The 47236-nt window shown below is 67.9% G+C and carries 44 protein-coding genes and 1 riboswitch; of the genes, 17 read left to right on the top strand and 27 right to left on the bottom strand.

Annotated features, from left to right (window positions below):
• Positions 1-516: 516 nt before the first annotated feature.
• Positions 517-1179, bottom strand: coding sequence for a LytR C-terminal domain-containing protein (locus ACZ54P_RS31780; RefSeq protein ID WP_465465280.1), 663 nt, complete (start codon positions 1177-1179; stop codon positions 517-519).
• On the bottom strand, positions 1176-1487 hold the full coding sequence (locus ACZ54P_RS31775) for a DUF3263 domain-containing protein (protein ID WP_465465279.1): 312 nt from the start codon (positions 1485-1487) through the stop codon (positions 1176-1178). Before ACZ54P_RS31775 ends, ACZ54P_RS31780 begins: the two co-directional genes overlap by 4 nt.
• A gap of 157 nt (positions 1488-1644) precedes the next feature.
• On the opposite strand from ACZ54P_RS31775, the gene ACZ54P_RS31770 reads away from it, so the two are divergent.
• Positions 1645-2217: a peptide deformylase gene (locus tag ACZ54P_RS31770; protein ID WP_465465278.1), complete on the top strand. Its 573-nt coding sequence runs from the start codon at positions 1645-1647 to the stop codon at positions 2215-2217.
• Between the two features lie 123 nt (positions 2218-2340).
• Here ACZ54P_RS31770 and ACZ54P_RS31765 read toward each other — a convergent pair whose 3' ends face one another.
• A complete protein-coding gene (locus ACZ54P_RS31765; RefSeq protein WP_465465277.1) occupies positions 2341-4515 on the bottom strand; it encodes a glycoside hydrolase family 15 protein in 2175 nt (724 codons plus the stop codon).
• Between the two features lie 297 nt (positions 4516-4812).
• Between ACZ54P_RS31765 and thiC the strand changes: the two genes are divergently transcribed.
• The 4 genes from thiC (at position 4813) to ACZ54P_RS31745 (ending at position 9010) form a co-directional block, all read left to right on the top strand.
• Positions 4813-6456, top strand: a complete 1644-nt coding sequence (gene thiC / locus ACZ54P_RS31760) for a phosphomethylpyrimidine synthase ThiC (protein ID WP_465465276.1) — start codon at positions 4813-4815, stop codon at positions 6454-6456.
• Positions 6453-7268, top strand: coding sequence for a bifunctional hydroxymethylpyrimidine kinase/phosphomethylpyrimidine kinase (gene thiD / locus ACZ54P_RS31755; RefSeq protein WP_465465275.1), 816 nt, complete (start codon positions 6453-6455; stop codon positions 7266-7268). The genes thiC and thiD (ACZ54P_RS31755) overlap by 4 nt, the downstream gene beginning before the upstream one ends.
• Positions 7269-7343: 75 nt before the next feature.
• Entirely contained in the window at positions 7344-8183 is an 840-nt protein-coding gene (gene thiD, locus ACZ54P_RS31750; protein ID WP_465465274.1) for a bifunctional hydroxymethylpyrimidine kinase/phosphomethylpyrimidine kinase, read from the top strand.
• A gap of 26 nt (positions 8184-8209) precedes the next feature.
• Positions 8210-9010, top strand: a complete 801-nt coding sequence (locus ACZ54P_RS31745; RefSeq protein ID WP_465465273.1) for an ion transporter — start codon at positions 8210-8212, stop codon at positions 9008-9010.
• A 4-nt stretch (positions 9011-9014) separates the two neighbouring features.
• Here the strand turns inward: ACZ54P_RS31745 and ACZ54P_RS31740 are convergent, their stop codons facing one another.
• The 4 genes from ACZ54P_RS31740 to thiO form a co-directional block, all read right to left on the bottom strand.
• Positions 9015-9440 carry a MarR family winged helix-turn-helix transcriptional regulator gene (locus ACZ54P_RS31740; RefSeq protein WP_465465272.1) on the bottom strand — a complete coding sequence of 142 codons (426 nt, stop codon included), beginning with the start codon at positions 9438-9440 and terminating at the stop codon, positions 9015-9017.
• 109 nt (positions 9441-9549) lie between these two features.
• Positions 9550-10308, bottom strand: coding sequence for a thiazole synthase (gene thiG, locus ACZ54P_RS31735; RefSeq protein ID WP_465465271.1), 759 nt, complete (start codon positions 10306-10308; stop codon positions 9550-9552).
• Position 10309: 1 nt separating this feature from the next.
• A complete protein-coding gene (gene thiS, locus ACZ54P_RS31730) occupies positions 10310-10510 on the bottom strand; it encodes a sulfur carrier protein ThiS (protein WP_465465270.1) in 201 nt (66 codons plus the stop codon).
• Positions 10510-11583: a glycine oxidase ThiO gene (gene thiO, locus ACZ54P_RS31725; RefSeq protein WP_465465269.1), complete on the bottom strand. Its 1074-nt coding sequence runs from the start codon at positions 11581-11583 to the stop codon at positions 10510-10512. Before thiO ends, thiS begins: the two co-directional genes overlap by 1 nt.
• Positions 11577-11684: riboswitch (TPP riboswitch) on the bottom strand. Its footprint overlaps the gene before it by 7 nt.
• 30 nt (positions 11685-11714) lie before the next feature.
• Between thiO and thiE the strand changes: the two genes are divergently transcribed.
• Positions 11715-12380 (top strand): thiamine phosphate synthase, encoded by a 666-nt coding sequence (gene thiE / locus ACZ54P_RS31720; protein WP_465465268.1) that lies wholly within the window; start codon positions 11715-11717, stop codon positions 12378-12380.
• An 82-nt stretch (positions 12381-12462) separates the two neighbouring features.
• Here thiE and ACZ54P_RS31715 read toward each other — a convergent pair whose 3' ends face one another.
• Entirely contained in the window at positions 12463-13185 is a 723-nt protein-coding gene (locus ACZ54P_RS31715; protein WP_465465267.1) for a hypothetical protein, read from the bottom strand.
• A gap of 150 nt (positions 13186-13335) precedes the next feature.
• Between ACZ54P_RS31715 and ACZ54P_RS31710 the strand changes: the two genes are divergently transcribed.
• On the top strand, positions 13336-14274 hold the full coding sequence (locus ACZ54P_RS31710) for a threonine ammonia-lyase (protein WP_465465266.1): 939 nt from the start codon (positions 13336-13338) through the stop codon (positions 14272-14274).
• 44 nt (positions 14275-14318) lie between these two features.
• Here ACZ54P_RS31710 and ACZ54P_RS31705 read toward each other — a convergent pair whose 3' ends face one another.
• Together ACZ54P_RS31705 and ACZ54P_RS31700 are read right to left on the bottom strand one after the other, a co-directional pair.
• Positions 14319-15833, bottom strand: coding sequence for an MFS transporter (locus ACZ54P_RS31705; RefSeq protein WP_465465265.1), 1515 nt, complete (start codon positions 15831-15833; stop codon positions 14319-14321).
• Between the two features lie 275 nt (positions 15834-16108).
• Positions 16109-16864 (bottom strand): GntR family transcriptional regulator, encoded by a 756-nt coding sequence (locus ACZ54P_RS31700; RefSeq protein ID WP_465465264.1) that lies wholly within the window; start codon positions 16862-16864, stop codon positions 16109-16111.
• A 138-nt stretch (positions 16865-17002) separates the two neighbouring features.
• On the opposite strand from ACZ54P_RS31700, the gene ACZ54P_RS31695 reads away from it, so the two are divergent.
• Together ACZ54P_RS31695 and ACZ54P_RS31690 are read left to right on the top strand one after the other, a co-directional pair.
• Positions 17003-18046, top strand: a complete 1044-nt coding sequence (locus ACZ54P_RS31695) for an SIS domain-containing protein (protein WP_465465263.1) — start codon at positions 17003-17005, stop codon at positions 18044-18046.
• A complete protein-coding gene (locus ACZ54P_RS31690; protein ID WP_465465262.1) occupies positions 18043-18999 on the top strand; it encodes an N-acetylglucosamine kinase in 957 nt (318 codons plus the stop codon). The genes ACZ54P_RS31695 and ACZ54P_RS31690 overlap by 4 nt, the downstream gene beginning before the upstream one ends.
• A 108-nt stretch (positions 19000-19107) precedes the next feature.
• On the opposite strand, the gene ACZ54P_RS31685 is transcribed toward ACZ54P_RS31690, so the two are convergent.
• Positions 19108-19812: a DUF3159 domain-containing protein gene (locus ACZ54P_RS31685; RefSeq protein WP_465465261.1), complete on the bottom strand. Its 705-nt coding sequence runs from the start codon at positions 19810-19812 to the stop codon at positions 19108-19110.
• 272 nt (positions 19813-20084) lie between these two features.
• On the opposite strand from ACZ54P_RS31685, the gene ACZ54P_RS31680 reads away from it, so the two are divergent.
• The 6 genes from ACZ54P_RS31680 to ACZ54P_RS31655 all read left to right on the top strand — a co-directional run bounded on the left by ACZ54P_RS31680 (position 20085) and on the right by ACZ54P_RS31655 (position 24792).
• Positions 20085-20933, top strand: coding sequence for an SGNH/GDSL hydrolase family protein (locus ACZ54P_RS31680; protein WP_465465260.1), 849 nt, complete (start codon positions 20085-20087; stop codon positions 20931-20933).
• Positions 20934-21360: 427 nt separating this feature from the next.
• A complete protein-coding gene (locus ACZ54P_RS31675; RefSeq protein WP_465465259.1) occupies positions 21361-22080 on the top strand; it encodes an OmpA family protein in 720 nt (239 codons plus the stop codon).
• A 6-nt stretch (positions 22081-22086) separates the two neighbouring features.
• On the top strand, positions 22087-22530 hold the full coding sequence (locus tag ACZ54P_RS31670) for a hypothetical protein (protein WP_465465258.1): 444 nt from the start codon (positions 22087-22089) through the stop codon (positions 22528-22530).
• A 92-nt stretch (positions 22531-22622) separates the two neighbouring features.
• On the top strand, positions 22623-23099 hold the full coding sequence (locus ACZ54P_RS31665) for a DUF6932 family protein (protein ID WP_061985089.1): 477 nt from the start codon (positions 22623-22625) through the stop codon (positions 23097-23099).
• Positions 23096-23980, top strand: a complete 885-nt coding sequence (locus ACZ54P_RS31660; RefSeq protein WP_143104888.1) for a hypothetical protein — start codon at positions 23096-23098, stop codon at positions 23978-23980. The genes ACZ54P_RS31665 and ACZ54P_RS31660 overlap by 4 nt, the downstream gene beginning before the upstream one ends.
• 161 nt (positions 23981-24141) lie before the next feature.
• Positions 24142-24792: a DUF4190 domain-containing protein gene (locus ACZ54P_RS31655; RefSeq protein WP_465465257.1), complete on the top strand. Its 651-nt coding sequence runs from the start codon at positions 24142-24144 to the stop codon at positions 24790-24792.
• 312 nt (positions 24793-25104) lie between these two features.
• Here ACZ54P_RS31655 and ACZ54P_RS31650 read toward each other — a convergent pair whose 3' ends face one another.
• The 8 genes from ACZ54P_RS31650 to ACZ54P_RS31615 all read right to left on the bottom strand — a co-directional run bounded on the left by ACZ54P_RS31650 (position 25105) and on the right by ACZ54P_RS31615 (position 36831).
• Positions 25105-27900 (bottom strand): AfsR/SARP family transcriptional regulator, encoded by a 2796-nt coding sequence (locus ACZ54P_RS31650; protein WP_465465256.1) that lies wholly within the window; start codon positions 27898-27900, stop codon positions 25105-25107.
• A 391-nt stretch (positions 27901-28291) separates the two neighbouring features.
• On the bottom strand, positions 28292-29191 hold the full coding sequence (thpD, locus tag ACZ54P_RS31645) for an ectoine hydroxylase (protein ID WP_465465255.1): 900 nt from the start codon (positions 29189-29191) through the stop codon (positions 28292-28294).
• A 23-nt stretch (positions 29192-29214) separates the two neighbouring features.
• Positions 29215-29604: an ectoine synthase gene (locus ACZ54P_RS31640; RefSeq protein ID WP_465465254.1), complete on the bottom strand. Its 390-nt coding sequence runs from the start codon at positions 29602-29604 to the stop codon at positions 29215-29217.
• A 34-nt stretch (positions 29605-29638) separates the two neighbouring features.
• The gene (ectB, locus tag ACZ54P_RS31635; RefSeq protein ID WP_465465253.1) at positions 29639-30889 is read right to left on the bottom strand and encodes a diaminobutyrate--2-oxoglutarate transaminase; all 1251 of its coding nucleotides are present in this window, start codon (positions 30887-30889) and stop codon (positions 29639-29641) included.
• Positions 30890-30927: 38 nt separating this feature from the next.
• A complete protein-coding gene (ectA, locus tag ACZ54P_RS31630; RefSeq protein WP_465465252.1) occupies positions 30928-31419 on the bottom strand; it encodes a diaminobutyrate acetyltransferase in 492 nt (163 codons plus the stop codon).
• Between the two features lie 223 nt (positions 31420-31642).
• Positions 31643-34615 (bottom strand): patatin-like protein, encoded by a 2973-nt coding sequence (locus tag ACZ54P_RS31625; RefSeq protein ID WP_465465251.1) that lies wholly within the window; start codon positions 34613-34615, stop codon positions 31643-31645.
• A gap of 181 nt (positions 34616-34796) precedes the next feature.
• Positions 34797-36041 (bottom strand): DUF445 domain-containing protein, encoded by a 1245-nt coding sequence (locus tag ACZ54P_RS31620; protein WP_465465250.1) that lies wholly within the window; start codon positions 36039-36041, stop codon positions 34797-34799.
• Between the two features lie 7 nt (positions 36042-36048).
• Positions 36049-36831: an Abi-alpha family protein gene (locus tag ACZ54P_RS31615; RefSeq protein WP_465465249.1), complete on the bottom strand. Its 783-nt coding sequence runs from the start codon at positions 36829-36831 to the stop codon at positions 36049-36051.
• An 80-nt stretch (positions 36832-36911) separates the two neighbouring features.
• Here ACZ54P_RS31615 and ACZ54P_RS31610 point away from each other — a divergent pair, with 80 nt between their 5' ends.
• Positions 36912-37766, top strand: a complete 855-nt coding sequence (locus ACZ54P_RS31610; protein ID WP_465465248.1) for a maleylpyruvate isomerase family mycothiol-dependent enzyme — start codon at positions 36912-36914, stop codon at positions 37764-37766.
• Between the two features lie 92 nt (positions 37767-37858).
• On the opposite strand, the gene ACZ54P_RS31605 is transcribed toward ACZ54P_RS31610, so the two are convergent.
• From ACZ54P_RS31605 to ACZ54P_RS31590, 4 genes are read right to left on the bottom strand one after another with little or no spacing between them, the layout of a single operon-like run.
• A complete protein-coding gene (locus ACZ54P_RS31605) occupies positions 37859-38224 on the bottom strand; it encodes a LapA family protein (RefSeq protein ID WP_465465247.1) in 366 nt (121 codons plus the stop codon).
• A gap of 38 nt (positions 38225-38262) precedes the next feature.
• Complete coding sequence (locus ACZ54P_RS31600; protein ID WP_465465246.1) at positions 38263-39411, bottom strand: dipeptidase; 1149 nt, start codon at positions 39409-39411, stop codon at positions 38263-38265.
• Positions 39412-39447: 36 nt separating this feature from the next.
• Positions 39448-40053 carry an alpha/beta hydrolase gene (locus tag ACZ54P_RS31595; RefSeq protein WP_465465245.1) on the bottom strand — a complete coding sequence of 202 codons (606 nt, stop codon included), beginning with the start codon at positions 40051-40053 and terminating at the stop codon, positions 39448-39450.
• The gene (locus ACZ54P_RS31590) at positions 40050-41015 is read right to left on the bottom strand and encodes a ring-cleaving dioxygenase (RefSeq protein WP_465465244.1); all 966 of its coding nucleotides are present in this window, start codon (positions 41013-41015) and stop codon (positions 40050-40052) included. Before ACZ54P_RS31590 ends, ACZ54P_RS31595 begins: the two co-directional genes overlap by 4 nt.
• Positions 41016-41115: 100 nt before the next feature.
• Here ACZ54P_RS31590 and ACZ54P_RS31585 point away from each other — a divergent pair, with 100 nt between their 5' ends.
• Positions 41116-41565, top strand: coding sequence for a MarR family winged helix-turn-helix transcriptional regulator (locus ACZ54P_RS31585; RefSeq protein ID WP_465465243.1), 450 nt, complete (start codon positions 41116-41118; stop codon positions 41563-41565).
• A gap of 52 nt (positions 41566-41617) precedes the next feature.
• Here the strand turns inward: ACZ54P_RS31585 and ACZ54P_RS31580 are convergent, their stop codons facing one another.
• From ACZ54P_RS31580 to ACZ54P_RS31565, 4 genes are read right to left on the bottom strand one after another with little or no spacing between them, the layout of a single operon-like run.
• Positions 41618-43216, bottom strand: coding sequence for a benzoate-CoA ligase family protein (locus tag ACZ54P_RS31580; RefSeq protein ID WP_465465242.1), 1599 nt, complete (start codon positions 43214-43216; stop codon positions 41618-41620).
• Positions 43217-43234: 18 nt separating this feature from the next.
• A complete protein-coding gene (boxB, locus tag ACZ54P_RS31575) occupies positions 43235-44656 on the bottom strand; it encodes a benzoyl-CoA 2,3-epoxidase subunit BoxB (RefSeq protein WP_465465241.1) in 1422 nt (473 codons plus the stop codon).
• A 5-nt stretch (positions 44657-44661) separates the two neighbouring features.
• Positions 44662-46254, bottom strand: coding sequence for a 2,3-epoxybenzoyl-CoA dihydrolase (gene boxC, locus ACZ54P_RS31570; RefSeq protein ID WP_465465240.1), 1593 nt, complete (start codon positions 46252-46254; stop codon positions 44662-44664).
• 32 nt (positions 46255-46286) lie between these two features.
• Complete coding sequence (locus ACZ54P_RS31565; protein WP_465465239.1) at positions 46287-46724, bottom strand: hypothetical protein; 438 nt, start codon at positions 46722-46724, stop codon at positions 46287-46289.
• Positions 46725-47236 lie beyond the last annotated feature (512 nt).

The following is a 47236-nucleotide window of genomic DNA, read 5'->3' as shown; positions in this document are numbered from 1 at the left end:
CGGCCAACCGCTCATTCTCGGCCCGCAACACCCGGATCGTCTCCGCCTGCGCCACCACAAGCGCAGCAAGCTCGTCATACGACGGACGCTCACCCCCGGACACGTAGTGATCATCGCAGAACGACGACCACCACACGACCCGGGACCTGACTAGTTACGATTCGGGTTCTAACCCGAATCGCCACTCACGACCACCTGGACCGACGGTTCACCGCCGCCCTCACGCCTAAGTACAGGAAGGTGTAAAGGTCGAGTTTCCTCGGCTGAGCCGAGAGAAGGGGGCCTTCACGCGCCGCCGTGGCGATTGGTGGGGCTGGCGAGGCTCGTGATGGCCTTCCGAAAGAGTGAAGGGAAGTTTGAGGGACTCTGGGTCCCTCAAAGAGTCCTTCACGGCACGGCCGCTACCCGCTCGCGCAAATGCGCAAAGCGCCTGAAACGGGCACCATGGCCGCGAGAAGTGTCCCTTACCGTCACCCTCACCCAGGCCAGACACGGCGAAGGGGCCTTCAGGTACTGCTAGGAGCCGGTTTTGTCGTTGGACTTGTAGTCCTTGGTGACGATGACGATCACGCCAGGGGCCGCGTTCTGGATTTCCGCGAACCTCGGCTGGGCTTGGAAACCGAACTCCAGCGCCAACGCCTTCGCGGCCGCTTCCTCGTCGGTACCCGGCCGGTAGTAGGCCGCTGTCGCGGGGAGCTTGCCCTGGTAGCCGTGGACGTCGGTGACGTTCCAGCCGGAGGCGCGGAAGTCCTTCGCGGCCTGCTCGCCCAGCCCCTGGATCGTGCTGTTGTTGTAGACGCGCACGGTCACCCATTTGTGGGAGGCCTGCTGGTCGCCGCCGGGCTGACCCGGACCTGGTTGACCGGGCTGACCGGGTTGGCCCGTCTGCCCGGGCTGACCAGGCTGACTCGCTGGCGGCGCCGAACTCGCGGGCGGGCCCGACGGCGGTGCCGACGAGGCGGGCGGCGTGGTGGCCGGCGGCGAACCCGGTGCCGGTGACGACGGCGAGACGCCGCCGTCCGAGGTCGTCGGGGTGGTCCCCGGCGGGGTGGCGGTGTCCGAATCACCGCCCCCGGTGGCCAGGGTGATCCCGCCGATCACGGCGGCGATCACGGCGACACCGACCAAGGCCAGTCCGGCGGCCTTCATCGGCCGGGACAGCCCCGAAAACAGACTCATGAGAGATCGATCCCCAGTCGCCGGGCCGCGCGATTGCGCTGCCGGGCCGCTCGCGTCTTTCGCAGGCGCTTCACCAGCATCGGATCAGCCTGCATGGCTTCGGTCTTCTCGAGCAGCCGGTTCAGCAGCTGGTAATACCGCGTCGACGACATCGAGAAACGTTCGCGGATGGCCTGTTCCTTCGCGCCGGCGTACTTCCACCACTGCCGTTCGAAAGCGAGCATTTCGAGCTCACGCTCGCTGAGGCCGTGCACGGTCTCCGACGGGGACGGCTGGTCGGGCTCGGCCATCGACTCCGCGGCGTCCATCCGACTCCTCGCAATCAGGTCAGTGCTCGGCGGCGTGAAACCACAGGCTTGTCATTCCGCGGCGCCATTAGACCACGGATCCGGCGCCCGTCCTCGGTATCGACGTCGGCGCGTCATGGGTAAGGGTCTACCAGAAGGGTCCGACTAAACTGCGCCCGTGACCGTCCATCCCATCGTGATCGCCGGCGAGCCCGTGCTGCACAACCCGACTCGGGAAATCACCGAGTTCGACGACAAGCTGCGCACGCTCATCGACGACATGTTCGAGACCATGTACGCCGCCGAAGGGGTCGGCCTCGCGGCCAACCAGATCGGCCTCGACCTGCGAGTGTTCGTCTACGACTGCCCCGACGACGAGGGCACTCGCCACAAGGGCGTCGTGGTGAACCCGAAGCTCGAGACGTCGGAGATCCCGGAGACGATGCCGGACCCGGACGACGACTGGGAAGGCTGTCTCTCGGCACCCGGCGAGTCGTACCCGACAGGGCGGGCTTCGTGGGCGAAGGTGACCGGCTTCGACGTCGACGGTAATCCGATCGAGGTGGAGGGCACCGGCTACTTCGCGCGCTGCCTGCAGCACGAGACCGATCACCTGGACGGCTTCATCTACCTCGACCGGCTGGTCGGCCGCCACGCCCGGGCGGCGAAGAAGATGCTCAAGGCGAACAAGTGGGGCGTTCCGGGCAACTCGTGGCTCCCCGAGGCGCGGCCCGACGCCTCCGACGACTGACCCTTACGCACCTGCCCCGCGTGCAATGAAGGGGCCTTTCCTTGCAAAATTTGCGATGAAAGGCCCCTTCATTGCACTAGCGAGCGGGACTCAGCGGCCGAGCGGGACTCAGCGGCCCAGCACTCAGCAACCCAGGAAGTGGCAGCGCACCACCCGCGGCTGCTCGATCACCTTCCCGGCCTGGACCGACCAAGCGAGCCGGAGGTACTGGGCGTGTGTCCAGGCCAGCGGCGTCGCGGACGCCGTCGGAGTGCCGGCGGGGAAGCCCGTTTGACCCGACGGGGCGTTCTCGTCCCAGACCTGTTCCGGCATGGTGTCACCGGAACTGCTGACGCGACCGAGGTCGCGAAGCCGCTTCGCAGCGGTGCCCCGGTCACCGGCCGCGAGGTCGTACTCGCCGCGTTCACCCGCGAGCAGCGGCCACAGTCGCCCGAAAGTGGTCCGGCTTTCCGCCGGGAACGTGTAGTCCCACGGTGAGCCGTCGGCCTTCTCGCCGTATCCGTCTTTCGTGTACCGGTGCCAGAACTGACCCGTCGGGGTGGTGAAGGCGATGTCGGCGTCGGTGACCGCGATGCTGTTCCGGATCACTGGATCGTCGGCCCGGTAGATGCCCAGCCTCACCAGTTCGAGGAATCCGGCGTCGGTCACGGCACGCTGGTCCATGGTCACGCTGGAATTGCCCAGGTTGTATTTCGTGCCGTTGTTCGCGTCGCCGTCCTTGGTCAGCCGGACGAAGTACGGGTTTTTCGACAGCGGACCGTTCGTGGTCACCGTCCACTGGGCGAGCTTCGCCTTGAACGTGTCGGCGGTGTCGAGGTAGCGCTTCGCGTCGGCTGCGGCGCCGTTCGCCTTGGCGAGGTCGGCGGCGCAGACCAGTCCGGCGATCACCGCGGCGATCGTCGAAGGCGAGTAGCCGTCCTGCTCTTCCCAGCGCTCCTGCTGGCTGTACGGCGAGGCGTGCCCGTTGTCCGCTTTGTAGGACAACAGGAATTCGGCCGCCTTGCGCACACCCTGCCAGGTCTTGGCGTCGGTGCGGCCGAGTTGCTGCGCGAGCACGATCGGCAGCGCGGTCTCGTCGAGCTGGATGGACGTCCAGTACGGCGTGCCGTCGACGTGGCTGTTCTGCGGCAGATGGCCGTCCGGCAGCTGCTGTGTGCCGAACATGTAGTCGACGGACCGGTTCGCGGCGTCCCGGTCACCGGCGGCGAGCAGACCGGTCGCGATCTGGTAGAGGTCGCGAGGCCAGACCAGGTGATAGGTGCCCGAAGGCGACCACTCCGGGTCGTTGTCGCCGAACCGCCAGGGCATGCTCGGCGACGCGATGAACGCTCCCTGGTGAGTCTTGTCCTCACTCGCCGCGAGCATGAGCACGGACGCCTTGTAGAGGTCGCGTTCCTGCTTCGTCTTCAGGGCCGCCGGGACGTCCTTCACCTGGCGGAGGTACTGCTTCCAGCCGCGGTCGTACGCCCGTGCGGCATCGCCGAATCCGCGCCGTTGCGAGGCTTTCGCGTTGGCGAGGGCGTCGGGGCCCTTCGCGCCCATGCCGAGCGCGAGTGTGAAGTCCCGGGAGCGGACGCCGTCGGCGGACGTCTGCCCGGTGAGCAGCACATTGCCCTTGGCCGCGCTCGCGTAATCCTTGAGAGCGAAGGACTTCGTCAGCTGGGTGAGGCCATCGGAGGATCCCGCGTATCCGACTGAAGTGCGCGAGAACGCCGGTTCCGCGGTCAGCGCGGCCGCCGTCTTCGCGTCGGACGCGACGGCGTTCACCCCGTCGGTGCGTGCGGAGTCGTCGGATCCCTCGTTGGTGAGATCGGGGTCCGCGACCGCGTACACCTGGTACGGGCGGCCGGTAAGCGAGACGAAGTCGACGTCGATCAGCACGGTCGTACGCGCCGGGTCGGTGACGTAGGTCTTGCGGAGCTTCCAGCGGCGCTGATCGTCGGTGATGGTCTGCTCGTAGGTGAGGCCGTCGGCGCCGGTGCGCCGGACCTGCTGCGCCTTGGCCGACGAATCGACCGTGGCGAAGCTCTTCCCGTCGGTGACGACGAGGTCGAGCGCGCGGACGCTCGGCGTCGACAGATCCGGGTAGTAGACCTCGGAGAGCCGGCCGCCTTGCAGGGTGAACCAGACGTTGCTCACCCTGTCACGGGCGGTGCCGAAGCCGGTCTTGTTCGCCGGGAGCCAGCTCGGATGGGCGCCGGGCGCACCGGGCGCCTCACCGCCCTGTGCCGACGCCGCCGCCGGGACCAGCGCGGCGATCAGCACGCCTGCCAGTGCCGGGAGCACGATTTTTCGCATATCAACCCCAGGTTCTGTAACGGTGCAGAGCCTCCGGGATTCTGCCGTGAATCCCGTGCGGGCACATGCTCCAAACCGGTGAACCGCTAACGCTGTCGACATGTCTTCAGCCAGTTCACCACGGGGCGGGTTGATTGCGGCACCCCCGACGTGGCATGGTCGGGGCACAACCAAACAACCGCGGGAGCTCGCGCCATGGCGGGCTGAGAGGGCGGCTGGAGTCTTTTTTCTGGAAGACCCGGCGCCGCCGACCGCATGAACCTGACCGGGTAATGCCGGCGTAGGGAGTGAACGTCGTTGACGACGCTTGAGAATGCCCGGAACATCACGCCGACCGTGACCACCGGGCCGATCACCGGTTCCCACAAGGTCTATCACCAGACGGAATCCGGTCTCCGGGTCCCCGCGAGGCGGATCGACCTGTCGAACGGCGAGCATTTCGATGTTTACGACACCTCCGGTCCGTACACCGAAACGGACGCGAAGATCGACGTCCACAGTGGACTCCACCGGCTGCGCACTGGCTGGGCCGACGGACGCGAGCACAACACCCAGCTCGGCTGGGCGAAACAGGGCGTCATCACCCGTGAGATGGAGTACATCGCGGCCCGCGAACGCTGCACGCCGGAGTTCGTGCGGGACGAGGTCGCCCGCGGCCGCGCGGTGATCCCGGCCAACCGCAAGCACCCGGAGAGCGAGCCGATGATCATCGGCAAGAACTTCCTGGTGAAGATCAACGCCAACATGGGCAACTCGGCCGTCTGGTCTTCGGTGGAGGAAGAGGTCGACAAGATGGTGTGGGCCACCCGCTGGGGCGCCGACACCATCATGGATCTCTCCACCGGCAAGCGGATCCACGAGACCCGCGAATGGATCATCCGCAACTCGCCGGTCCCGGTCGGCACCGTGCCGATCTACCAGGCGCTGGAAAAGGTCGACGGCGAGCCGGAAAAACTGTCGTGGGAGGTCTACCGCGACACCATCATCGAGCAGTGCGAACAGGGTGTCGACTACGTCACCGTGCACGCGGGCGTGCTGCTGCGCTACATCCCGCTGACCGCGCGCCGGGTCACCGGCATCGTCTCGCGCGGCGGCTCGATCATGGCGGCCTGGTGCCTCGCGCACCACAAGGAATCGTTCCTGTACACGAATTTCGCCGAGCTCTGCGAGATCCTGCGCGAATACGACGTCACCTTTTCCCTCGGTGACGGCCTGCGTCCCGGCTCGATCGCCGACGCGAACGACCGCGCGCAGTTCGCCGAACTGGAGACGCTGGGCGAACTCACGCACATCGCCCGCGAGCACGACGTCCAGGTGATGATCGAGGGCCCCGGCCACGTGCCGATGCACAAGATCAAGGAGAACGTCGAACTCGAGGAGAAGCTGACCGGCGAGGCGCCGTTCTACACCCTCGGCCCGCTCACGACCGACATCGCGCCGGGGTACGACCACATCACCTCGGCCATCGGCGCGGCGCAGATCGGCTGGTACGGCACGGCGATGCTGTGCTACGTCACGCCGAAAGAGCACCTGGGCCTGCCGAACCGCGACGACGTCAAGACCGGCGTCATCACCTACAAGATCGCCGCGCACGCCGCCGATCTGGCCAAGGGGCACCAGTACGCCCAGGAGTGGGACGACGAGCTTTCCAAGGCCCGCTTCGAGTTCCGCTGGAACGACCAGTTCAATCTGTCGCTGGACCCGGACACCGCGCGCTCGTTCCACGACGAGACACTGCCCGCGGAACCGGCGAAGACGGCACACTTCTGCTCGATGTGCGGGCCGAAGTTCTGCTCGATGCGCATCACCCAGGACGTCCGCAAGTACGCCGAGGAACACGGACTGTCCACAGTGGAGGCCATTGAAGCCGGGATGTCGGAGAAGTCGCACGAATTCGCCGAGCAGGGCAACAAGGTCTACCTGCCGGTGGTCAATCAGTGACGGAAACGCCCAGGACCGCCCTCACCATCGCCGGCTCCGATTCCGGTGGTGGTGCGGGCATCCAGGCCGATCTGCGGACCTTCTTCGCCAACGGCGTGCACGGGATGGTCGCGCTCACCGCGGTCACCGTGCAGAACTCGCTGGGCGTGCAGGGCTTCAGCGAGATCCCGGTCGACGTAGTCACCGGCCAGATCAAGGCCGTCGCCACCGACATGGGCGTCGACGCCGCGAAGACCGGGATGCTCGCCACGGCCGAGATCATCAACGCCGTCGCCAAGACGCTCGATGAGGTCCACATCGGACGGCACACGGAGACGCCGTTCGTCGTGGACCCCGTCGCCGCGTCGATGACCGGGCACGCGTTGCTGCGCGAGGAGGCGCTGGAGGCGATCCGCACCGAACTGTTCCCGCGGGCAACGCTGATCACGCCGAACCTCGACGAGGTGCGGCTGCTGACCGGCGTCTCGGTGACCGGGCCCGCGACCCAGCGGGAAGCGGCGGAAGCGTTGCTGGAGTTCGGTTCGGCGTGGGTGCTGGTGAAGGGCGGGCACCTCGACGCGGCGCAGGATTGTGTGGACTTGCTGACCGACGGCACCACGTGGGTCGAGCTGAGCGGGCCGCGGTTCGACACGCGGAACACGCACGGCGGCGGGGACACCATGGCGTCGGCGATCACCTCTTCGCTGGCGAAGGGGGCCGATGTGCCGACCGCCGTCGCCGAGGGGAAACGGTTCATCGAGCGGTGCGTGGCGGAGTCGTACCCGCTGGGCGCCGGGGTGGGGCCGGTTTCACCCTTCTGGCGGCTCAAGTAAGCGTCGGGCTCGTGAGTGGTAATGATGGTTAGAACCGTCATTACCACTCACGAGACCCAATGTGAAAATGACCCCATGACCGAAAACCCGAGTCCGTCGAGTCCGCCGTCGGCGCTGACCATCGCAGGCTCCGACTCCGGCGGCGCCGCCGGACTGCAGGCGGACCTGCGCACCTTCCTCACCTGCGGCGTGCACGGCCTGGTCGCGGTCACCGCGGTGACCGTCCAGAACACCCTCGGGGTACACGACCGCACCGACATCCCGGCGCGGATCGTCGCCGGGCAGATCGAGGCCGTCGCGGCCGACATGGGGGTCAACGCGGCCAAGACCGGGATGCTCGCCTCGGCCGAGATCATCCACGCCGTCGCCGCCGCGTGCGACAAGGCCGACATCGGCCGCGACCGGAAGGTGCCGTTCGTGGTCGATCCGGTCGCGGCGTCGATGCACGGCCATCCACTGTTCGACGAGGCCGGGCTGGTGGCACTGCGGGACGAACTCCTGCCGCGCGCGACCGTCCTCACCCCGAACCTGGACGAGGTCCGGCTGCTGACCGGCATGACCGTGACCACCCGTGAACAGATGCACCAGGCGGCCGTCGTCCTGCACCGGCTCGGACCGAAGTACGTGCTCGTGAAGAGCGGTCACCTCGTCTCCGACCCGGAATGCGTCGACGTGCTCTTCGACGGCTCCACGTTCGTCGAGCTGCCCGGCGAGCGGTTCGCGACGCAGCACACGCACGGCGCCGGGGACACCATGGCGTCGGCGCTGACGGCCGGTCTTGCCAAGGGGATGTCGGTCGTGGAAGCCGCCCACTACGGCAAGTGGTTCGTCTCACACGCGGTCGAAAACGCTTACCCGATGGGCGCGAAGGTCGGTCCGGTTTCGGCGTTCTGGCGGCTTGCGCCGGAGCACTGAGCATCCGGCCGGTTACGATCTGCGCCGTGACCGCACGCGAAACGGTGGCCAAGGTCGTCGAAGACCGCCGCTTCCAGAACTTCATCATCGCGGTGATCGTCTTCAACGCCGTCACCCTCGGCCTGGAGACCTCGCCCGGAATGGTCGCGGAATACGGGTCGCTGCTGCACACGGTCGACTACATCGCGCTCGGGATCTTCGTGCTCGAACTCGCCGCGAAGTTCTACGCCTATCGCTCGAAGTTCTTCCGCGACCCGTGGAACATCTTCGACCTGCTCGTCGTCGGCATCGCGGTGATTCCCACGACCGGTCCGTTCGCGGTGCTGCGGGCCCTGCGGGTGCTGCGCGTGCTGCGGCTGATCTCGGTCGTGCCGTCGATGCGGAAGGTCGTGACCGGGCTGCTCGCGGCGATCCCCGGGATGGCGTCGATCGCCGCGCTCCTCGCGCTGATCATCTTCGTCGCGGGTGTGATGGCGACGAAGCTGTTCGGCGCGATCTCGCCGGACAACTTCGGCGACCTCGGCACTTCGCTGTTCACGCTGTTCCAGGTGATGACGGGCGAGGCGTGGCCGGACATCGCCAAGGAGATCATGAAGGAAGCACCCATGGCCTGGGTGTTCTTCGTGGTCTACATCCTCGTGTCGAGCTTCGCGGTGCTGAATCTCTTCATCGCCGTCGTGGTCAGCGGGATGGAGGACGAACTTCGCCAGGACATCCGCGAGGAAGAGGCGAAACAGGCCGAGACCCAAGCCGTGGCGAACAAGGAGATCCTCGACGAACTCCGCGCCCTTCGTGCCGAAGTCGCGGAGCTACGTCAGAACCCCTAGCGGTCTAGTCCGCGATGAGTGCTTCGAGAGCGGGCAGAGCCGCCGCCAGCGCGGCCTGATGCTCCGGAGTCAGCCGTTCGAGGCGCTTGCTCAGCTCGTTCACCCGCGTCGACCGCACGCCGGACACCAGCCGCTCGCCCTCTTCGGTGGCCTCCGCGAGCCAAGCCCGCCTGTCGATCGGATCCGATTCACGGCGGACGTACCCGGCTTCGACCAGCGAAGCGACGATCCTCGACATGGTCGCCGCGGCGACGCCTTCCTTCGCCGCGAGATCACCCAGACGGAGCTGGCCGGAGTTCACGAGCGTGGCGAGCGCCGAGATCGCGCCGTGGCCGGGCCCGGGCACGCCCGCCTGGCGCAGTGACCGGGACAACCGGCCCACCGCCAGGAACAACCTGCCCGAAACGTCCTGGACCGCTGACGTGGTCACCACTGGCTCCTCTGGGTACACGGCGGCGGGTGCGCCTCCGGAAAGTGCCGTCAACCATACGGGCTCCCCGTGCGTACTCGCTGTGAAGGCCGTGAACCGTACAAAAGGGTTATCGAGGCGGGCTCGAGGCGTGCGCCCAGAACCGCTGGGGGATCCGGCCCGCCCCGGCGGCCAGCCGGCCGGCGGTGACCGCGGCACGCATCGCCGACGCCATCCGTTCCGGGTCCGCGGCCCTGGTCACGGCGGTGGAGAGCAGGACGGCGTCGCAGCCGAGCTCCATCGCCAGCGTCGCGTCGGAGGCCGTGCCGATTCCGGCGTCGAGGATCACCGGAACCCCCGCGCGCGCCACGATCAGCTCGATGTTGTGCGGGTTCCGGATGCCGAGACCGGTACCGATGGGCGCGCCGAGCGGCATCACGGCCGCGCAGCCCGCCTCCTCCAGCCGCAGCGCCAGCACCGGGTCGTCGTTGGTGTAGGCGAGCACGGTGAAGCCGTCCGCGGTGAGCCGCTCGGCCGCTTCGATGGTCTCGAACGGATCCGGCAGCAGCGTGCGGTCGTCGGCGTGAACCTCCAGCTTGATGAGGTCGGTGTCGAGCGCCTCACGCGCCAGCTGGGCGGTGAGGACGGCTTCGGCGGCCGTCCGGCAGCCCGCGGTGTTGGGCAGCAAGCGGATGCCGAGCCGTCGAAGCAGTTCGAGGACGCCGGAGCCGCCTTCGGCGTCGGCCTTGCGCATCGCGACGGTGGTCAGTTCCGTACCGGACGCCACCAGCGCGCGTTCCAGGACGGTGAGGTTCGACGTGCCGCCGGTACCGATGATCAGTCGCGACGAGAGCTTGTGCTCGCCGATGACGAGGTCGTCACCATTCATGTCAGCCTCCTTGGACCGCGGTCAGGATGTCGACGCTGGCGCCCTTGCGCACCACGGCTTCCGGCCATTCGCCGCGCCGGACGACCACGCCGTCCACCGCCACCGCGACGCCTTGGCCGGCGGTGCCGAGTGCTTCGAGGACACCCTCGACGGTGGTCCCGTCGGGGAACTCGCGCCACTGGCCGTTGACCTGGATCTCCATCACACCCGCTCCTCGCTTCGCCGCGACGGCGTGGCCGCCGCGACCTCGTCCGGCAACGGCACGCCGTCCAGCCAGGCGACCGCGGCGTCCGCGGTGACCGGGGCCATCAGGAGGCCGTTGCGATGGTGGCCCGTCGCGGCGAAGACGCCTTCGCCCAGCTCACCGATGAAGGGCATCGTGTCGACGCTCGCCGCGCGCAGTCCGGCGGCGATCTCGACGAGTTCGTATTCGGCGATTCCCGGGAAGACGCGCTCCGCGCCTTCGAGCAGCTCGCGGACTCCGCGTGCGGTGACGGTCTCGTCGAAACCGGCCTCGTACTGGGTCGCGCCGAGCACGAGTTCGCCGTCGTCACGCGGGACGAGGTAGATCGGGCGGCCTTCGACCATCGCGCGGACGGTCCTGACCGGCGGCGGCAGGCAACCCCGGCGCGGCCGCAGGCGGAGGATCTCGCCCTTCAGCGGGCGGACGGCGCCCGCGAGCGCGGGATGCAGGCGTCCGGTCCAGGCACCGGCGGCGAGGACGACGTCGCCATCGAAGGCTTCGAGATCCGTGACCGTCTCTCGGCGGAACTCCACGCCGTGCCTGCCGCAGGCGTACTTGAGCGCGTGCAGCAGTCTTCGGTTGTCCACGGCCAGATCGCCGGGCACCGACAGTCCACTTCGGACGGACCCGGCGAGGCCCGGCTCGGCGCGGCGAGCCTCGCGGCCGGTCAGCTTCTCGACCTCGCGGCCGAGTTCGGTGAGGTACGCGGCCAGCATCTCGAGGTTGCCCGCGTCGGCGCTGTCCAGCGCGACGACGAGCGTGCCGTGCGGCGACAGGCCCGGATCGACACCCTCTTCGGCCAGGTCACGGGCGAAGTCCGGCCACCGCCGCAACGACGTCTCCCCGAGGGTGAGGACGTCCTCCTCGCCGGGCCAGGCCTCGGTGACCGGGGCCAGCATGCCGCCCGCGAGCCACGACGCCCCTCGCCCGGGATCGGGGTCGTACACGGTGACGCGATGACCACGCGCGGCGGCGCGCCAAGCGACCGACAGGCCGATGACCCCGCCGCCGACTACCGAAAGTTCCCTCATGAACGCTCGCTCCCTGCGCCGGCATGACCCGGATCAGGTTCCACGGTCGGAGCGGTTTCGGCTCCCTCTCAGCCCGTCCTCGGGCTCCCGTGCGGACCACCCCACCGTAGCGCGCGGGTACCGTCGCCGCCATGCCCACCCTGTCTGGTTCGCAGATCCGCGCCCGGCTCGCGGATGCCCGCCTGTACCTCTGCACCGACGCCCGGTCCGCCCGCGGCGACCTCGCCGAATTCGCCGGCGCGGCGCTGGCAGGCGGGGTCGACATCATCCAGCTGAGGGACAAGACCGGCGGCGCCCCGATCGAGGCGAAACACGAGATCGCGGCGCTGGAAGTGCTCTCGGAAGCGTGCGAGAAGCACGGCAAGCTGCTGGCGGTGAACGACCGCGCGGACGTCGCGCTCGCCGTCGGCGCGCACGTGCTGCACCTCGGCCAGGACGACATCCCGGTGTCGGTGGCGCGGCGCGTGCTCGGTGACGACGTGGTGATCGGCCGGTCCACCCATTCGCCCGAGCAGGCCAAGGCCGCGGCCGAGGAACCCGGCGTGGACTACTTCTGCACCGGCCCTTGCTGGCCGACGCCGACGAAACCGGGCCGGTCCGCTCCCGGGCTCGGCCTGGTGCGCGACACGGCGGCCTTCGGGACCTCGCGGCCGTGGTTCGCGATCGGCGGGATCGACGCCGAACGCCTGCCCGAGGTACTGGAGGCGGGGGCGTCACGGATCGTCGTCGTCCGGGCGATCACCGAGGCCGACGACCCCGAAGCGGCCGCTCGCACGCTTCGCTCCGCCCTCTCCTGACCCCGCATTTCGTCCTCTGAATGCGGTAGTTCGCGCTGCCAACTACCGCGTCGAGAGGACGAAATGCGGGAGGGGGCGAGGGTCAGGGGGCGGGAGTGCCGGAGGCCGGCGCGGACGGAGTCGTCGGGGGCACCTGGGTGGTCGAAGGCCTCGTCGGAGGCGGCGCCGACGTCGTGGTCGACGGCGGTGTCGTGGGCGTCGCCGGACTGGTCGGCGTGGTCGACGGCGTCGTCTCGGGCTGGTTGTCCCGGGTCTCCGACGGAGAGGTCGACGGCGGAGTGTCGTGCTTCTCCCGCGGCTGCTCCTGCGCGGGCGCGCCGCCGATGATCTTGCCTATGGTCGTCCCGGTGCCACCGCCGAAGGTCTTCCCCGTCGCGCCTTCGAACCCGGTGATCGCGACGAGCGCCACCGCGAACGCCACGACGCTGACCCCGGCGATCACCGCCCAACGCGGCTGGAATTTCCGCCCGGACGACTCTTCGTCGCCCTCCGGCGGCTTCAGTCGGACGGTCTCCTGCTCGTCGGGGCCGAGCACCCGGCGCCGCCCTGGCACGGTCAGTACCTCGCGCGCCTTCAGCGCGGCGTCACGCGTTCGCTGCAGCGAACGCAGGTACAGCTCGCCGCCGAGCGTCGTGATGACACTCGCCAGCCCCGCGCCCGCCACCGTTCCGGCAACGCCGAGGGTGGAACCCAGGAGCGCGGCGGTGATCGCGGCCATCGCGGCCGCCAGCACCTGGACGATCCGCCCCTGCTTTTCCGTCTTCTCGGTCTTCTCGGTGTCCTTCTCGGAAGTCTCCTTGGTCATGATCCCGTTCTGCAGCTAGTCGGTCCTCACCCAGTCCTAACGAGTAAGGCGCACGGGATGCTCCCTCCGTTGTCCGCACGTGAGGAGCGCCACGCTGTCTGTCCAAAATGGACTCTCAATTATTCACAGTTCCTTGACATAATCAGACATATGGAACTTGTCTCAATCGAGGAAATCCGCGACGCGGCGAGCCGGATCAAGGGTGCCGCGGTGCGCACGCCGTTGCTGCCACAGCCGTGGGCGCCGTTGTGGCTCAAGCCGGAAAGCCTGCAGGAGATCGGCGCGTTCAAGATTCGCGGCGCGTACAATGCGATCGCGGCGCTGGACGAAGATCAGCGCGCCCGCGGTGTCGTCGCGTTCTCCAGCGGCAACCACGCGCAAGCGGTCGCCTACGCGGCGAAGCGGTTCGGAATCCACGCGGTGATCCTCATTCCGGACGTCGCGCCGCGCGCCAAGATCGAAGCCACCAAAGCGCTCGGAGCCGAAGTCATCGAGGTACCGATCGACCGGCAAGAATCCTCCGCGCTCGCCGTCGGCGCCGAACGGAACCTCACCCCGATCCCGCCGTTCGATCACCGCGACGTGATCGCCGGACAGGGGACCGTCGGCCTGGAGATCGCCGAGGACCTGCCCGACGCCGGCGTCGTACTGGTCCCGCTCAGCGGCGGCGGACTGGCCTCGGGCGTCGGCACGGCGATCAAGGCACTGCTGCCCGACGCGAGGGTCATCGGCGTCGAACCCGAACTCGCGGCCGACACCGCCGAAAGCCTGCGCGCGGGCAGGCGGATCGAATGGCCGATGGACCTACGGGCGCGGACCATCGCCGACGGCTTGCGCGCGCAGCCGTCGGACTTGACCTTCGCCCACCTCCAGACGGTGCTCGACGACGTCATCACCGTTTCCGAGGACGAGATCCGGGAGTCCGTCCGGACGCTGGCGCACCGCGCCAGGCTGATCGCCGAACCGAGCGGTGCCACCGCGACCGCCGCGTATCTGTTCCACCGCGACGAACTGCCCGAGGGCAAGGTCGTTTCGGTCGTTTCGGGCGGGAACCTGGACCCGGCGACGCTGGCCGAGATCCTCTCGTGAGTGGTAATGACGGTTAGAACCGTCATTACCACTCACGAGACCCGCTAACCCACGTGACCAGAGGGGCGGATGTGCGTCGGCGGCGAGTCGACTCCGCAGTGCAGGCATTCGCCGGGGTGCGGGGACTCGTCGTCGGCCGGTTCCTCCGAAGAAGGCGTCGTGAGGACGCCGTTGTGGATGCCGAGCGCGATCAAGCCGCCCCCGATGGCCAGCGCCGCGCACACCAGCAGCGCCGTCCGCCATCCCGACGTCAGCGCCACCGGATCGGTGTAGGCGGCACCCGAGAGCCCGGCGACGGCGGGCAGCACGGCGATCGCGAGCAGCCCGCCGGACCGGGCGATGGCGTTGTTGACCCCGGAGGCCACGCCGGCGTACCGGTCCGGCGCGGCGGCCAGCACCGTCGCGGTCACCGGCGCGACGACCGTCGCCAGGCCTGCCCCGAACACCACGACGGCGGGCAGCACGGACCCGAGATACGACGATCCCGGCCCGACGCGCATCAACAGGAGCATGCCGACGCCGACCAGGATCGGGCCGATGACCAGTTGCGCGCGCGGCCCGATCCGCTGCGCGAGCGCGCCCGACCGGCCGGAGAACAGCAGCATGATGACGGTGATCGGCAGTCCGGCGAGCCCGGCCGCGGTCGGTGAATAGCCCAGCGAGACCTGCAACTGCATGACCATCAGCATCATCACGCCGCCGAGTGCCGCGTAGACGACGAAGGTGAGCGCGTTGGCGAGGCTGAACGTCCGGTCGCGGAACAGTTTCGGCGGCACCAGCGGGTCGGCCGAGCGCCGCTGGATCACCAGGAACGCGCTTAGCCCCGCGACACCGAGCACGATGGCGATCAGGACGAAGACATCCCCGATGCCCCGTCCGGGTGCTTCGACCAGTGCTCCGGTCAGCCCGGCGAGCCCGATCGCGCCGACGGCGGCCGCGACGAAATCCGGATGCCCGGTCGCCTCTTCGTCGCGGGACTCGGGCACGTAGCGCTTGGCGAGCAGGACGCAGACGGCGGCCAGCGGCAGGTTGATCAGGAACGCCAGCCGCCACGACCACACCTGCACCAGTACGCCGCCGAGCAGCGGGCCGATCGCCGCCGCGATCCCGCCGAGGCCGGACCACGCGCCGATCGCGCGGGCCCGGTCGTCGTGGGCGAAGGACGCTTGCAGGATCGCGAGCGAGCCGGGCGTGAGCAAAGCTCCCCCGATCCCCTGGAGGATCCGCGTCGCGACGAGCATTTCGGTCGTCGTCGCGGCGGCGCACAGCCCGGACGCGATCCCGAACCAGACGACGCCGACGATGAACATCCGGCGGCGGCCGTAGCGGTCGCCGAGCGAACCGGCGACGAGGATCAGCGCGGCGAGCGCGAGCAGGTAGCCGTCGAGGATCCATTGAAGCCCCGCGACGGACGCGTCGAGTTCGTCGCCGATCCTCGGCAACGCGACGTTGATGATCGTGCCGTCGAGCATCGCCATGCCCGAGCCCACGATGGTCGTGGCGAGTACGCCACGCGCCACCGGCGTCCCCCACCGAATCCCCGCCGCCACGTCACTCATGAACCGACTGAATCACGCCAACCCACCCCAAGCCACCAGAACCCCCAATTACCTGACCCGTCAGAGATTTAAGGACCGAGCAGAAAAGGTCAGGCGACCGAGGCTGGTAACCGGCGGACCGACTCCCCGAAGGCGCGCCAGCGCCGACGGGGAGTCCGCACAGGCGCGCCCTCTTTTGGCCGAAGGCCACGGAAACGTTTTGTAGGGCGCCCTTCAAGATCACCGCGAGTTCCACTACGGTCCAGCGCCCTGCGAAACGTTTCCGTCAGCGCGCCCTATGGAAGCAGCGTAGTGACGAACTTGTAACGATCGCCCCGGTAGATCGCGCGGGCGAACTCAACCGGTTTTCCGTCGGTGGCGAAGGAATGCCGCGAAAGGAGCAACATCGGCATCCCGACGTCGGCGCCGAGCATCTCCGCCTCGTGCGGTCCGGCAAGCGCTGTCTCGATCGTTTCCTCGGCCCTTTCGAGCTCGACGCCGTAGTGCTCCCTCAGCACAGCGTACAGGGAGCCACCTGCGGAAACGTGTTTGCGCAAACCGCGGAACCGGCCGAGTGGAAGATGTGTGGTCTCGAGCGCCATCGGCTGCGAATCGGCCAGCCGGAGACGGCGAAGGCGAAGGATTTTCGCGCCGACCCGGATTCCGAGGATTTTCGCGAGATCGGCTTCCACGGGGAGTTCGTCGATCTCCAGCAGCTTCGACGACGGCTTGAGGCCCTGCTTGTGCATGTCCTCGGTGTAGGACGACAACTGCAGGCGCTGCGCGAGTTTCGGCTCGGCGGCGAAGGTGCCCTTGCCCTGCACGCGGTGGAGCCTGCCCTCGGCGGTGAGGTCGGCGAGCGCTTGGCGGACCGTGGTGCGCGAAACGGTGAATTCACCCGCCAGTGCCCGTTCCGTCGGAATCGGCGAGCCCGGCGGCAACGCGTCGAGCAAATCGAGCAGGTGCTGCTTCAGCGCCCAGTACTTGGGTTCACGCTGTCCGCGCATCCCTGCTGCAGCGCCCGCCTCACCCGCGGTGGTTGTCTCCAACATGACCGACTCCCTAAGCCTTCCCACTCAAACGCGCACCTGCCCCGCTAGGAAACGTACCCTTCACCACAAACGTCCATTCGGGCTAGCATTGGTCTAGACCTACGGGGGACGAGGTACGTCCCGGTGGAAGGGAACGAGATGACCGAACAGCGCCCCGGCGAGCACATGGCCGCGGAGATCTCCCAGCAACCCGCCATTCTGGCAGGAATCGTGGAGCGACAGGCCGAAATCGCCGAGGTGGCCGAAGCCATCTCCAAGCGCCCGCCCAGGTTCGCACTGCTCGCCGCGCGCGGTTCCAGTGACCACGCCGCCCTGTACGCGAAGTACCTGATCGAAGTACTCCTCGGTCTCCCCTGCGGTCTCGTCTCACCCTCCACCGCCACTTTGTACGGTGCCCGTCCCGATCTGCGGGACGTTCTCTTCATCACAGTAAGCCAAAGCGGTGGTTCGCCGGATCTCATCGAGGTCACCGAAACGGCGCGTCGTCAGGGAGCGTTGACCGTTTCGGTCACCAACACCCCCGACTCCCCGCTTCGCTCCGCCGCCGAACTCGGTGTCGACATCGGCGCGGGACTGGAAAAAGCGGTCGCCGCGACGAAGACGTACTCCGCCACCTTGCTTTCGCTTTACCTTCTGATCGACGCGGTTCGCGGCGGCAAGGGCGAGGACGCGGAGCGGCTGGGCGAACTCGCGCAGCAGACCCTCGACGGCGCCGACGAAGGCGTTCAGCGCGCGGTGGATCGCTACCGCTTCGTCGACCGGGTGCTCACCACCGGCCGCGGCTACTCCTACGCGACGGCGTTGGAAGGTTCGCTGAAGCTCGCCGAAACCAGTTACCTCGCGGCCCGCGCGTACAGCGGCGCGGACCTGCTGCACGGCCCGGTCGCCGCCGTCGACGGCGAGACCGCGGTGCTCGCGGTGACGAGCAACGGACATGGCGTTGGCGCGATGCAGGAGGTCGTCGAGGCCGTCGGCAAACGCGGGGCGGACGTGCTCGCGGTCGGTTCCGCCGCGGCCGACGTCCCCGCCGCGCTGCGGATCGGTGTCGCCCCTTCGGCCGAAGAGGTCGCCCCGATTCTGGAGATCCTGCCCATCCAGCGGATCGCCCTCGGGCTTTCGCTGGCGCGCGGCGGTGACCCGGACAACCCCCGAGGGCTGCTGAAGGTGACCAAGACCCGGTGACGCACGTCATCGGTGTGGATGCCGGAGGCACGTCGACGCGAGCGATCGTCGTCGACGCCTCCGGCGCCGTCCTCGGCACCGGGCACGCGGACGGCGGGAATCCCAACTCCCATCCGCCGAGGGAGGCCGCCTCGCGGATGGCGAGCGCGATCACCGCGGCGCTGGGCGGGCTCGACCCGGCCGCGACGGCGGCGTGCGTCGTCGGCATGGCGGGTGTCAGCAAGCTGAGCGATCCGGCGATCGGGGAGGTCTTCGCGGCCACTTGGCGGAACTTGCGGATCAGTCCAGTGCGGACGGTCCCCGACGCCGAGGTCGCTTACGCGTCGGCCACCTCCGCGCCGAACGGTTCGGTGCTCGTGGCGGGCACCGGGTCGATCGCGGGCCGGGTCCGCGGCAGGCGGATGGTCGCCACCTTCGGCGGATACGGCTGGTTGCTCGGCGACGAAGGTTCGGCGTACTGGCTCGGCCGTGAAGCCGTTCGCTCCACATTGGATGCTCTGGGCCGGGGTGAAGAACTCGGCCCGCTCGCGAGCGCCGTCCTCGCCGAAGCGCTCGGACCGTCCGCAGTGGACGTGAGCGATCCCGGAGCCAGGACGGCGGTGTGGCGGGGCCTCATCACGAGCGCCAACTCCGAGGCACCGATCCGGCTCGCCCGATTCGCCCCGCTCGTCAGCGAAGCCGACCGGCAGGGTGACCCGGCGGCGGACCGGATCACCACCGAAGCGGCGCGGTTTCTGGTGACCAACGTCATGGCGGCGCGCGAACCCGGCGAGACGACCCCGGTCGTCCTCGTGGGTGCCGTGCTGTCCCCGGCCGGTCCGGTCGGGGCGAAAGTCCGCGCCGCACTGACCGGCATCGAGGTGCTGACCAGCACCGACGGTGTACTCGGCGCCGCTTGGCTCGCGGCCGTCGACGCGTACGGAGAAGGTGCGCCGCGCCCGGCGGCCGGATGAAAAAACACCGAAAACAGCCCGCAAAAGACCAAACCATCGACTCCGGGGCCGAACTCCGGGTACCGTAGGACCCGGCCCCCGGACCCTCCCCCCTCGCCGGGGGCCGCCTTATGTCCTGGGTAGCCCGTCGGACTCGGAGCCGGAGGGGTTCTTGCCCGCCGCGTCCGCGTCGCCGTCGTCTTCCACGACCCGCAGACCAGGATGTTCCGGCGGCAAGGTGCGGTACAGCACCCAGCCGCTCACCGCGACCGTCACCGCGACCAGCGGCCAGGACAACACCGTTCGCGCGATGCCGAGCGCGACCACCTGCCCGCTCCACCACAGCGAGCCGAACACGGCCACGCGCAGCGTGTACTGCAGGAACACCCACACCCAGCTCGCCCGCGAGTACGCGCGAAGCAGCGCGGGATCACGACGCCAGCGCGTCTTCTGTCCGATGACGAGGCCCACCACGACGCCGAGCAACGGCCACCGGATCACGATGCTGGCCGCCCACAGCAGCGCGCTGGCCACATTGGACAGCAGCTGGATGAGGAAGAAGTCCTGGGCGCGGCCGGTGTGCAAGGCGATCAACGCGGCGGCGATCACCGCGGCGAGGCTCACCACGACCGCACGCGCCTTGTCACCGCGCGCGACCCGGTAGGCACCGAGCAGCACCGCCACGCCGATGGCCAACCCGGCGCCCCAGGCGATCGACTGATCCGCGATCAGCCAGCCGACGACGAAGGCCGCGGGCGGGATACTCGCGTCGAGGGCGCCACGCCGCCCGCCGAGGATCTGGGCGAGCGACTCACGCGGGGGTCGATAGGTCACCCTTACAGCCTGCCGGATCCATGAGCACCGACACCCGCTCAGGGAGACGTTCGCCACATACACTGTCCGTTTTACGCCTACTTGAGGTGAATCTCGGCAGCTCAGGAGTGTACATCCCAGTAATGGAGATGCATGGACGTCCGTCAAACTAAGAGACTGTGTCAACGGACTGAACCATGGGTTTCGGCCAGGTGGGATGGCAGGGGCGCTCTCAGCTGTTAGTTGTGGTGTACAAGTACCACCGGGGGCACACGGACGGAAGGGGACCCAACGTGTACGGATTCGACAGCTACGTGGCGATCGGTGACAGCTTCACCGAAGGACTCAACGACGATTTGCCTGACGGCACCTATCGGGGCTGGGCGGATCGGCTCGCCGAGATCCTCGCCGAAGGCAGGGCCGATTTCCAGTACGCGAACCTCGCCCTCCGCGGGAAGATGCTCGACGAGATCCTCGAAGAGCAGCTGCCCATCGCCCTCGCGGTGAAGCCCGACCTGGTCACCCTGTGCGCGGGCGGGAACGACATCATCGTGCCCGGCGCGGACGTGGACGCCGTCGCCGCGCGGCTGGAGGCGGGGGTCGCCAAGCTGCGCGAGGCCGGGATCCCGGTGCTCATCTTCAACGGGCCCGACACCAAGTACCTGTCCGTGATGCATGTCCTGCGCGGCAAGGTCGGGATCTACAACGCGCATCTGTGGGCGATCGCCCACCGCCACGGCGCGAAGATGGTCGACCTGTGGGCGATGGACCCGCTGCACGACCGTCGCGCCTGGAGCGACGACAGGCTGCACTTCACCCCCGAGGCCCACCGGCGGATCGCGCTGCGCGCGGCCGAGGTCCTCGGCGTCCCGGTCGCCGACGACTGGCGCGAGCCGTGGCCGGCGTCCGATGAGCCGAGTACCTGGATCACCTCGCGCCGCTCCGACCTCGAATGGACGAAGGCGCACCTGCTGCCGTGGATCCGGCGTCAGCTCAAGGGCGAGTCGATGGGCGACGGCCTGTCCCCGAAGCGCCCGGAACTCGCCCCGCTGCTTCCGCTGGAGCAGCTCGAAACGGCGACCGTCACACTGCCCGCCGAGGCACTGCGCACGGAGCGGACGGTCCACCACCACGCGAGCTGACCCGCGTCGGTACCGGTGGTCGTGAGTGGCGATTCGAGTTCTATAGAGGGTCAAGGCAAACGTGGCGTGTTCGGGCGGGATGGTGGCTTGGGTGACGCGGCGCCGTACTCGCGTGCTCAGGGCCGGATCTCGCGTGCTTGGAGGCGTAACACCCGTGCTTGGAGGCGTAACACCCGAGTGCGGGGTTCAGGCACGCGAGTTCCGTCTCTGAGCACGCGCGTTACGCCTTCGCCCAGCCCCTCACCCCGACGAACAGGCCCGCGTCGGTACCGGTGGTCGTGAGTGGCGATTCGGGTTCTAACCCGAATCGCCACTCACGACCCACCCGACCCACGCGGCACCGGCACTCTCCGGTTGTGTGTCACCCAGAAGGGTCGGTGACGAAAGCCGGTTCGCCAACCGGCGGGGAGCGGCTTACAGTCCCTTCATGCCCGGTACACGCTGGAGCCGCTTGCTGCCTACAGCGCTGCTGGTCACGCTCGCCTTGACGGTGATCTCCCTCTGGTCGGCCTCGGACGACATCGAGGCCGAACTGACAGCGCGCGCGAAGCACGCGCTCGCCGACGTCGGTGTCTCCGGCGGCCAGGTGAGCTTCTCCGGTCGCGATGCGAACCTCAGCGGCTTCCTGCCGAACCAGGCCGCGCAGGCGATGGACGCCATCCAGCGGATCGACGGGGTCCGCACGGTCGAGATCTCCGGCGACACCGCCTCGCCCGGCCCGGTGACGACGAGCGGTGAGCCGTCGAGTCCGCCGCCCTCGCCGCCGAGCCCACCGCCCAGCCCGACCACGACTTCGGCCAAGCCGACCGACAAGGCCGGTTTCCAGGCCGAGATCGACCGCCTACTGACGGCGACGCCGATCACGTTCGAACCCGACACCACCGAACTGACCGCGGACGGCGAACGCGGCGCGCTGGAGATCGCGAAGCTGCTCACGGACGCGCCGCGCGAACTGCGGTTCCGGATCACCGGGCAGGTGGCGGGCGGTTCGGACAAGAAGCTCTCCCTGAACCGGGCGAAGACGGTGGAACGGCTGCTGGAGCGCAACGGGGTCAAGCGCGACCAGGCGTACTCCACCGAACGCAAGAACTCCGACGGTGCGAGTGGCGAAGGCCGCCGCGTCGACATCACGGCCGAACAGAGGTGATGGCTGATGCTCTGGCTATTCGGGCAGATCTGGCTCTGGCTGCTCATCTCCTTCGCCCTCGGCTGCGGCGTCACCTGGCTGATGATGCGAGGCGACCGGCGTGAGCACGCGCCCCCCGTTTCGACGATCCCCGAGCCGGAACCTGCCACTCCGGCCTACGTCGACCCCGACCCCGTGCCCGTCCCGCTGGAGGCCGAGCAGACGCAGTTCATCCCGCCCGCGCGGATCCATGACGACGACGAGCCGTACGACCAGGAGACGGAAGGCCACCGCGAAGGTCAGCTGACCCCGGAACCGGTGCGCCCGGCTCAGGTCTACCACCCGGAGGAGCCGGAACCGGCAGGCCGGAACGGCGGCCACGGGCACGAACCCGAGCCGGTCTGGCCCAGTGACGAGGACTGGCCGCCCGGTGCCCGCACCACCGAGTACCGGCCGGGGCAGGGCGGCTGACACCCGCCTGGTAAATTCGGCTACGCACTGTGAGCGTGACGCCGGGTACATTTCGTCGATCGGGAGCCCCGGCACACGAAGGAGGCTCCGATTTGGCGCTCCCCTATTGGACGCCGCACAACCTGCTGCCTCCGGGCCGCCATCCAGCCGATCTCGCCGATGTCTATGAGCGGCTGGTCTTCGACGCACCGCATCAGAACGACCGCGAAATCCTGTTCAGCGCGCTGAACAGTTACCTGGGTGTCGCCCGGCGGATCATGCCGACCGGCCGCGCGTGGATCGGCGGCGATCTCACCGCCAGGACCCCGCACGCCCCGCAGGGGCTCGACGTGGTGCTGATCCCCGACGAATGGGGCGCCCTCAAACGGCTCGACGACGCGGGACGCTCGGCGCTGTACGGCCTGCTGACGCTGCGCGGGGTCATCGTCGGCCAGCCGGCCATGTACCTCGACCAGGTCCAGCCCGTCGGCGGGATGCTCGACGGCTTCCTCTGCCGTCCCGGCGACGAGGAGATCTGGGAGGAAGTATGGGCTTCAGGTGGCAGGGGAATTCCGGAAGTGATCTGGTGAGGAACGAATTCCGGCGTATCGCCGACGAGATCCCCGGCGGCACCTGGCTCGACGACCTCGCCCGCGCGTCGGCGATGGCCGCGTACGCGAAGTTCGAGCGCACGGCCCGTTCGCCGCTGCTGCGCGTGTCCGTGATCGGCGAGTCGCATCTGGACGCGTACACCTTCTCCGACATCAGCCGCGCGCTGCAGGACGCGACGGCGAAGATCGGGCACATCATCCGCAACCCGTCGGGTGAGGTGACCATCGTCCAGCCGGCGGACCGGGAGAAGGCGCCGTTGATCCAGCGCGGCCAGGCAGGCAACGCGATCTTCTTCGGCTTCCCCGAACCGGCGCTCGACGACGCGCTCATCCACGACGGGCTCGAATCGCTGTCCGAACGCGCGGTCAAGGAACTGTGCGACTTTCTGCCGGCCAACGGCTCCGACGACGGCGCGCTGGACGCGGTACTGCTGCAGCGCGACACCGTCCGCAACGCGGTCAGCGACATCGTCAACGCGGTCAGCAAACACGCCGGGATCGGCATGGCGCTGACCCCGACCGCGGGCGAGGAACTGACTCGCAGCATGACCACCGAGCAGGCCAGGATCCTCTCCGGGAGCCTGCGCGAGTCGCGGGAGGCCGTCGGCTACGAGACGGTCAGCGGCAGGCTGGACGGCGTCCGCACCCGGCGCCGGATCTTCTATCTCGAACGTGAATCGGGCGGCACGATCCAGGGCGCGGTCGCGCCGGATCTGCTCGACGAGATCAAGGAGAACCTGGACCGGCCGGTGACCGCGCGGCTGCGCGTCGTGCGCACCACGACCATCGACGGCCGCCGCGGCAGGCCGGTGCACGAACTGCTCGAGATCACCCCCGAAGTCAACCTGTTCGATCAGTGATCGGGTTTCCGACATTCGGCGGTGCCACAATTCTCGTCAGAAAATACCGATGACCGCTTGATTATCGTTGAATAATGACTTTTTCCGGCAGGTAACAATTTCGGCCATTGCCCCGAACGATGGGTTAACGTCTTCGGACGGAAGCCTCCGAAAGGGCAAGTATGCCGACCGATCCACCACTCCCGCACCCGCCGGCCACCCGCTACGGCCCGGGGTTCGCCACGCACGGGACCCGGCACCGAAAGCCCAAGAACGGCCTGGTCATCGCCGGTTTCCTGGTCGGCTTCGCCGCCCTCGGGGTCGCCTTCGTCCCGGTCGCCGGGCTCGCCGCATGGCCGCTCGCCGTAATCGGGATGACCTTTTCCGTGATCGGTTTGATCAAAATCAAGAAGGGCGAAGCAGACAAGAAGGGAATGGGGGTAGCGGGACTCGCGCTTTCCATCGCGGGCTTGCTGGCCGCGAGCGGGTTACTGGTCTACACCAACTTCTTCGCTACTGGTGAGTCGGGACTGCACATCCCCGCTGTCGCCGGGGACAAGAACCGCGTCGAGTTCGTCGTGAGCGCCTCCGGCGGCGCGACCGTCCGATACGGCTCGCTCAACGACCAGCGAAGCGAGACGACCCCCGCCAGTACCGACGAATGGCGCGGCACGGCGTCGTTCAATTCGGGCGATTATCTGCTCACCGTCACCGCGGACACCCGGAACTCGTCGGTCAGCAATCAGATCGCCTGCTCGATCCTGGTCAACGGCCGGAAGGTGGCGGAGAACAAGGGGCAGACCATCGCGCTCTGCACCGCGAACACCCGCTGAGGCGCCCCCGACTCACGCGTTTCGTCCTCTAAATGCGGTAGTTGCGCGCGCAAGTACCGCATTTAGAGGACGAAACGCATGGGTCGAGGGGCCGGGTGGAAGTGCCGCCTGGCGGCCGGCCGGTATCGCCCCCACCTCCACCGGCCGGACCGCCACGAGCCGCTCCTGGCGGCTCTTCGGACGGACCCCTCTGAACCGGGTCCGCCCGGGCGCCGATCCCTGTCGCATGCCCCTCCCCTAGGGCTCGACCGGCGCCGAACCGGACCCTACGCGCGCGACTGCCGAGGCCACTAAGAATCCGCTAAGGATCACTCACGGGCCTTCGTCGAGGTCCGCGAGTTCCATCCGGACCATGCCGGCGAGCTTGGGATTGGCGTCGGTGAGAATCTTCAGCGCGAGCGCGAATTGCTCGCGGGCACCGTCCACATCCGACCCGGCACGCAGCACCCTGCCCAGCGTCAGCCGCAGCACGCCCTCCTGGAGGACGAACCGCCTGCTGATCGTCAGGTCCACGGCCTCCCAGACGTAGCGCTCGGCAGCGGCGAGTTCGCCGATCTTCATGCTCAATTCGGCCAGGTTGTTCAGCGAGACGACGACGTAGCTTTCGTCGCCGAGGGCCCGGTCGATCTCCAGCGAAGCGACCTGGTGCCCGATCGCCTCGATGTACCGCCCCGCCCGCTTTTCGGCCTCCGCGCAGTTGTTGAGCGCCTGCCCGCGCAGCTCGAGATCGCCGGTCCTGGCGGTCTCTTCGACCGTCTGCCGCAACGTCGCGATGGCCTCGTCGTGCCGCCCCAACAGGGTCAGCGCGGAACCGAGGTGGATGTTCGCCGAGATCGTCAGCCGGTTGTCGCCGATCGCGCTCGCGAGTTCCAGCGCGCGTTCGGCGTCGGCGAGACAGCCCTGCGGCAGTTCGAAGGTGAGCGCGATGGCACACCGCGAGATCAGCATCCAGCAGCGGCCGAGGACGTCGCCGGATCGCTCGGCAGCCTCGAGGCCGATGTCGACCAGCCGCGTCCACTCGTCGAGCAGCGGGTACACCGCACGATAGGTGTGCGCGACCCTGGCCAGCCGCCACACGTCGCCATGTCGCCCCGCGGCGCCGGCGGCTTCGAGGACTTCGACCAGGTTCCGCCATTCCGCGGCGAACCAGTCCTGCGCTTCGGCGAAGGAGTCGATCGGCGGCATCTGTGCGTCGCTGAGCGCGCCGGTGAAGTCGAGCGGGTCGACGATCCGCAGCATCTTGCGCCGGGCCCGGTCGGCGACGGCCTGGTAGTACCGCACGGAGCGCGACAGCACCTCGTCACGGTCAGCCTCGTCGAGTTCGTTCTCCGCCAGCTCACGGAGGAACAGTCGGACGAGGTCGTGCGAGGCGAACGAGTCGCGACCGGTTTCGGTGAGCAGGTTGTGCGCGGCGAGCAACCGCAGATGCCGCCGCGCCTCGGCGACGGTGATCCCGCGGATCGCGGCCGTCAGGTGAGAACCGGCCGAAACGCACTGGACGACGCCGAGCCGCAGGAACGTGTCCGCGACATCGGCGGGCAGCCCGCGGAACGAGACGTCGAAGGCCGCGCGGACCCCGTCATCCGGGCTCTCGACGTCGAGCGCGGCGAGTCTGGTCCGTTCGTTGCCGAGTTCGTCGACCAGGTCCTGCGCGGACCACTGCGCGCTGGCGGCGAGCCGGGCGCCCGCGATCCGCAGCGCGAGCGGGAGATAGCCGCAGAGCCGGGCGAGCGCGTGGTTGAGATCGAACCCGGCCGGCCCGGCGAGTTCCTCGATCAGCCGGACGGCGTCACCGGGGGCGAGCGTGCCGAGGACGCGCAGTTTGGCGGCGTTGGACACGGCGAGCCCGTCGAGTCTGGAGCGGCTGGTCACCAGGCTCATCGACCGTGAACCGGGCGGCAGCAGCGGCCGCACCTGCTCGGCGGAGCGGGCGTTGTCGAGGAGCACCAGCATCCGGCGCCCGGCGATCATCGAGCGGTAGAGGGCGATGCGTTCGTGGACCTGATCGGGAATGCCTTCGGCCGGGACGCCGAGCCCGAGCAGGAACTGGGTGAGCAGTTCGGCGGGCTCCAGCGGCGGGTGGTGTGGATCGAAACCGCGCAAGGAGGCGAAGAGGATGCCGTCGGGGAAGCGGCGGGCGGCGCGATGGGCCCACCACACCACCAGGCTGCTCTTGCCGATCCCGGCGGTCCCGCTGACCACGCCGACGGCCGTCTCGCCCGCTTCGGCGCGGTCGGCGAGCTCGTCGAGCCAGGCGAGATCGGCCTCGCGGCCGGCGAGATTCGGCACGGCGGGCGGCAACTGCTGCACCGGCGTCGCGGCCTGTTCGGCCTTCGGTTCCGCGACGACCTTGACCGGCAGGTCGTCGTTGAGCACCCGTTCGTGCAGCCAGCGCAGGTCCGCGCCCGGTTCGACGCCGAGGGTGCGCAGGGTCGCCCGCGAGACCGTGCGGTACAGCTCGAGCGCGTCGCCGCGACGCCCGGCGTGGTACAGCGCGCGCATCAACTGTCCGGCCGTGCGCTCGGCCAGCGGCTTGGCCCGGACCAGCGGGCTGAGTTCGACGATCAGCTCCGCGTGCCTGCCGAGTTCGAGATCCGCGTCGACCCTGGCGCCGTGGACGGCGAGCCGCAGATCCTCCAGTTCGGGGGCCCGGACCGAACCCGGGACCCCGGCGAGCGCGGGTCCCTGCCACAGGGCGAGGGCCTCGGCGAGCAGTTCGGACGCCTTTTCCGGGTCCTCGGTGGACGCCCGGTCCAGCAACGAGCGGGCGCGATGGACGTCGATCCGGCCGGGGTCGACGGTGAGCTGGTAGCCGGGCGGCGCGGTGAGGATCTGGGCGCCGCCCGGATGGTCGCCCTGGCTGTCGCGGAGCACCCGCCGCAGGTGGGAGACGTTGCCGTGGACGATCGTGCGGGCGGTGGCGGGCGGGTCGTGCCCCCACAGCGCGTCGATGATCTCGTCGAGCGCGACGACCTTGTTGACCTTCAAGGCCAGTATCGCGAGAAGACCGCGGACACCGGGACCCCCCACGGGGACCGGCCGGTCGCCGTCGAGAAGCCGTACGGGACCGAGAAGCTGGAAATGGGCAGGAGAACCGCTTTCGCCCATGACAAGCCCCCTCCCCCGATCTCTCCCCTTACCGGAGTAGCCAACCTACCGCGCGAAGACGCCGTCAACCAGAAAAGCCTCGTGAGCGGTAATGACGGTTCTAACCGTTATTACCACTCACGAGACCAAAAAGGCTCCGTGCCCATCAGTCCCGATCTGATGGGCACGGAGCCGGGAGATGTCCGATTTGGGCCGCCTGGGGGCGCGACCCACACCGGACATCGGCGTCCACGTCCGTCCGGGTGGGCTCACCCCGAGCGAAGAACCCGTTCGGTCGTCGACAACACCTACGTGAGCGGGCCCACTGGCCCCTTCACGTGGCGACAACGTAACAGGGCGCACACCAACAGCTACAGGCGCCCCATCGTGGCCTTCGCTACCTGCGGTTTCGTCAGCGCGTCAGCGGAGTCGAGTCGCGGCCGGCGATGAACGCGGGACGCGGCTCGATCGCGGCGAACGGTTCCCGCAGCGCGTTCTCGACGCTGTTGAACACCACGAAGATGTTCGACCGCGGGTACGGCGTGATGTTGTTCGCCGAACCGTGCATCACATTCGAGTCGAACCAGAGCGCCGAACCGGCTTGCCCGGTGAATTGGTCGATTCCGTATTCCGCGGCGAGCTTGGTGATGTCTTCCTCGCTCGGAACACCGACCCGCTGCTCTTTCAGCGAACTCTTGTAGTTGTCCTCCGGGGTTTCCCCGGCGCATTGGACGAAGGTCCGCTGCGACCCCGGCATCACCATCAGCCCGCCGTTGAACGGGTAGTTGTCGGTGAGCGCGATGGAGCAGCTGACCGCGCGAGGTGCGGGCATGCCGTCCTCGGCGTGCCAGGTCTCGAAGTCCGAGTGCCAGTAGAAGCCGGTGCCCTTGAACCCGGGCATGTAGTTCACGCGGCTCTGGTGGATGTAGACCTCGGAGCCGAGGATCTGCCGGGCCCGGTCGAGCACGCGGGGGTCGCGGACGAGTTCCGCGATCAGCTCGTTGGTCTCGTGGACGTCGAAGATGGAGCGGACCTCACCGGTCTTGGCCTCCGTGATGACGCGCTCGTCGTCGCGGTGGTCACCCGACGACATGCGGACGAGTTCCTGCCAGTACGTCTGGACCTCGCCGGGCGACAACAACTGGTCGACGACGGTGTAGCCGCGGGCCTCGTGGTTGGCGAGGGTGGCCGCGTCGAGGGGTCCATCGGCCTCGGTACCCCAGACGGTGGGGTGGAGACGGGGCAGGTGTTCGGGCTTACCCGTGATGCGGGTCGGGTAACTGTCTTCGACTCGGGTGTCGGTCAGCGTCAATGCAGTCGCCTCCTCGAGCGATTTCAGGGTTCGGTGACGAGCGGGTACACGCCGTTTTCGTCGTGGACCTCACGGCCGGTGATAGGCGGGTTGAACACGCAGACGCACTTGATCTCGGTCTTCGGCCGGACCTGGTGCTTGTCGTGGTCGTTCAGCAGGTACAGAGTGCCCGGCTTCAGCTGGAACACTTCACCGGTTTCGGTGTTCTCGATCTCACCTTCACCGGAGGTGATGAAGACCGCCTCGATGTGGTTCGCGTACCAGAAGTCGTTGACCGTCCCGGCGTAGAGCGTGGTCTCGTGCACCGAGAAGCCGACGCCCTCCTTGGCCAGCACGATGCGCTTGCTGCGCCAGTTCGGGGTCTTGATGTCGGCGTCGGTGTCGGTGACCTCGTCGAGTGTTCGGACAAGCAACGGAAAACTCCTTCTCGTTCCTGGTTGGGGACGGTCAGTTCAGGACGGTGGCGATGGACTTGTCGATGATCGACAGGCCCTTGGTGAGCTCGTCGTCGGTCAGGGTCAGCGGCGGCAGCAGCTTCATGACCTCGCCGTCGGGACCGGAGGTTTCCATCAGGAGACCCCGTTCGAACGCGGCGGCGCAGACCTTGCCCGCGAGGTCGCCATTGGCGAACTCGAGGCCCCTGGCCAGACCGCGGCCCTTCGCGAGCAGGTTAGCGTCCGGGTATGCCTCGACTATGCCTTGGAACGCCGCAGCGATGCGCTCGCCCTTGGCCTTGGTCGACTTCTCCAGCTCGTCGTCGCTCCAGTAGACGCGCAGTGCTTCGGCCGCGGTGACGAACGCCGGGCTGATGCCGCGGAAGGTGCCGTTGTGCTCGCCCGGCTCCCAGACGTCGAGGTCGGGGCGGATCAGCGTCAGCGCCATCGGGATGCCGTAGCCGCCGATGGACTTCGACAGGCAGACGATGTCGGGCTTGATGCCCGCGTCCTCGAAGCTGAAGAACGGACCGGTGCGGCCGCAGCCCATCTGGACGTCGTCGAGGATCAGCAGGATGCCGTGCTTCTTGCACAGGTCGTCCAGCGCCTTGAGCCACTCGACGCGCGCGGCGTTGATACCGCCCTCGCCCTGTACGCCTTCGACGATCACGGCGGCGGGCTCGTTCAGGCCGCTGCCGGAGTCGCCGAGCAGCTTCTCGAAGTAGAGGAAGTCCGGGATGGAGCCGTCGAAGTAGTTGTCGTACGGCATCGGGGTGGCGTGCACCAGCGGGACACCCGCGCCGCCGCGCTTCATCGAGTTACCGGTCACCGAGAGGGCGCCCAGCGTCATCCCGTGGAAGGCGTTGGTGAAGTTGATGACGGCTTCCTTGCCGGTCACCTTGCGCGCGAGCTTCAGCGCGGCTTCGACCGCGTTCGCACCACCGGGGCCGGGGAAGACGACCTTGTAGTCGAGGTCGCGCGGCGCGAGGATCTTTTCCTTGAACGTCTGGAGGAAGTCCCGCTTCGCCACGGTGAACATGTCGAGCGCGTGCGTGACGCCGTCACGGGCGATGTAGTCGATCAGGGCGCGCTTGAGGGCCGGGTTGTTGTGCCCGTAGTTCAGCGCGCCGGCCCCGGCGAAGAAGTCGAGATAGGCCTTGCCGTCTTCGTCGTACAGGTAGCTCCCCTGGGCCCGGTCGAACACCACGGGCCAGCCACGGCTGTAACTGCGTACCTCTGATTCGAGTTCCTCGAAAATGCTCATCACGTTTTCTTTCTCCCTGGGATCCCCGGTTTTACGTTCTAGCGACTGCTGAGCGGACCGATTCGGTACAGATCCTCTTGCTCATGCGTTCCGTCCTCGGCCGGGAAATCGTTCGCGGAGAACAGATCCCGGCGTTCCAAGGTGGCGTTCCAGCGCTTGGCGAACGAGGCGAACAACCGGATCGAAGCCTCGTTGTCCGGAGTGATCGTGGTCTCGAGGTACCGCACGCCCTGGGCGACCAGACGGCTGAACAGCTCGTCGAGCAGTGCCCCGGCCAGCCCTTTTCCACGCTGGGACGCGTCGACGGCGACCTGCCAGACGAAGCCGGTGTCCTGCTTCCGATAGCCGATCACGAAACCGACGGGGCTACCGTCGACTTTGGCGACCACCGAGGTGTCCGCGAAATCATGACACCACAGCAAATAGGCGTACGACGAGTTGAGATCGAGCTTCTTCGAATCGCGGGCGATTCTCCAGAGCGCGGCACCGTCGGCCTTGGTCGGGGATTCGATCAAGTGCTTTCCGGACATGTCCAAGAAACGTACCGGAGGATTCGGGCGCGGTCAGATCAGCCGCTGAGCGGCAGCGCGGCTACCTGCAACAACCCTGAAACACACGTGACAAAGGTAACGGTAACGTTTGGTGCGCAGCACTAGTGGGTAAGGCCGCTTCGATGCGGTCTCACTGCACGTGACGATACCAACCGTTACCACGCCATCGCAGGCTCAGGGCGCGATTCGTCGCCCGAATCGGCTATTCACGCCGCCGTCCGCGACGGACGACCGAGCCGAGCGGCGTCCAAACGGCGGGCAGCAGGAGCAGCAGGCAGACGACCAGCCACCAGACCGGCGCCTCGCCCCGCCGCCAGCCCGCGACGACGCCCCCGAGCCAGCCGAAGAGTGGGTCGCGGACCGGCGGCAGGAACGCGGCGAACAGCAACCCGGCTCCCACCAGCACGCCGAGCACCGTGAGCACCATCCGCCACGTCTTGCGCAGCGTCATCAGGCTGACCACCAGGAACACGATCGCGCCCGCGGCAACCGGGACGCCGACCCACTGCAGTACCGGGCCGCCTTGTCCACCGATGACGAAGCCGGCCAGCACGGTGACCAGCGCGGCCAGCACGTTCCACGGGGACGGCAAGGTGGCCGCGCCGCGCGTGATCCACCAGGCGCTGCGTCCGGCGGCCTGCGCGAAGGTCGCGGCGGGCTGGACCGATTTCGGCACCCTCGTCGCCCCGGCGGCCGCGTTGATCCCGGCGGCGCCCGCCTTGACCAGCGTCTTCGTCAGCAGCATCGTCCCGCGTTCGTGTTCGAACCGCTCCGCCGAAACCTGGCAGGCCTGGAACGCGCGCTGCGTCTGCTCGTCGTTTTCCGGTTCGTTCTCGATCAGTCGCCGGAACCGTTCCGACGACTTCCCGTTACCCTTGGCCGTTTTCGCGTCGTGTCCACAGTGGAGACCGACACAGGGCAGTTCTTCACGCGCGATTTCCAGCTGCCGGGCCCTGGCGAGCACCATCGCCGTCACCGGCATGCTGATCGGCAGAGTGGTTTCCCTTGGTACGTCACCGAGTTTGCCGTCGAGGCCCAGGAAAGCGAGTTCGGCGGCCAGTTGGGCGCGCAAGGATTCCGCTTCAGCCGGGGATAGCCCGGCCTCGGTACCCGGCTGCCGCCAGCCGATCTTCTCGAACGCGTCCCGCACCTGCGCGCGGAAGGCCTCCGGCCCGACGACGTCACGCAGCAGCCGCAGACGTTTCGGATCGAGCAGGCACTGGAACAGCCAGCCCGCGCCGTCGACCCGGCCCCACATCCAGTCGTTGGCACGCCACGACGCCTTGTAGAACGCGCCGAAGTAGTCGGCCTGCATACCGGTGAGCTTGTCCCAGGAGCGGCGCCGTTTCATGTCCATCAGCGTCCGTGAATCCGCGCTCACCTGGACGAGATCGACCCGCTGGTCGACCGACGGCGGCTGCGCGAGCAGTCCCCTGGTCGCGATGTGCAGCCGCACCAGCCGGGAGGTGACGACCGGATCGGTGGCGCTCTTGTCGTCAGAAGTGAGCCCGGTCCACGCCAGCAGCGTGTTGACCGTGTCGGCGGCTTCGGTGTCCGGTTTCGCCTGTGCCAGCGGCAAAAGGATCGGCGTCGCCTGCCGCAGCGCGGCGACCACCATCGGCCACGCCTCCTTCAGCGTGTCGGAACGGCCGAGTTCCGCCCATTTTTCGGCGAGGCCCTCGATCCAAGCGGCCAGCGTGACGTCGGACGGTGGTGGCTCCTGGTCGGCGACCCAGCTCGCGAGCCGCATTCCCCGCGCAGCCCGGTGGCGCGCTTCGTGCAGCAGCACCCGGCAGCGATTGAGCTGCAGCGCCTGCTCCGGCGTGGGATCGAGCCGGAAACCCGCGTTCACCAGCTGAATCCCGGTGGCCACCGAATCGTCCAGCGCGGTGGTACGGAAGGCGACCACGTTCTCCAGCTCGCAAGTGTCCTTCGGCGGCTCGGTGGGCAGGCCGTCGCGCAATCCCGACGCCGCGGCCGCGCGCAGCTGCGCCGCCATCCCGGACGCCCACTGACGGCCGGGATCCTCCACATCGGACAGGGAGAGCCTGCGGGTCGCCTCACGGACCAGCGCGGTGGCGTCCTCATGGACCCGCCGGTCGCGGTAATCGTTCATCAGCCGCTGATCGACCAGTGTCTCAGGGCCGCCTCGAACCCCCATCGAGGCAAGCGAAACGCGAGTCCCCCTGGTCCGGACGACGGCGTCGTTGTGCCGGGTCAGGTCTTCGAGTTCGGCACTGATCGTCTGGCTCAGCACGGTGCCGACGACCTTGCTCATGGCGGTGCCCAGCAGCGGCGGCCGCTCCGGATCGACCTCGACGCGGTCGGCTTCGCGTTCCGCCGTCGGCACCACGTACAGCAGCAGCCGCCGCACGTCCGAATGCGACTGCCGTTCGAAGATCTCCCGCAACGCCGGGCGCAACGGCTTGTTCAGCAGCACCCCGCCGTCGGTCAGCCAATGCGACCGGGTGACGTCGGTGTAGCGGCTCATGTCCGGATGCAGCGGGCCGGTCTTCTCGCCGATCGGCATCCGGGAAAGTTCGAACGCGCCGGGAAACGAAGCGGTGGAACGCGCCGCGAGCGCGAGCGGACCCACGACGTCGTCTGTCCACAGAGGACCATCGAAGCGGAACAGCAGGCGATGTTCGGTGTCCCGCACGAGGTTTCCCAGCGCGTCGTCGAATCTGGTCGTCTCGCCGTCGATCATCGTGCCGGTGAGCAGCACGGTGATGTCGGGGCACTCGGGTTTCACCGTCGCCTTGTCGGTGATCCGGTGCAGCGCTTCCTTGAGATCCCCCAGCAGCACGCGATCGCCGTTCAGCAACGACCTCGGCTCTTTCTCGCCGGGATCGCGGATCAGGTTGTCGAGCGATCCCGTGCTGATCCACGTGTCCCGCAACACCTGCGGACTCGACCGGAACGCCTCGGCCAGGCCGAGGCACGCCGCGTTGATGCCGCCCGCGCTCGTGCCGGTGAGCACGTCGAGCGAGACGGTGGCGTTGAGCAGGTCGAGCAGCGTCCGGTACGGACTCGTCGATTCCGGCGTTCTCGACGCCTGCAGCAGATGCGAGGTCTCGGTGGCGACCCCGCCCATCCAGACCGCGAGGCTCGCCCCGCCCACCATGGTCATCGCCAGCCGGATCTCCTGCGGCCACGGGCTCCCCGCGTCGGCCATGTGCGCCCTCCCCAAGGCTGTAGTGCAGGTGGCACTTTAGACCGGACGGGCGAATCGGCGTACCGCCGTTGGTGCCGAGATCCGTTCGCCCGTAAGGGCACTTTCGCGCCCTCGCAATCAGGTGCGGGATCGCTGTGCCTGGATACCCGACGCCCGCATTTAGAGGACGAAATGCGGGGGGTCAGGCGGCGAAGTGTTCGAGCAGGAGCACTTGGGCCTCACCGACGGCGAAGCCGAGGCCGGCGCCGGTCGCGATCAGGATCCATTCGTCCTGCTGGAACGCCGGCCGCAGCAAGCCCTCGAACTCGCGCGGCGACAGCTCCTTCATCTTCGTCACCAGCACGTTCCGGATGTCCATCGCGTCGTTCGCGTAGTCCTCGATGTACCGCATGGTCTCCGGCAGCTTGTCCATGATCTTCTCGGCGATGTTCAGCTTCATGTCCTGATACCGCCTGCTGCCGACGGCGAAGACCACGAGCGGTTTCCCGACCCCGACGCGGCGTCCGAGCTGTGCGTCGAGTTGCCGCTGGATCAGCCCGAGCACCCGGTCCGACAGCGGCCCGTGCAGCACCGCCTCGATGACGTTGTGCGGCGTGATGATCTCCTGCGCGATCAGCGCACCGTACGCCTCCGCGACCTCGCCGCGCCGCTTCAGGAACAGGCCCTGCCAGCGCACGCCGAAGTACCGGCGCTCTTCGAGAGGGTAGAAGATCATCCGCAGCGCGAGCCAGTCGGTGAACCAGCCGGTGAAGAGCCCGAACAGCGGCATGATCAGCGGGAATTTGAACAGGACCCACGCGATCATCTGGATCACGCCGATCAGCCCGCCGAAGAAGATGCCGGAGCGGGCGATGAACTTGAACTCCTGGTCGCCCGCCTCCTGGAAGATCCGGTTCAGCAGCCGCTTGTCCTTGACCAGTGCGGTGACCACCATGCCCTTGAGGTCGAACACACTGTCCACATCGGACTTGATCAGCTCCAGGACGGCGGCGACCATCTTCGGTGTCTCGGCCTGGACGCGCTGGATCACCAGCCGCTGCACCCGCACGGGCAGCGATTCCCACAGCCCTGGTCGGTAGTGGGCGGCGACGTCGCGCACGATGTCCTCGACGGCCGCCTGCAGCGGTTTTTCGATCTCCTTGGCGATTCTCTGCGGATCGAGTCTGGCGACGACCTCCGCCGGTTTGATCAGCTGCTCGGTCATCGTGTCGCAGGCGATGCTCGCCATCCGCGCGGCGCGCTTGGGCACGATGCCCTGCCAGCCGAGGAACGGTTTGATACCGATGAACTCGACCGGCTGGAACATCATCCGGATCGCGACGAGTTTGGTGGTGTACCCGATCAGCACGGCGACGATCGGGATGGAGACGTAAATCGGCCAATGCTGGGCGAAGTCGGCGAGGATCCCCTCGAAGAACGCACCCATGCCGGGGTCAGCCCGCGCTCGGGTCGCAGGCCTGCCAGAACTGGGCGCCGAGCCGGGAAATATGCACCGTGCGCTTGACGAACTTGGCCCGCTTGACCGACTTCTCCGCCTCGCGGACGGTCTCGTCGGTCAGCAGGATCTCGTACTGCGTGTCGAGTGAGGGCACCTCTTCGTCCAGCTCGACCAGGCCGAGCCCGATCAACCGGGTGAGGTAACCGGGCACCTGGTCGGGCAGCGACACCCCGGCGGCCTTGCCGACGGTGGAGGCGTTGCGCAGCACGAACCGCCCGGCACCACCGAGGTTGGTCCGCTCGGCGACGTCGACGGCGGGGAACGGCGAGCCGTCGGAAAGCGCGGAAAGGATGCGGGCCTCGTCCGGCGTCAACTGCCGCAGGATGATCGCGTAGAGGTACTCGCGGGCGCGTTCGCGGCCGAAGCCGATCGAGTGGTTGAGCAGTTCCGCCATCGCCGCGCGGAGCGGTTCGAGGTGGGCGCGGGTGTGCACGAGGGTGATGGTCGCTTCGACCGGGCGGGAGCCGCCGGCGTCGGGCCGGTTCATCGCGGACGCGGCGGTGAGCGCGGCGTGATAGGGGTCGTCGACCTCGTCGAGACGGCGGCGCAGCTCCGAAAGCAGCTGTCGCTCGCCCTGTTTGATGACCTGCTCGGCGAGCTCGACGCCGGGGAGCTTGCGGGTGTATTCGATGCCCGTGCGGGCGGCCCAGCCCGCCAGTTGTCCCGCGCGTTTGGCGAAAGCGGCCAGGTCGTCACCGGCTGGTCGTTCGTTGCTCACGGGCACTCCCCTCGCGTTCGCGCTGATGCTACCTGCGAGTAGGCCGAATGGCCGAAATTGTGATGGACCAGAATGTTTGGATGGACTCCATGAGCTTCACGCGCTGGGGACCACCCATCGACGTCCTCCCGCTGTTCGCGCGCGAGGAGCAGGCCCTGCTCGACGTGCTGACCGGACTCGACGCGGAGCAGTGGGCCGCGCCGACGGTGTGCACGGGCTGGACGGTGCACGATCTCGCCGCCCACATCCTCGGCGACAAGCTCGGCAGGCTGTCCCGCGACCGCGACGACTACCGGGTGACGGCGCCGCGCGAGGGCGAACGCTTCGCGGAGTTCATCGACCGGATCAACGACGAATGGGTGGTGGCGTGCCGTCGGCTGTCCCCCGAAGTGCTGTTCGCCCTGCTCGTGGACAGCACCTCGCAGATCGCCGAAATGTGGGGCCGCGCCGACCTCGACGCCCTCGGCGAGCCGGTGAGCTGGGCCGGGGTCGAACCAGCGCCGGTCTGGCTCGACGCCGCCCGCGAGTACACCGAGTTCTGGGTGCACCAGCGGCAGATCCGCGAGGCCGTCGGGATACCTGGTCCGCTCGACGGTCCCGAATTCCGCGGGCCGGTAATCGACACCTTCATGCGGGCACTGCCGTACACCCTGCGTGACGTCGAAGCGCGGATCGGCAGGCAGGTCGGCTACACCGTCACCGGCCAGGGCGGCGGGAAGTGGACGGCTCAGCGCACCACCGACGGCTGGGAGATCGACCGCGTCGCGCCGACCTCACGCTCGCCGCTGGCCTCGGTGACGACGGACGCGGACACGTTCTGGCGGCTGTGCACGCGGAACCCGGTGGACAAGGGCCGGGTGACCGCCAAGGGTGACGAAAGGGTTTGCGGCGTCGTGCTCGGGATGACGTCGATCATCACGTCCGGTGACGGCTGACGAAGTCGCGGTGAGGCGTGGGGCGGGTTGGTCGTGAGTGGCGATTCGGGTTCTCACCCGAATCGCCACTCACGACCACCGGCACCGAAGGCTCAGCGTTGCAGGTGGCGGGACTTCTTGGCCTGCTTGCGCAACTGCAGGATCCGGGCGCCGCCGACGAGCGCGACCAGCGCGCCGCCGGCGATCACGGAGAACAGCATGGCGACGGCCAGCGGCATGCTGCCGGACATACCGAGGAAGTGCACGGTCGCGGTGTCCTGGTTCTGCAAGATGAACACCAGCAGGAACACCAGCACGACCAGCGCCACGATGACGGCGATCCAGGTCCCGCTCACGCGCGTGCGTTTGAGCTTCGGGACGGCGTCGAATTTACCGCTGTGGCGTGCGCCGCCAGCGGTTTCGGGCGGCTTGACGGGCTCGACCGGAACCTCGGCGGCGCCATCGTGCGGCTGCGTCATGCAGGACAGTGTCCGCCGATCTGGGGTTGATCGCGCTCTCAAGCGTCCAAACGGGTGACCTCGTCCGCCGCGCGGAGCACGCGCAAGGTGTTCTTCCCGGCCAGCTTCGCGCAATCCTCTTCGCTCCAGCCGCGCTCCAGCAGCGCGGCGAACAGCATCGGATACTTCGAAACGTCTTCGAGGCCTTCGGGCAATGTCGCGACTCCGTCGTAGTCACCGCCGAGGCCGATGTGGTCGACACCGGCCACTTCACGAGCGTGCTCGATGTGCGCGACGACGTCGTCGATGCTCGCCTTCGGCTTCTCGGGACCGCCGCGCTCCGCGGTGAACTTGGTGCGCAGGTCGAGATTCCGGTAGTCCTGGCCCGCGGCATCCATGTCCTGGCGCAGCTGCTCGTCCCACTCGGCGACCTTCGGCGAGATGAAGCCCGGCACAAACGTCACCATCGCGACGCCGTCCTTGGCGGCCAGGGTCTCCAGGACGTCGTCGGGGATGTTGCGAGGATGGTCGTTGACCGCGCGGCACGAGGAGTGGCTGAAGATCACCGGCGCCGAACTGACCTCCAGCGCGTCGCGCATCGTGCTCGGCGCGACGTGCGAGAGGTCGACCAGCATGCCGATCTTGTTCATCTCGCGCACGACGTCGCGACCGAAGTCGGTGAGCCCGTTGTGGGCGGGCTCGTCCGTACCGGAGTCGGCCCAGGTGGTGTTGTAGTTGTGCGTCAGCGTCATGTAGCGGACGCCAAGGCGGCGCAGGATCCTCAGCACGCCAAGGGATTCGGCGATGCTGTGGCCGCCCTCGGCGCCCAGCAGCGAGGCGATCTTGCCGTCGCGGAACGCGGCTTCGGCCTCGTCCGCGGTGTCGGCGAGCGCCAGGCGATCGGGGTACCGCTCGATCATCTGGTGCACGATCTCTATTTGTTCGAGCACCGCCGTGACCGCGCTGTGCCCCTCGAACTGGCAAGGCACGTAGACGGACCAGAACTGCATCCCGAGCCTGCCTTCGGCGAGCTTCGGGAAGTCGGTGTGCAGATGCGGCTGGCGGACCGTGAGATCCGTACCCGCCACGGCCTCGACCGGATCCGGGCCGGTCGTGACCCGCAGCTCCCACGGCAGATCATTGTGGCCGTCCGCGAGGAGCACCGATTCGAGCAGAGCCTGGGCGCGGGCTAGGTCGCCATTAGTCATCGGGCGATGGTACGTCCGTCTACTTTGCTCTCACTGTCAAGGGTTGAGCCATCCCGCGGCCGCGACCAAACCGTTGCCTGTCACCTGATGTCCGCCGGGATGGCGGTGTGCGACGACGTCCGCGGAGCGCTCGCGCAAGTCCCGGACGAGGGCGTCCGCCGACGCGAGTGGCGCCATCGGATCCCGTTCGCCATTCGAAAGAAACACCCGCGTTCCGGACAAATCGTGTTGTGGCGGCGAAGGAACGGGCGACATCGCCGCGAACAGCACCGCTTCGCGAACGGCGTCCGGACGGAGCAAGGTCACCGCGGCCGCGATGTTGGCGCCATTGGAGAACCCGATGGCGACCAGCCGCCGATCCTCGATGCCGTAGTCCGCACGCGAGGCGACCACGAAATCGGCCAACTGGTTCGCGCGGAAGACGACGTCCTCGTGATCGAAAACGCCTTCCGCCAACCGGCGGAACCACCGCGGCGCACCGTGTTCCGACACCGGCCCGGCCGGCGCGAGCAGCGCCGACTCAGAACTCAGCTGCCGGGCGAGCGGCACCAGGTCGTCCGGACCGCCGCCGGTGCCGTGCAGGAGCAGCAGCACCGGCTCGTCCGGTGAACCTTCGACGTACTTGTGGTCCAGTCCGGTCATCGTGCTTCCGGGTTGTTCTCGTTCGGGAGGTCCAGCTTCGGCAGCATCGCCTGGATGTCCTCACGCTTGGGCTCCAGCCACGGCGGCAGTTTCAGCGCGCGGCCGAGTTCCAGCAGCGGCTCGTCGATCGCGAAACCGGGTTCGTCGGTCGCGACTTCGAGCAGGGTGCCGCCCGGCTCGCGGAAGTAGATCGAGCGGAAGTACTGACGGTCCAAAATGGACGTCACGTGCACGCCGTCGTCGATCAGTTCGTCGCGCCACGCGGCCTGGGTCCGCTCGTCCGGCGCGCGCCACGCGACGTGGTGCACGGTGCCCGCCGCCACCAGCCCGCGCGGGGCGTCCGGCGTCACGAGGACGTCGACGAGCGCGCCGGGGCCGCCTTCACCGGCGGAGAAACGCAGGCGGTTGCTCTCCTGGTGCTGGAAGGTCAGGCCGAGGCCGTCGGTCAGCATCCCGGCGGTCGCGTCCTCTTTGGACACCGACAGCGTGACGGAGTGCAGCCCGCGGATGGCGTGCTCGGCGGGGACGAGCTTCGTGTCCCACGGGTCGCGGGGGTCACCCTGGGGATGCGCGACGAGCGCGAGCTTCAGTCCGTCCGGGTCGAGGAAGGTGAGCGTCTCTTCCCCGTCGGAGTTGCGGATCTGACCCGTCTCGATGCCGCTTTCGGCGAGGTGCGTCTTCCACCAGCCGAGCGAGGCTTCCGGCACGGAGAACGACGTCGTGGTCGCCTGGCCGGTCCCGTGACGGCCCTTCGGCGCGTCCTTCCACGGGAAGAACGTCATCAGGGAGCCTGGCTTGCCGGACTGGTCGCCGTAGTAGAGGTGGTAGGTGCCGGGATCGTCGAAGTTCACGGTGGTCTTCACCAGCCGCAGGCCCAGCGCCCTGGTGTAGAAGTCCGCGTTGCGCTGGGGGTCGCCACCGATGGCGGTGACGTGGTGCAGGCCGGAAGTCTTGATCGACATGGTGCCCCTCCTCTGGGAGCCGGTGAAAAACAAGCTAACCACAGAACCTCTCGCGCGCAAGATATATTCCTGAAAGAGTTCTCGGTGTAGGCTCGCGTCCGTGACAGCGGATCCGAGCGACGACGAAGTGGTCACGTGGTGGGGCCTGGTGATCGAGGGCTATCTGGCCACGCAGAACCGGCTGATGGACGAGATCGCCGACCGATTCGGCCTGGCACCGGCGTCGTTCGACATCCTGCTGCGGCTCGTGCGCTCGCCGGAGCACCGGATGCCGATGACGCGGCTGGCCCTCGAGGCGGCGTTGTCCAGCGGCGGCTTCACGAAGGTCGCGGACAGGCTGGTCGCCGCGGACCTGATCTGCCGAGTGCCCAGCCCGGACGACCGGCGCGTCACGTTCGCCGCGCTCACCGCCCACGGCCTCGACGTCGCTCAGCAGGCACGCGAGGCCTGCGCGGAGATTCTGCGGCGCATCGTTTTGACTCCGCTGGGCGACGACGCGCACGCGCTGGCCGAGGCCATGCGCACCCTCCGCACCGTCAACGGCTCGTGACCTGCCGCATCCAGTCCTCTAAACGCGGTATGTGCACGCGCAACTACCGCGTTTAGAGGACTAAATGCGGTGGGGCCGGGTCCCGGACCTCGTACAGGTCCCGCACGAGGTCCCGGATGACGTTGCGCCGGATCTTTCCGGTCGCCGTCTTGGGCAGTTCGCCCAGCTCGACGATGCCTCGCGGGCGTTTGAACGACGCCAGCCCCGCCCGGCAGAAGTCGATCAGCTCGTCCGCGTCCAGCCGATGGCCGGGCACGCCGACCACGCAAGCGACCGGTTTCTCGATGCCGTCGGAGTCGAACGCGGCCACGACGGCGACCTCGGCGACCGCCGGATGTTGCAGCAGCCGATCCTCGACCTCGGCGGGAGACACCCAGATCCCGCCCGGCTTCAACATGTCGTTGAACCGCCCGAGGCAGGTGTAGGTCCCGTCGGCGTTGCGCACGAAACTGTCGCCCGTCCGCAGCCATTCGCCCTGGAAGACCCGCTTCGTCGTCTCGTACCGCGCCCAGTATCCGGTCGCGATCGACGGTCCGGCGACGAACAGCTCACCGGGCTGCCCGTCCGGTACGGGCGCGCCGTGCTCGTCACGCAGGGCGATCTCGTAGCCGGGGACCGGCACCCCGGTACTGCCCGGCCGGACTTGGCGTGGCCGGTTGGACAGGAAGATGTGCAGTGCCTCCGTCGACCCGATCCCGTCGATGATCTCGACGCCGAACCTCTCGCGGAACCGGTCGTACAGCACGGCGGGTAGCGGTTCCCCGGCCGAAACGGCTTGGCGTACCGACGCGAATGTGTCGTCCGGGATGTCGCTGGCGAGCAGCGCCGCGAAGAACGTCGGGACGGCGAAGAACAGCGTCGGCCGCTCCGCGCGCACCCTGGCCGCGATCAGACCCGGGGTCGGGCGGGCCGGTTCGAGCAGCGTCGTCCCGCCGGCCGCGAGCGGGAAGAACGCGGAATTCCCCAAGCCGTAGGCGAAGAACAGCTTCGGGACGGAAAGGAACCGGTCGTTGGGGCCGACGTCCAGCACACCACGCGCGTACGTCTCGCAGACCGAGCGGATGCCCGCGTGCCGGTGCATCGCCCCCTTCGGCTTACCCGTCGTCCCCGAGGTGTACAGCCAGAGCGCGGGCGAGTCCTCCCAGGTCGGCGCCGGTGCGAAACCACGGTCGTCCACTGTGGACAGATCACTCCAGTCGTGCACGCGGACCCCGGACGGCAGTTCCGCCGCCTTCGCCCTGTCCAGCACGACGTCGGTGACCTCGGGCGCCAGTCCCAGCGCGATCGCCGCCTGTGCGGCGAACTCGCCGGAAACACACAGGACCCTGGCCCGTGAATCGGCCAGCAGTTTGCCGAGGTCCAGCCCGGTGACCATGGTGGACACCGGTACCGCGACCGCCCCGGCCAGCATCGCGCCGAGGATTCCGGTGAGCAGTTCGACGTCGTCGACCATGCAGAACAGGACCCGCTCCTCCGGGCGGACGCCGATCGCGCGCAGTCCGGCCGCGACCCGGCGGGTTTCGGCCGCGAGTTCGGCGTAGGCGAGGCTCCGCCTCGGCGAAACGACCGCGGGCTTGGCGCCGCGCCCCTCCGCCAGATGCGCCTCGAGCAGGTAGCTCGCCACGTTGAACCCGGTAGCTGCAGCGGTCACGGCGCACCCTCTATCGGCTCAGCTCAGGTAAACGTATTCGTAGTCGAACGGTTTCCCATTGATGCCCTGGCGTGGCGGCGCCACCCAGCTCGCGATCTTTCCTCGCTCGTACACCGGGTGCATCAACGATCGGACGAAGGTCAGGTCTTCCGGGGTGGGCAGCCACTTGCGTTTGCCGGCCAGCCAGGTCCGCTCGTCGACAACGGTGCCGTCGGGCGTCACATGGTGGCCGGAGTTTATGCCGACTTCGCGATTGAATCCAGGGTGCGGGAGGACGAATCGGAAGTCGATGCCCGCCTCGTGCAAGATCTTGTTCCAGCGGTTGACCCCGGTCTGGCAGTCGGCCCGGTACTCCTCCCGCAGGTCGAGGTTCAACAGCAGGATGGCCGGGTGTTCCTCGGTCTCCCACGTGCCGTCCGCCCGCGGCCGGGACAGCGACCCGGCGGCGTCGGTGAGCCGGTGGTCGTCCTTGCGCCGGGTCTCCTGCCAGCGACCTTTCAGTCCGGCGGTGTAGTAGTTCGCCGCGTTGGTCGAGGTCTCGCCGCCGAACAGGTCGAGTGAGACGGTGTAGTGGAAATTCAGATACCGCTGAATGAGGTCGAGCGGGATCCCGCCGTGCGCGGCGATGTCGAAGGTGTCGTGTTCGCGGATCAGTTCGGCACTGCGGGTGATCACGCGGTCGACACCGGTGGTGCCGACGAACATGTGGTGCGCCTCTTCCTTGAGCATGAATTCACAAGTGCGGGAAAGCGGGTCGAAGCCGCTTTCCTTGAGTGTGCCGAGCTGATATTTGCCATCGCGATCGGTGAAATAGGTGAACATGTAGAAGGCGAGCCAATCCGCGGTCTCTTCGTTGAAGGCGCCGAGGATGCGCGGGGCGTCCGGACTTCCGGAATTCCGGAGCAGCAAGGCTTCCGCTTCTTCTCGACCTTCGCGGCCGAAGTAGGCGTGCAGCAGATACACCATCGCCCACAGATGACGGCCTTCTTCGACGTTGACCTGGAAGAGGTTCCGCAGGTCGTACAGGCTCGGCGCGGTCAGCCCCAGCAGTTTCTGCTGCTCGACCGACGCGGGTTCGGTGTCGCCCTGGATGACGATGAGCCGCTGCAGATCGGCGCGGTACTCGCCGGGAACCTGCTGCCAGGCCGGTTCGCCTCGATGCTCGCCGAAGGTGATGACGCGGTCCGGATCACGCTCGGCGAGAAAGATCCCCCACCGGTAGTCCGGCACGTTGACGTGGTCGAAATGCGCCCAGCCGTCCCGGCCGACACTGACCGCCGTGCGCAGGTAGACGCCTTGGGTCCGCAGTGTGGGGCCCATTTCGCCCCACCAGTCCAGGAATTTCGGCTGCCAGCCTTCCAGCGCCCGCTGTAGCCGCCGGTCTCCGGACAGATCGACGTTGTTGGGGATCTTGGCGTCGTAATCGATCTTGGTGGGCATGGGTCTCAAACCCGCTTCCTGTCGAAGACGGCCTTCTGACCAGTACCGTAGCGACGCAAAGCGCCTTCCGGTCCGGATGCGTTCGGACGAGTGAAGATCCAGTTCTGCCAAGCGGCCAAGCGGCCGAAGATCTTGCTCTCCACCGTCTCGGGTCCGACGAACCGGTGGTTCGCCTCCATGCCGGTCAGCGCGTCGGGGCTCAGCGAAGCCCTTCCCTCCAGCGCGATCCGGATCTCGTCCGCCCAGTCGAGGTCGTCCGGGGCGTCGGTGACCAGACCGAGGTCGTTCGCCTCCGCCGGACTCAGCGGTTTGCCGCGTTCTTCCGCGAGCCTCGCGACGTGGTCCGGTTCACCGAAGAACCGGGACTCGAGGCGGGACAGGCCGTTGCTCATCGGAAGGCGGCCGAAGTTGGCCTCGGACAACATGATCGACGCACGTTCTTCACTGTCCTCGTCCTCGATCGGCGGACCGTCCAAGATGTACTGCCGGTCCGCGGCGAGCGCGAGTTCCAGCAGGAGCCCGGCGAAGCAGCTACCAGGTTCGATGAGCGCGATCAGGCTGCGGCTGGTGACATCCAGCCGCTTCAGCGTCCGCTTGACATAGTGGACGATTTCGTTGCTCAGACAGTCTTTCGCGTCGAACACGGCACGTTCGCGCTCCAGCACCTTCGCCGGATCGCCTTCGGTGCGGAGTACCCAGGTACCGAGTTCAGGTTCGTTGGTGCGCAGGCGAAGGATCGCGTCGTCCAGTTCGCGGGTGACGTCCAGCAGCCAGCCGTCGTCGTCCTCAGGCCCCTTGACGGTGATCGTCGCTTCGGTCGCGCTCAGTGAAATATCGACATAGCGATGCGTCAGCGGCTTCAGCTCGACACCTTCGCCATCGAGCCGACCGCTCGTCCGCGCGAGTTCCTTCGCCTTGGCCAGTACGACTTCGCGGAACCCTTGCCGTGGCACGAGTTCGTCGACGAGCCGCCAGTCGACGGCGGCCCGGCCTTTCATGCCGTCCGGACGGGTGGCGAAGACGTCGGCGAGATCCCGCCGCACGCCGCGTTTGTCGACCAGCCTGATGAGCCCGCCGGTCCCGGGAAGGACACCGAGGAGCGGGATCTCCGGCAGCGCGACGGTCGACGAGTTGTCGTCGACCAGCAGGATCTTTTCGCAGGCGAGCGCGATCTCGTACCCGCCGCCGGCACAGGTGCCGTTGACCGCGGCGACGTAGATCTGGCCTGAGTTCGCCGACGCGTCCTCCATGGCGTTGCGGGTCTCGTTGGTGAACTTGCAGAAGTTCACCTTCCACTCGTGTGTCGACGACGCCAGCATGCGGATGTTCGCGCCCGCGCAGAAGACGTTGGCCTTCGCGCTGGTCACGATGACCACGCGGACTCCGGGGTGTTCGAACCGCAGGCGTTGCGTCGCGTCGTACAACTCGATGTCGACGCCGAGGTCGTACGAGTTGAGCTTGAGCTCATACCCCGGCACGAGACCACCGTCTGCGTCCACGTCGAGTTCGAGCCACGCGACCTCGCCGTCGATCACCAGGTTCCAGTGTCGGTAGCCGCCGGGATGACGTTCGAACGTCACCGATGTGGTCCGCGTCACCCCATCGATTCTCTACATGCCGATATTGACCGTCAATGTTGTGTAGAGAGTTGGCCAGGCGCGCTCACCCGGTTGAGTTTCGTCGCGGCCCAGATCACGAAAGCCCACAACAGGAGCGCAGACGCCGTGTCGGTGTAGATCGTGGCGAACCAGAAGGCCGGGATCTGCGGCACGGCGACCAGGAAATGCCCGAGACTGGCCAGCCCGGACAGCGAATAGACCATCAGGAACGCGAGCGCCCGCCAGTAGCGCCCGCGCACGTAGTCGCGGTAGCCGAGCAGACCGAACGTCGTGAGGAGAACGTAGACGACGACCACCAAGGTCGCCGCGGCGCCGACCGAGACCCCCTCGACCTGCGGATAGTCGGCCGCCCTGAGCACGTTGTGCGCGTAATGCAGCGTGGTGGACAGCAGCGTGAACGCGAGAATCAGCCGTAACGCGGTGAGTCCCCGGCCCTGGAGAACAGCCATGTTCGCCCCCTTTTTGCGACTTGATAGATCGCTCTAGCGAGAGAGTAGCGCAGGGCTGCGGTGACCTGAAGGGGACTTTCGTCCCGGTCGATACCGGTGATCGAACGTGACCGCGAGGTCGCAAGTGGCAATGAGAGGCTCCGCTGAGGGGTAGGGCAGGCGCACGTGGCGTTGCCAAACTTGCTGCGTAGGCGCTCTTCCGGCACCAGAGAGACCTTCGTGCCATGCGCCTGGATCGAGTCGATCTCTGCGCAGGGGTCGTGAGTGGCAATGAGGGTTATTGAGGGCAAGTCAAACGTGTCGTGGTGGAGTTGACGGGAGCGGGCAGCGGCGCGTGAAGGCCCTTCCCTCGGCTCAGCCGAGGAAACTCGACCTTCACACCTTCCCCAGTACATGGACGAGAGGGCGGCGGCGGTGGCCGTTCGGTACAGGTGGTCGTGGGGGGGGGGTTGGGGTGGGAACCCAAAAGCCCCCCCCAAACCCCCCGACCCCCCCCCCCCCACAAACCCCCA

This window comes from Amycolatopsis sp. NPDC034160 (genome assembly GCF_055575355.1).
Note: the sequence above shows the minus strand (reverse complement) of the source record. Positions and strands in the feature narration are given on the sequence as shown.

What these genes read in the sequence shown, in the direction of transcription:
- ACZ54P_RS31780 (WP_465465280.1), bottom strand. Translation starts at nt 1,179, where the DNA reads ATGAGTCTGTTTTCGGGGCTGTCCCGGCCGATGAAGGCCGCCGGACTG.
- ACZ54P_RS31775 (WP_465465279.1), bottom strand. Translation starts at nt 1,487, where the DNA reads ATGGACGCCGCGGAGTCGATGGCCGAGCCCGACCAGCCGTCCCCGTCG.
- ACZ54P_RS31765 (WP_465465277.1), bottom strand. Translation starts at nt 4,515, where the DNA reads ATGCGAAAAATCGTGCTCCCGGCACTGGCAGGCGTGCTGATCGCCGCG.
- thiD (WP_465465274.1), top strand. Translation starts at nt 7,344, where the DNA reads ATGACCGAAAACCCGAGTCCGTCGAGTCCGCCGTCGGCGCTGACCATC.
- thiG (WP_465465271.1), bottom strand. Translation starts at nt 10,308, where the DNA reads ATGAATGGTGACGACCTCGTCATCGGCGAGCACAAGCTCTCGTCGCGA.
- thiS (WP_465465270.1), bottom strand. Translation starts at nt 10,510, where the DNA reads ATGGAGATCCAGGTCAACGGCCAGTGGCGCGAGTTCCCCGACGGGACC.
- thiO (WP_465465269.1), bottom strand. Translation starts at nt 11,583, where the DNA reads ATGAGGGAACTTTCGGTAGTCGGCGGCGGGGTCATCGGCCTGTCGGTC.
- thiE (WP_465465268.1), top strand. Translation starts at nt 11,715, where the DNA reads ATGCCCACCCTGTCTGGTTCGCAGATCCGCGCCCGGCTCGCGGATGCC.
- ACZ54P_RS31715 (WP_465465267.1), bottom strand. Translation starts at nt 13,185, where the DNA reads ATGACCAAGGAGACTTCCGAGAAGGACACCGAGAAGACCGAGAAGACG.
- ACZ54P_RS31710 (WP_465465266.1), top strand. Translation starts at nt 13,336, where the DNA reads ATGGAACTTGTCTCAATCGAGGAAATCCGCGACGCGGCGAGCCGGATC.
- ACZ54P_RS31705 (WP_465465265.1), bottom strand. Translation starts at nt 15,833, where the DNA reads ATGAGTGACGTGGCGGCGGGGATTCGGTGGGGGACGCCGGTGGCGCGT.
- ACZ54P_RS31700 (WP_465465264.1), bottom strand. Translation starts at nt 16,864, where the DNA reads ATGTTGGAGACAACCACCGCGGGTGAGGCGGGCGCTGCAGCAGGGATG.
- ACZ54P_RS31695 (WP_465465263.1), top strand. Translation starts at nt 17,003, where the DNA reads ATGACCGAACAGCGCCCCGGCGAGCACATGGCCGCGGAGATCTCCCAG.
- ACZ54P_RS31675 (WP_465465259.1), top strand. Translation starts at nt 21,361, where the DNA reads ATGCCCGGTACACGCTGGAGCCGCTTGCTGCCTACAGCGCTGCTGGTC.
- ACZ54P_RS31670 (WP_465465258.1), top strand. Translation starts at nt 22,087, where the DNA reads ATGCTCTGGCTATTCGGGCAGATCTGGCTCTGGCTGCTCATCTCCTTC.
- ACZ54P_RS31655 (WP_465465257.1), top strand. Translation starts at nt 24,142, where the DNA reads ATGCCGACCGATCCACCACTCCCGCACCCGCCGGCCACCCGCTACGGC.
- ACZ54P_RS31650 (WP_465465256.1), bottom strand. Translation starts at nt 27,900, where the DNA reads ATGGGCGAAAGCGGTTCTCCTGCCCATTTCCAGCTTCTCGGTCCCGTA.
- ectB (WP_465465253.1), bottom strand. Translation starts at nt 30,889, where the DNA reads ATGAGCATTTTCGAGGAACTCGAATCAGAGGTACGCAGTTACAGCCGT.
- ectA (WP_465465252.1), bottom strand. Translation starts at nt 31,419, where the DNA reads ATGTCCGGAAAGCACTTGATCGAATCCCCGACCAAGGCCGACGGTGCC.
- ACZ54P_RS31625 (WP_465465251.1), bottom strand. Translation starts at nt 34,615, where the DNA reads ATGGCCGACGCGGGGAGCCCGTGGCCGCAGGAGATCCGGCTGGCGATG.
- ACZ54P_RS31620 (WP_465465250.1), bottom strand. Translation starts at nt 36,041, where the DNA reads ATGGGTGCGTTCTTCGAGGGGATCCTCGCCGACTTCGCCCAGCATTGG.
- ACZ54P_RS31610 (WP_465465248.1), top strand. Translation starts at nt 36,912, where the DNA reads ATGGACTCCATGAGCTTCACGCGCTGGGGACCACCCATCGACGTCCTC.
- ACZ54P_RS31605 (WP_465465247.1), bottom strand. Translation starts at nt 38,224, where the DNA reads ATGACGCAGCCGCACGATGGCGCCGCCGAGGTTCCGGTCGAGCCCGTC.
- ACZ54P_RS31600 (WP_465465246.1), bottom strand. Translation starts at nt 39,411, where the DNA reads ATGACTAATGGCGACCTAGCCCGCGCCCAGGCTCTGCTCGAATCGGTG.
- ACZ54P_RS31595 (WP_465465245.1), bottom strand. Translation starts at nt 40,053, where the DNA reads ATGACCGGACTGGACCACAAGTACGTCGAAGGTTCACCGGACGAGCCG.
- ACZ54P_RS31590 (WP_465465244.1), bottom strand. Translation starts at nt 41,015, where the DNA reads ATGTCGATCAAGACTTCCGGCCTGCACCACGTCACCGCCATCGGTGGC.
- boxB (WP_465465241.1), bottom strand. Translation starts at nt 44,656, where the DNA reads ATGCCCACCAAGATCGATTACGACGCCAAGATCCCCAACAACGTCGAT.
- ACZ54P_RS31565 (WP_465465239.1), bottom strand. Translation starts at nt 46,724, where the DNA reads ATGGCTGTTCTCCAGGGCCGGGGACTCACCGCGTTACGGCTGATTCTC.